49 protein-coding genes and 1 tRNA gene (1 of these 50 running past the window's edge) are annotated in these 57,671 nt (G+C 66.8%); 16 read left to right on the top strand and 34 right to left on the bottom strand.

What is annotated here, in order from left to right:
• Window positions 1-272: 272 nt before the first annotated feature.
• The 3 genes from AC5P8Y_RS18675 to sucC form a co-directional block, all read right to left on the bottom strand.
• Window positions 273-1,907, bottom strand: coding sequence for an NAD+ synthase (locus tag AC5P8Y_RS18675; protein WP_049397002.1), 1,635 nt, complete (start codon window positions 1,905-1,907; stop codon window positions 273-275).
• Window positions 1,908-2,138: 231 nt separating this feature from the next.
• A complete protein-coding gene (gene sucD / locus AC5P8Y_RS18680) occupies window positions 2,139-3,014 on the bottom strand; it encodes a succinate--CoA ligase subunit alpha (protein WP_005410793.1) in 876 nt (291 codons plus the stop codon).
• Window positions 3,015-3,035: 21 nt separating this feature from the next.
• Window positions 3,036-4,205, bottom strand: coding sequence for an ADP-forming succinate--CoA ligase subunit beta (gene sucC, locus AC5P8Y_RS18685; RefSeq protein WP_004154430.1), 1,170 nt, complete (start codon window positions 4,203-4,205; stop codon window positions 3,036-3,038).
• Between the two features lie 357 nt (window positions 4,206-4,562).
• On the opposite strand from sucC, the gene AC5P8Y_RS18690 reads away from it, so the two are divergent.
• Entirely contained in the window at window positions 4,563-6,176 is a 1,614-nt protein-coding gene (locus AC5P8Y_RS18690) for a sensor histidine kinase (RefSeq protein ID WP_005414304.1), read from the top strand.
• A gap of 60 nt (window positions 6,177-6,236) precedes the next feature.
• Complete coding sequence (locus AC5P8Y_RS18695; RefSeq protein WP_495202126.1) at window positions 6,237-7,610, top strand: sigma-54-dependent transcriptional regulator; 1,374 nt, start codon at window positions 6,237-6,239, stop codon at window positions 7,608-7,610.
• Window positions 7,611-7,720: 110 nt separating this feature from the next.
• Here the strand turns inward: AC5P8Y_RS18695 and pilB are convergent, their stop codons facing one another.
• From pilB to AC5P8Y_RS18710, 3 genes are all read right to left on the bottom strand, one after another.
• Window positions 7,721-9,454: a type IV-A pilus assembly ATPase PilB gene (pilB, locus tag AC5P8Y_RS18700; protein ID WP_049403029.1), complete on the bottom strand. Its 1,734-nt coding sequence runs from the start codon at window positions 9,452-9,454 to the stop codon at window positions 7,721-7,723.
• Between the two features lie 222 nt (window positions 9,455-9,676).
• Window positions 9,677-10,126 (bottom strand): pilin, encoded by a 450-nt coding sequence (locus AC5P8Y_RS18705; RefSeq protein WP_275043866.1) that lies wholly within the window; start codon window positions 10,124-10,126, stop codon window positions 9,677-9,679.
• A 110-nt stretch (window positions 10,127-10,236) separates the two neighbouring features.
• Complete coding sequence (locus AC5P8Y_RS18710) at window positions 10,237-10,659, bottom strand: pilin (protein WP_049403031.1); 423 nt, start codon at window positions 10,657-10,659, stop codon at window positions 10,237-10,239.
• 352 nt (window positions 10,660-11,011) lie between these two features.
• Here AC5P8Y_RS18710 and AC5P8Y_RS18715 point away from each other — a divergent pair, with 352 nt between their 5' ends.
• From AC5P8Y_RS18715 to coaE, 3 genes are read left to right on the top strand one after another with little or no spacing between them, the layout of a single operon-like run.
• Window positions 11,012-12,271: a type II secretion system F family protein gene (locus AC5P8Y_RS18715; protein WP_049403032.1), complete on the top strand. Its 1,260-nt coding sequence runs from the start codon at window positions 11,012-11,014 to the stop codon at window positions 12,269-12,271.
• A gap of 7 nt (window positions 12,272-12,278) precedes the next feature.
• Complete coding sequence (locus AC5P8Y_RS18720; RefSeq protein ID WP_005410800.1) at window positions 12,279-13,142, top strand: prepilin peptidase; 864 nt, start codon at window positions 12,279-12,281, stop codon at window positions 13,140-13,142.
• Between the two features lie 11 nt (window positions 13,143-13,153).
• A complete protein-coding gene (coaE, locus tag AC5P8Y_RS18725) occupies window positions 13,154-13,765 on the top strand; it encodes a dephospho-CoA kinase (protein WP_495202127.1) in 612 nt (203 codons plus the stop codon).
• A gap of 58 nt (window positions 13,766-13,823) precedes the next feature.
• On the opposite strand, the gene AC5P8Y_RS18730 is transcribed toward coaE, so the two are convergent.
• From AC5P8Y_RS18730 to rimK, 6 genes are all read right to left on the bottom strand, one after another.
• Window positions 13,824-14,210 carry a hypothetical protein gene (locus AC5P8Y_RS18730; RefSeq protein ID WP_005410802.1) on the bottom strand — a complete coding sequence of 129 codons (387 nt, stop codon included), beginning with the start codon at window positions 14,208-14,210 and terminating at the stop codon, window positions 13,824-13,826.
• A gap of 494 nt (window positions 14,211-14,704) precedes the next feature.
• Window positions 14,705-16,033: a sensor histidine kinase gene (locus tag AC5P8Y_RS18735; protein WP_005410803.1), complete on the bottom strand. Its 1,329-nt coding sequence runs from the start codon at window positions 16,031-16,033 to the stop codon at window positions 14,705-14,707.
• Between the two features lie 4 nt (window positions 16,034-16,037).
• Window positions 16,038-16,715 carry a response regulator transcription factor gene (locus tag AC5P8Y_RS18740; RefSeq protein WP_005410804.1) on the bottom strand — a complete coding sequence of 226 codons (678 nt, stop codon included), beginning with the start codon at window positions 16,713-16,715 and terminating at the stop codon, window positions 16,038-16,040.
• Between the two features lie 8 nt (window positions 16,716-16,723).
• On the bottom strand, window positions 16,724-17,194 hold the full coding sequence (locus AC5P8Y_RS18745; protein WP_005410805.1) for a hypothetical protein: 471 nt from the start codon (window positions 17,192-17,194) through the stop codon (window positions 16,724-16,726).
• An 89-nt stretch (window positions 17,195-17,283) separates the two neighbouring features.
• A complete protein-coding gene (locus tag AC5P8Y_RS18750; protein WP_033833115.1) occupies window positions 17,284-17,760 on the bottom strand; it encodes a hypothetical protein in 477 nt (158 codons plus the stop codon).
• 246 nt (window positions 17,761-18,006) lie between these two features.
• Window positions 18,007-18,885, bottom strand: a complete 879-nt coding sequence (gene rimK, locus AC5P8Y_RS18755) for a 30S ribosomal protein S6--L-glutamate ligase (protein WP_005410807.1) — start codon at window positions 18,883-18,885, stop codon at window positions 18,007-18,009.
• Window positions 18,886-19,014: 129 nt separating this feature from the next.
• Here rimK and AC5P8Y_RS18760 point away from each other — a divergent pair, with 129 nt between their 5' ends.
• Window positions 19,015-19,452 carry an acyl-CoA thioesterase gene (locus AC5P8Y_RS18760; RefSeq protein WP_005414313.1) on the top strand — a complete coding sequence of 146 codons (438 nt, stop codon included), beginning with the start codon at window positions 19,015-19,017 and terminating at the stop codon, window positions 19,450-19,452.
• On the opposite strand, the gene AC5P8Y_RS18765 is transcribed toward AC5P8Y_RS18760, so the two are convergent.
• From AC5P8Y_RS18765 to AC5P8Y_RS18780, 4 genes are all read right to left on the bottom strand, one after another.
• Window positions 19,453-20,607, bottom strand: coding sequence for a hypothetical protein (locus AC5P8Y_RS18765; RefSeq protein ID WP_111188546.1), 1,155 nt, complete (start codon window positions 20,605-20,607; stop codon window positions 19,453-19,455).
• Window positions 20,608-20,681: 74 nt separating this feature from the next.
• On the bottom strand, window positions 20,682-21,086 hold the full coding sequence (locus tag AC5P8Y_RS18770) for a DUF805 domain-containing protein (protein WP_033833118.1): 405 nt from the start codon (window positions 21,084-21,086) through the stop codon (window positions 20,682-20,684).
• A 303-nt stretch (window positions 21,087-21,389) separates the two neighbouring features.
• Window positions 21,390-21,463, bottom strand: a tRNA-Gly gene (locus AC5P8Y_RS18775).
• Between the two features lie 115 nt (window positions 21,464-21,578).
• Window positions 21,579-23,432 (bottom strand): autotransporter domain-containing esterase, encoded by a 1,854-nt coding sequence (locus AC5P8Y_RS18780; protein ID WP_049404364.1) that lies wholly within the window; start codon window positions 23,430-23,432, stop codon window positions 21,579-21,581.
• A gap of 206 nt (window positions 23,433-23,638) precedes the next feature.
• Here AC5P8Y_RS18780 and thiS point away from each other — a divergent pair, with 206 nt between their 5' ends.
• The 4 genes from thiS (at window position 23,639) to AC5P8Y_RS18800 (ending at window position 27,394) form a co-directional block, all read left to right on the top strand.
• Window positions 23,639-23,839 (top strand): sulfur carrier protein ThiS, encoded by a 201-nt coding sequence (gene thiS / locus AC5P8Y_RS18785; RefSeq protein ID WP_005410812.1) that lies wholly within the window; start codon window positions 23,639-23,641, stop codon window positions 23,837-23,839.
• A 151-nt stretch (window positions 23,840-23,990) separates the two neighbouring features.
• Entirely contained in the window at window positions 23,991-24,785 is a 795-nt protein-coding gene (locus AC5P8Y_RS18790; protein ID WP_005410813.1) for a thiazole synthase, read from the top strand.
• Entirely contained in the window at window positions 24,785-25,519 is a 735-nt protein-coding gene (gene trmB / locus AC5P8Y_RS18795; RefSeq protein ID WP_005410814.1) for a tRNA (guanosine(46)-N7)-methyltransferase TrmB, read from the top strand. Before AC5P8Y_RS18790 ends, trmB begins: the two co-directional genes overlap by 1 nt.
• Before the next feature lie 27 nt (window positions 25,520-25,546).
• The gene (locus AC5P8Y_RS18800) at window positions 25,547-27,394 is read left to right on the top strand and encodes an SLC13 family permease (protein WP_043034315.1); all 1,848 of its coding nucleotides are present in this window, start codon (window positions 25,547-25,549) and stop codon (window positions 27,392-27,394) included.
• Between the two features lie 309 nt (window positions 27,395-27,703).
• Here the strand turns inward: AC5P8Y_RS18800 and AC5P8Y_RS18805 are convergent, their stop codons facing one another.
• Window positions 27,704-28,039, bottom strand: coding sequence for a Rieske (2Fe-2S) protein (locus AC5P8Y_RS18805; RefSeq protein WP_049452127.1), 336 nt, complete (start codon window positions 28,037-28,039; stop codon window positions 27,704-27,706).
• A gap of 178 nt (window positions 28,040-28,217) precedes the next feature.
• On the opposite strand from AC5P8Y_RS18805, the gene AC5P8Y_RS18810 reads away from it, so the two are divergent.
• From AC5P8Y_RS18810 to AC5P8Y_RS18825, 4 genes are all read left to right on the top strand, one after another.
• Window positions 28,218-28,499, top strand: coding sequence for a hypothetical protein (locus tag AC5P8Y_RS18810; RefSeq protein WP_005410817.1), 282 nt, complete (start codon window positions 28,218-28,220; stop codon window positions 28,497-28,499).
• Window positions 28,500-28,574: 75 nt separating this feature from the next.
• The gene (locus AC5P8Y_RS18815) at window positions 28,575-29,291 is read left to right on the top strand and encodes a fumarylacetoacetate hydrolase family protein (protein WP_012481114.1); all 717 of its coding nucleotides are present in this window, start codon (window positions 28,575-28,577) and stop codon (window positions 29,289-29,291) included.
• 54 nt (window positions 29,292-29,345) lie between these two features.
• Window positions 29,346-29,750 (top strand): large-conductance mechanosensitive channel protein MscL, encoded by a 405-nt coding sequence (gene mscL, locus AC5P8Y_RS18820; protein WP_005410819.1) that lies wholly within the window; start codon window positions 29,346-29,348, stop codon window positions 29,748-29,750.
• Between the two features lie 224 nt (window positions 29,751-29,974).
• Window positions 29,975-31,396: a M28 family peptidase gene (locus AC5P8Y_RS18825; RefSeq protein ID WP_012481115.1), complete on the top strand. Its 1,422-nt coding sequence runs from the start codon at window positions 29,975-29,977 to the stop codon at window positions 31,394-31,396.
• A gap of 126 nt (window positions 31,397-31,522) precedes the next feature.
• On the opposite strand, the gene AC5P8Y_RS18830 is transcribed toward AC5P8Y_RS18825, so the two are convergent.
• The 10 genes from AC5P8Y_RS18830 to AC5P8Y_RS18875 form a co-directional block, all read right to left on the bottom strand.
• A complete protein-coding gene (locus tag AC5P8Y_RS18830) occupies window positions 31,523-32,974 on the bottom strand; it encodes an alanine/glycine:cation symporter family protein (RefSeq protein ID WP_049404367.1) in 1,452 nt (483 codons plus the stop codon).
• Window positions 32,975-32,984: 10 nt separating this feature from the next.
• On the bottom strand, window positions 32,985-33,971 hold the full coding sequence (locus AC5P8Y_RS18835) for a hypothetical protein (protein ID WP_049404369.1): 987 nt from the start codon (window positions 33,969-33,971) through the stop codon (window positions 32,985-32,987).
• 166 nt (window positions 33,972-34,137) lie between these two features.
• Complete coding sequence (locus AC5P8Y_RS18840; protein WP_049404371.1) at window positions 34,138-34,971, bottom strand: TrmH family RNA methyltransferase; 834 nt, start codon at window positions 34,969-34,971, stop codon at window positions 34,138-34,140.
• On the bottom strand, window positions 34,972-36,483 hold the full coding sequence (locus tag AC5P8Y_RS18845) for an alanine/glycine:cation symporter family protein (protein ID WP_049433178.1): 1,512 nt from the start codon (window positions 36,481-36,483) through the stop codon (window positions 34,972-34,974). It abuts the gene before it with no gap.
• Window positions 36,484-36,746: 263 nt separating this feature from the next.
• The gene (locus tag AC5P8Y_RS18850; RefSeq protein ID WP_111108613.1) at window positions 36,747-37,343 is read right to left on the bottom strand and encodes a GNAT family N-acetyltransferase; all 597 of its coding nucleotides are present in this window, start codon (window positions 37,341-37,343) and stop codon (window positions 36,747-36,749) included.
• Window positions 37,336-40,461 (bottom strand): efflux RND transporter permease subunit, encoded by a 3,126-nt coding sequence (locus AC5P8Y_RS18855; protein WP_005410824.1) that lies wholly within the window; start codon window positions 40,459-40,461, stop codon window positions 37,336-37,338. The genes AC5P8Y_RS18850 and AC5P8Y_RS18855 overlap by 8 nt, the downstream gene beginning before the upstream one ends.
• Window positions 40,458-41,564, bottom strand: coding sequence for an efflux RND transporter periplasmic adaptor subunit (locus AC5P8Y_RS18860; RefSeq protein ID WP_049404380.1), 1,107 nt, complete (start codon window positions 41,562-41,564; stop codon window positions 40,458-40,460). Before AC5P8Y_RS18860 ends, AC5P8Y_RS18855 begins: the two co-directional genes overlap by 4 nt.
• A gap of 275 nt (window positions 41,565-41,839) precedes the next feature.
• Window positions 41,840-43,903 (bottom strand): TonB-dependent copper receptor, encoded by a 2,064-nt coding sequence (locus tag AC5P8Y_RS18865; RefSeq protein ID WP_049433175.1) that lies wholly within the window; start codon window positions 43,901-43,903, stop codon window positions 41,840-41,842.
• 73 nt (window positions 43,904-43,976) lie between these two features.
• Window positions 43,977-44,408: a DUF2946 domain-containing protein gene (locus tag AC5P8Y_RS18870; protein WP_049404384.1), complete on the bottom strand. Its 432-nt coding sequence runs from the start codon at window positions 44,406-44,408 to the stop codon at window positions 43,977-43,979.
• Window positions 44,409-44,995: 587 nt separating this feature from the next.
• Window positions 44,996-45,979, bottom strand: a complete 984-nt coding sequence (locus tag AC5P8Y_RS18875; protein ID WP_005410828.1) for a LysR family transcriptional regulator — start codon at window positions 45,977-45,979, stop codon at window positions 44,996-44,998.
• Window positions 45,980-46,186: 207 nt separating this feature from the next.
• On the opposite strand from AC5P8Y_RS18875, the gene cysK reads away from it, so the two are divergent.
• Window positions 46,187-47,146 (top strand): cysteine synthase A, encoded by a 960-nt coding sequence (gene cysK, locus AC5P8Y_RS18880; protein ID WP_012481123.1) that lies wholly within the window; start codon window positions 46,187-46,189, stop codon window positions 47,144-47,146.
• Between the two features lie 267 nt (window positions 47,147-47,413).
• Window positions 47,414-48,013 carry an O-acetyl-ADP-ribose deacetylase gene (locus AC5P8Y_RS18885; RefSeq protein ID WP_049404060.1) on the top strand — a complete coding sequence of 200 codons (600 nt, stop codon included), beginning with the start codon at window positions 47,414-47,416 and terminating at the stop codon, window positions 48,011-48,013.
• 92 nt (window positions 48,014-48,105) lie between these two features.
• Here AC5P8Y_RS18885 and AC5P8Y_RS18890 read toward each other — a convergent pair whose 3' ends face one another.
• The 7 genes from AC5P8Y_RS18890 to AC5P8Y_RS18920 all read right to left on the bottom strand — a co-directional run.
• Window positions 48,106-49,251 (bottom strand): hypothetical protein, encoded by a 1,146-nt coding sequence (locus AC5P8Y_RS18890; protein WP_033834920.1) that lies wholly within the window; start codon window positions 49,249-49,251, stop codon window positions 48,106-48,108.
• A 129-nt stretch (window positions 49,252-49,380) separates the two neighbouring features.
• Window positions 49,381-50,385 (bottom strand): class I fructose-bisphosphate aldolase, encoded by a 1,005-nt coding sequence (locus AC5P8Y_RS18895; RefSeq protein ID WP_005410832.1) that lies wholly within the window; start codon window positions 50,383-50,385, stop codon window positions 49,381-49,383.
• 196 nt (window positions 50,386-50,581) lie between these two features.
• The gene (pyk, locus tag AC5P8Y_RS18900; RefSeq protein ID WP_049432700.1) at window positions 50,582-52,048 is read right to left on the bottom strand and encodes a pyruvate kinase; all 1,467 of its coding nucleotides are present in this window, start codon (window positions 52,046-52,048) and stop codon (window positions 50,582-50,584) included.
• 216 nt (window positions 52,049-52,264) lie between these two features.
• Entirely contained in the window at window positions 52,265-52,918 is a 654-nt protein-coding gene (locus AC5P8Y_RS18905; protein ID WP_111109100.1) for an HAD hydrolase-like protein, read from the bottom strand.
• Window positions 52,915-54,090, bottom strand: a complete 1,176-nt coding sequence (locus tag AC5P8Y_RS18910; RefSeq protein WP_049432698.1) for a phosphoglycerate kinase — start codon at window positions 54,088-54,090, stop codon at window positions 52,915-52,917. Before AC5P8Y_RS18910 ends, AC5P8Y_RS18905 begins: the two co-directional genes overlap by 4 nt.
• Before the next feature lie 666 nt (window positions 54,091-54,756).
• Window positions 54,757-56,133: a DUF3999 domain-containing protein gene (locus AC5P8Y_RS18915; protein WP_033834922.1), complete on the bottom strand. Its 1,377-nt coding sequence runs from the start codon at window positions 56,131-56,133 to the stop codon at window positions 54,757-54,759.
• Window positions 56,130-57,671, bottom strand: the 3' portion of a protein-coding gene (locus AC5P8Y_RS18920; protein ID WP_288468555.1) for a DUF2339 domain-containing protein. 1,134 nt of this gene lie beyond the right edge of the window; 1,542 of the gene's 2,676 nt are visible here — the last part of the coding sequence; its start codon lies off the right edge, out of view; it ends in the stop codon at window positions 56,130-56,132. The genes AC5P8Y_RS18915 and AC5P8Y_RS18920 overlap by 4 nt, the downstream gene beginning before the upstream one ends.

The following is a 57,671-nucleotide window of genomic DNA, read 5'->3' on the forward strand; positions in this document are numbered from 1 at the left end:
CAACTGTTCGGGCGGTTCAGGGAGAATCCGGCGTGGGGACCCAAGCTACTTCTCGGTCGCAAGACCTGGATCCACACGGTCGCCCACGCCGGGCTCTCGGCACCCAAGGTGCCAGATTGGCAAGAGATAAGATCCACGCCATGCGTGGACGCGCGGGATACGGGTTGCCGGCCAGCGGCCGGCACTACCAAAGGCAGTAGATCCACGCCATGCGTGGATGCGCGGCATACGGGCTGCCGGCCAGCGGCCGGCACTACCTGCCAACGGCTACCTCAACCCTTGTAGCCGTTGCTGATCGGGTAGCGACGCTCACGACCGAAAGCACGGCGCGACACCTTCGGGCCTGGCGCGGCCTGGTGCCGCTTCCACTCGCTGATGCGCACCAGGCGCAGCACGCGGTCGACCACGGCCGCGTCATAACCGGCGGCAACGATCTCCGTGCGCGACTGCTCCTGGTCGATGTAGCGGTACAGGATGCCGTCCAGCACGTCATAGGCCGGCAGCGAGTCCTGGTCCAGCTGGTTCTCGCGCAGTTCGGCCGACGGCGGGCGGCTGATCACCGCCGGCGGGATCACCGGCGCGCCGCCCACGGTGTTGCGCCACTTGGACAGCCCGAACACCTCGGTCTTGTACAGGTCCTTCAGCGGCGCATAGCCACCGCACATGTCGCCGTAGATGGTGGCGTAACCCACCGCGTACTCGCTCTTGTTGCCGGTGGTCAGCAGCAGGCCACCGAACTTGTTGGCCAGCGCCATCAGGATCACGCCACGGCTGCGCGACTGCAGGTTCTCTTCGGTCACGTCCGGCGCAGTGCCTTCGAACATCGGCGCCAGCGATTCCATCAGGCCCTTGAACGCCGGCTCGATCGAGACCGCTTCCAGCTTCACGCCCAGTGCCTGGCACTGCTCGGCGGCGAGATCGTTGGACATGCCGGCGGTGTAGCGCGACGGCAGGCGCACAGCGGTGACGTTCTCGGCCCCGAGCGCGTCGACCGCCAGCGCCAGTACCAGCGCCGAATCGATGCCACCGGACAGGCCCAGCCAGACCTTCTTGAAACCGTTCTTGCGGCAGTAATCCTGGATGCCACGGGTCACCGCGCGCCAGGCCAGCGCGTCCATGCTCTCGTCGCCGTCGTCCATCCACACGTGCGGCATGAAGCGGCGTGTTTGGCCGTCGTACTCCACCACCAGCCACTGGTCGACGAAGGCGGCGGCGGCGGGGTGCACCGTGCCGTCACCATCGGCCACCACCGAGGCGCCATCAAACACCAGCGCATCCTGGCCACCGACCACATTGAGATAGGCAATCGCTGCCCCGCTCTCGCGGGTGCGTGCGGCCAGCACCGCATCGCGCTGGGCGTGCTTGCCGCGCTCGTACGGCGAGGCATTGGGTACCACCACCAGCTGCGCGCCGGCGCGCACGGTGTCGGCCAGCGGCTCGGCGAACCACAGGTCCTCGCAGATCAGCAAACCCACCGGAATGCCGTTGACCTCGAAGACGCAGCTGCCGCCGTCCGGATCAACATCGAAGTAGCGGCGTTCGTCGAACACGGCGTAATTGGGCAGCTCACGCTTGCGGTAGGTCTGCTCGACCAGCCCGTCGCGCAGCACGCTGGCGGCGTTGTAGACCACCGCGCCAGCCGCCTGCGGCCAGCCGACCACCGCGGTGATGCCGCGGCAGGCTGCGGCAATGCGCATCATTGCCTGCTCGCACTCGTACAGGAAGCCCGGGCGCAGCAGCAGGTCTTCCGGCGGATAACCGCTCACCGCCAGCTCGGGGAACATCACCAGCTCGGCGCCGTACTCGTCGCGCGCCTGGCCGATCATCTCGATGATGCGCTCGGTGTTGCCGGCGACGTCGCCGACCGGGAAGTCGAACTGCGCCATCGCGATGCGGATCGAAGCCATGGGAATCCAGCCTGTGGTTGCAATGCTGCCATTGTAGCGCTGCGCCATGCGCGCGCCGGGCGCGCTCGCTGCGTGGACAGCCCCGGCTCAGTAGATCCACGCCATGCGTGGATGAGCTTGCCGGGATGGCCAGGGCGCCAGACGCAGAAAGGCCGCCCGGAGGCGGCCTTTCTGTTTCAGCAGCCGGCCAGCGGCCGGCCCTACAGCAACGTCTGCCGGAGGCAGTCGATCTTATTTCACCAGCTTGGCGATGGCAGCGCCCAGGTCGCCCGGCGAGCGGACGGTGACAACACCGGCAGCTTCCATGGCGGCGAACTTGCCTTCGGCAGTGCCCTTGCCGCCCGAGGCGATCGCACCGGCGTGGCCCATGCGCTTGCCGGCCGGAGCCGACGCACCGGCGATGAAACCGACGACCGGCTTCTTCACGTGGTTCTTGATGTACTCGGCACCGGCTTCCTCGGCGTCGCCGCCGATTTCACCAACCATGATGATGCCTTCGGTCTGCGGGTCTTCGTTGAACAGCTTCAGGCAGTCGACGAAGTTCAGGCCGTTGATCGGGTCACCGCCGATGCCGATGCAGGTGGACTGGCCCAGGCCGACTTCGGTGGTCTGCTTGACCGCTTCATAGGTCAGGGTGCCCGAACGCGACACGATGCCGATCTTGCCCGGCTGGTGGATGTGGCCCGGCATGATGCCGATCTTGCACTCACCCGGGGTGATGACGCCCGGGCAGTTCGGCCCGATCAGCACGGTGTCCGGATGCGAACGGGTCAGCACGTTCTTGACGCGCAGCATGTCCAGCACCGGGATGCCTTCGGTGATGCAGACGATGACCTTGATGCCGGCAGCAGCGGCTTCCAGGATCGCGTCAGCCGCGTACGGCGGCGGCACGTAGATGACCGAGGCGTTGGCGCCGGTGCTCTGCACGGCGTCGGCAACGGTGTTGAAGACCGGCAGGTCGATATGGGTGGTGCCACCCTTGCCCGGGGTCACGCCGCCGACAACCTGGGTGCCGTACTCGATCATCTGAGTGGCGTGGAAGGTGCCCTGCTGGCCGGTGAAGCCCTGCACGATCACCTTGGTGTTCTTGTTGATCAAAACAGACATTGGAATTCCTTGGTGTCGGTATCAGGCGGCGTTCTTGACAGCTTCAACGATCTTCTTGGCGCCATCGTTGATGTTGTCAGCCGGGATGATGGCCATGCCGCTGTCACGCAGCAGCTGCTTGCCTTCTTCCACGTTGGTGCCTTCCAGGCGCACCACGACCGGAACCTTGACGCCCACTTCCTTCACGGCGGCGATGATGCCTTCGGCAATCATGTCGCAGCGGACGATGCCGCCGAAGATGTTGACGAAAATGCCTTCGACCTTGTCCGAGGACAGGATCAGCTTGAAGGCTTCGATGACGCGCTGCTTGTTGGCACCGCCGCCCACGTCCAGGAAGTTCGCCGGCTCGCCGCCGTTGAGCTTGATGACGTCCATGGTGGCCATGGCCAGGCCGGCGCCGTTCACCATGCAGCCGATGTTGCCGTCCATGGTGACGTAGTTGATGTCCAGTTCCGAAGCGATCACTTCGGTCGGATCTTCCTGGGTCTTGTCGCGCATGGCGACCAGGGCCTTCTGGCGGAACGCGGCGTTGTCGTCGCTGTCGAACTTGCCGTCCAGCGCGTACAGGTTGCCGTCGTCCAGGATGGCCAGCGGGTTGATTTCAACCAGGGCCAGGTCCTTTTCGTTGAACAGGCGGTACAGGTTCACCATGATGCTGGCGAACTGGCCGGCCTGCTTGGCGGTCAGGCCCAGCTTGAAGCCGAAATCACGGCCGTGGTAACCCTGCACGCCTTCGACGAAGTCGACGTTCAGCGAGTGGATCAGCTCCGGGGTTTCAGCAGCGACCTGCTCGATCTCCACGCCGCCTTCCGAAGAGGCGATGTAGGTGATGGTCTTGGTGCCACGGTCGACCAGCACCGACAGGTACAGTTCCTTGACGATCTCGCCGGCGGTGGTCACCAGCACCAGGTTGACCGGCAGTTCAACGCCTGCGGTCTGGTAGGTGGCCATCTTGGTGCCGAGCATCTTGGCCGCAGCGGCCTTCACGTCGTCGGTGGTCTTGCAGAACTTGACGCCGCCAGCCTTGCCGCGGCCGCCAGCGTGGATCTGCGCCTTGACCATCCAGGGGCCCTGGCCCAGGGAGTTGGCAGCGGCAACCGCTTCGTCCGGGGTCGCAGCGACCTTGCCGGCCGGGACCGGGATGCCGTACTCGGCAAGCAGTTGTTTTGACTGGTATTCGTGGAAATTCATGCGTCACCGTGGGAATAGGAACGACCGCACGCAATTCCTCAGGGCCCCGGCGGGGCGCCGGCATGGACCGCGGCGGGCCCACTATTGTGGCCGAGCCGGCGCCGGGGCGCAAAGAAGTCTGTACAAAACGCCGGACGCAGGCAGATTTCCACCGTCATTCAGGCAGTTGCGCCCGGGCCGTGGCTGGCCACCGGTGTCCGCATCGGGCCAAATGCGCGATCCGGGCCACTTCGGCGGCGCCCGGCCGGGGGCCCTATACTGCCCGTCGCAAACGCGACGTGCCGGGCCGGCTTCAGGGGACGCCGGCCAGGCCCGCCGCAGAATCCAGACCCAGGCAGCCAGAAGGGGAGTTCCGGCGTGTCACCCAGTGCTTCATTGATTGACCGCATCGAATCGATTCCGCGGCGTGAACTGTATTTCTTCGCGCTGTACCGGGTGCTGATCGCTACGGTCATTGCCGCCCTGCTCTACAGCCCGTTGTCGGCCATGGTCGGCGAAGCCCACCACCCGCGGCTGGCCGATGTCGTTGCGGTCATCTACCTGGCCCTGTCGCTGCTGGCCCTGGTGGTCGGCCGCAACGAACGCTGGCTGCGCCCGATCGTGGTCAGTGGCGTGCTGGTGGATATCGTGGCCGCCACCCTGCTGTCGCACGCCCTGCCCGGCGCCAGTGCCGGTATCTCGATGTCGCTGCTGTTCAACATCGCCGCCGCCGCCACTCTGCTGCCGCTCAGCCTGGGGCTGGGCCTGGCGCTGGCCGCCAGCCTGGCCACCGGCGTCGAGTACACCTGGAAGCTGCTGGAAGGCGGCGACCCCACCCGCACCCTCGCTGAACTGGCGATGTTCGCTACCAGCTACCTGGCACTGGCCTTCATCAGCTACCAGGTGGGCAACCGCGCCCGCCGCAACCAGCAGCTGGCCAACCAGCGCGGCGATGAAGTCGCCAATCTGTTCCAGATCAACGAACTGATCATCCGCCGCATGCGCACCGGCGTGCTGGTGGTGGACGCCGACAACCGCATCACCCTGGCCAACGAAGCCGCCTCGATGCTGCTGGGCGACAACGACGGCAACGGCGAAAGCGGGCGCCTGGACCTGGCCAGTGCCGCACCGGAACTGGCGCGCCGGCTGCAGCGCTGGCGCAATGGCTGGGCACAGGACGAACTGCCGCTGCAGCTCAACCCCGACCAGCCGGAAGTGCAGCCGCGCTTTGCCCGCCTGCTGGCCGGCAGCGACCTTGCGCTGGTGTTCCTGGACGATTCCAGCGTGGTCTCGCGCCGCGCCGAATCGCTCACTCTGTCGGCGATGGGCCGCTTCTCGGCCAGCCTGGCGCACGAGATCCGCAATCCGCTGGCGGCGATCAACTATGCCGTGCAGCTGCTCGAGGAAGGCACCGGCTTCAACGAAAGCGACCGCCGCCTGCTGCAGATCATCCGCCAGCAGTGCCAGCGCACCAACGGCATCGTCGAGAGCGTGCTGGGGTTGGCACGGCGCGAACGCGCAACGCCCGAGAACGTGGACCTGGTCGCCTTCGTGCGCCGCTTCGTGCTGGAGTACAAGCAGGGCCAGACCCTGGAGACCGACAGCATCGAACCGATCATCAGCGACACATCGGTGATGGCCCAGGTCGACGCCAAGCATCTCTACCAGGTGCTGACCGTGCTGGTGCACAACGCACTGAAGTACGGCCGCATCGGCCAGCAGCCTGCACGGGTGCGGCTGCGCGTGGCCCAGCACGAACGCAGCGCGGTGATCGACGTGATGGACCGTGGCCCGGGTATCCCGGAGAGCGTGGCTGCGCAGCTGTTCCGGCCCTTCTTCACCACGTCCGAGCATGGCACGGGACTGGGCCTGTACATCGCGCGCGAGCTGTGCAGGGCCAACCAGGCCCGCCTGGACTACATCGCGGTGCCGGCCGGTGGCTCCTGCTTCCGCCTGGTGCTGCCCGGTCCACATACGCTGCTACCGAGCTGATCCCCATTCTGTGCGTCAAACATTTGTCGCTTCCAGCCCCCTCGTTTATCTTTCACGCCCATGAATGAAACCCGCAGCGCCCTCGTCGTCGACGACGAACGCGACATCCGCGAACTGCTGGTGCTGACCCTCGGCCGCATGGGGCTGCGCATCAGTACCGCCGCCAACCTGGCCGAGGCACGTGAGCTGCTGGCCAGCAATCCGTACGACCTGTGCATCACCGACATGCGCCTGCCCGATGGCAACGGCATCGAGCTGGTCAGCGAGATCGCCCAGCACTACCCGCGCACGCCGGTGGCGATGATCACCGCATTCGGCAGCATGGATCTCGCTGTGGAGGCACTGAAGGCCGGTGCGTTCGATTTCGTCAGCAAGCCGGTGGACATCTCGGTGCTGCGCGGACTGGTCAAGCACGCGCTGGAACTCAACAACGCCGAGCGCCCGGTACCGGGCCCCAACGCCGAACAGGGCGGTCGCCTGCTGGGCCACTCGCAGGCCATGGATGTGCTGCGCACCACCATCGGCAAGGTCGCGCGCAGCCAGGCGCCGGTCTACATCCTCGGCGAGTCGGGCGTCGGCAAGGAGCTGGTTGCACGCACCATCCATGCCCAGGGCGCGCGCGCGGCCGGCCCGTTCGTGCCGGTCAACTGCGGCGCCATTCCCGGCGAGCTGATGGAGAGCGAATTCTTCGGCCACCGCAAGGGCAGTTTCAGCGGCGCACACGCTGACAAGCCTGGCCTGTTCCAGGCTGCGCACGGCGGCACCCTGTTCCTGGACGAAGTGGCTGAACTGCCACTGCAGATGCAGGTGAAGCTGCTGCGCGCGATCCAGGAAAAGTCGGTGCGCGCGGTGGGCGCGGCCAACGAGGAGCCGGTGGATGTCCGCATCCTCTCGGCCACCCACAAGGATCTGGCCGAGCTGGTCGAGGACGGGCGCTTCCGCCACGACCTGTACTACCGCATCAACGTGATCGAACTGAAGGTGCCGCCGCTGCGCGAGCGCCGCCAGGACCTGCCCGAACTGGCCGCCGCCGTGCTGGCCCGCCTGGCCCGCAGCCACGGCCGTGCCACCCCGCTGCTGGCGCCCTCGGCGCTGGAAGCGCTGGCGCAGTACCCGTTCCCGGGCAATGTGCGCGAGCTGGAGAACATCCTGGAACGTGCGCTGGCCCTGGCCGAGGAAGACTGCATCGGCGCCGATGACCTGCGCCTGCCGCAGCACGCGCCGCGTACGCCGGGCAGTGCCGCGCCCGCCGAAGCGGTTGCCGACCTGCAGCCGGGCAGCGCCGCACTGCCCTCCTACATCGAGCAGCTCGAGCGCAGCGCCATCCAGCGTGCGCTGGAAGAGAACCGCTGGAACAAGACCCGCACCGCCGCGCAGCTGGGCATCACCTTCCGTGCGCTGCGCTACAAGCTGAAGAAGCTGGGGATGGAGTAGAGCCGAGCCCATGCTCGGCTGCGCGGTGGACGGAACCGCGCCATCCACGCATGGCGTGGATCTGCCGTAGAGCCGAGCACGGGCTCGGCTCTACGGAAAACCGCGTTGCATCAATCCTTGGTGACGCGGTTGATCTCGGCCAGGCTGGTGATGCCCGCCGCCGCCTTCTTCAAGGCCGACTGGCGCAGGTCATTCACGCCGATCTGCTGCGCCGCCTCGGCAATCTGCAGCGCATTGCCACCGGCCAGCACGATGGTGGCGATCTCATCGGTCATCGGCATGACCTGGTAGACGCCGGTCCGGCCCTTGTAGCCCTCGGTGCATTCATCGCAGCCCACGGCCTCGTACAGCTCGATGCCCGCATCCAGCTGCGCCTGGGTGAAGCCTTCGGCCAGCAGTGCATGTTCGGGCAGGCTGGACCGGCGCTTGCAGTTGCCGCACAGGCGGCGCGCCAGGCGCTGGGCGATCACCAGCGTCACCGAGCTGGTGATGTTGTACGGCGCGATACCCATGTTCATCAGGCGCGCGATGGTCTGCGGCGCATCGTTGGTGTGCAGCGTGGACAGCACCATGTGGCCGGTCTGCGCGGCCTTGATCGCGATCTCCGCCGTTTCCAGGTCGCGGATTTCGCCGACCATGATGATGTCCGGGTCCTGTCGCAGGAACGAGCGCAGCGCCGCGGCGAAGGTCATGCCGCGCTTGTTGTTCTGCTGTACCTGGTTGACGCCGGGCAGGCGGATTTCCACCGGGTCTTCGGCGGTGGAGATGTTGCGCGTCTCGTCATTGAGGATGCCCAGCGCGGTATACAGCGACACCGTCTTGCCCGAACCGGTCGGGCCGGTCACCAGCACCATGCCGTACGGCTTGTGGATGGCATCCAGGAACAGCTTCTGCTGGTCCGGCTCGTAACCCAGCTTGTCGATGCCCAGCTTGGCCGCGCTGCCATCGAGGATACGCAGCACCACCTTCTCGCCGAACAGGGTCGGCAGCGTGCTGACGCGGAAGTCGATCTGCTTGGTCTTGGACAGGTTGAGCTTGATGCGGCCGTCCTGCGGGACGCGCTTCTCGGCGATATCCAGCTGTGCCATCACCTTCAGGCGCGCGGCGATGCGCTGGTTCAACTTCACCGGTGCGCGCGCGACCATCTTCAGCAGGCCGTCGATGCGCAGGCGCACGCGGTAATCGTCTTCGTAGGGCTCGAAGTGGATGTCCGAGGCGCCCTTGCGGATCGCATCGACCAGCACCTTGTTGACGAACTTCACCACCGGGGTGTCGTCACCCTTGGCATCGATGCCGGACTCGCCGCCGGTGGCGCCGAGATCCTCGTCGCCGGCCGCCACGTCCAGGTTGCCCATGCCATCGTCATCACCACCCAGGGCATCGCCGAGGGTGTCATGGCTGGCGTGCCACTGTTCCAGCGTGCGCCGGATCTGGTCCTCGTCGACCAGGATCGGCTCGACCACCAGGTTGGTGTGGAACTTGATCTCGTCCAGCGAGTGGGTCGGATTGCTGGTGCCGACGAACAGCTTGCCACCGCGCTTGAAGAGCGGCAGCACGTTGTGCTTGCGCAGCAGCTCCTCGCTGACCAGGCTCATCGCGTTCTGGCTGGCGTCGAAGGTGGACACGTCGAACAGCGGCATGCCGAACTCGACCGCATTGGCGGCGGCCAGCTGCGAGGCATTGACCAGCTTGTTCTGCGCGAACCACGTCGGCAGTGGCTGGCGCGCGGCGGCGGCCTTGGCCATGGCGTCGCGGGCGGTGGCCTCGTCCAGGGCCCCGTCCTGCACCAGGCGACGGGCCAGGCCGGTGATGCCGACAAGATTGGCGGTGGTGACAGCGTTCATATGAATCCTTGGCTCATGGGGTCATGCCATGCCGTGCGTCTTGCACGGACACCGCACGGGGCAGCAGAACCCGCCGCGACCCAATGGCCACCGGCATCGCCAATCCATGAGCAACACTGCCTTGCCCGGCACTCCCGGCCCGGCAGGCACGATCCTGACTCCCCCGGGGATGATAGCCCCGTCAAGGGGCAGCCAGCATCCCATCGGAGCGCTGAAGTGTGATCAGCAGCCGGTCGGGCGATAGCGCGCCTCGAACGCGCTGCCATCGCAGCTCCAGATGCCCTCGGCGGAGCGGCGCAGGATCAGGTCCTTGCCGTCCAGCACGCTGTGCCCCTTTACGGTGCAGCTGATGTGGCCGACACCGGATTCGCTGAGTTCGGCTTCGACGCTGGAGCAGTGGGCGTTCTGGGCGCCGCCGATAAGTTGTGGCGTAACCTCACTGACAGGACGCCCCTGATAGACAACGATCTCCACCAGCGTCTTGCCAGGGCTGATGTCGGCCAGCGCGGCCGTCAACTGGGTGCGAACGATGTAAGGCTGAAATGCCACCATCGCGATCGCGGCAAGTATGGCAATGATGGCCACCACGATCATCAGCTCGATGAGCGTGAAGCCCTTCTGTGTGTTCATGACTCCCCCTGTTTGATCCAGCAATCCCCATTGCTGCGTCATGACTGGACCTCGTGCTCCAGTCAGCACAAGGCCCGCCGAAGCGGGCCCTGTGTTCATCGTACGAAAGACCCAGGACAAATAGCCCACATGCCTCTCGTCAATGGTATGGATCAGCTGCAGCCCTTCGGCTTGAACTTTTCCTTGACGTCGGTGGTGACGCAAGTAAAGCCACCTGCAGTAGCGGTTGCGCCCGAGCCAGAGGCTTCTGCGTAGTTCAGCGCAATGCTGGACGCATCACCGATACGGCCCGGCTCGCGGATCGTGCAGGTCATACCAGTCGCGGCAACAGCGATCTTCGAGCATGCGCCAGTGTTGTCGGCCTGGAAGCCAGAGTTGGCCACGGTCGGGGTGCCACCGTCGCTGACGACCATCTCGAACTGGGTCTTGTGCGAGGCCAGATCGGCCAGCGCAGCGGTGACCTTCGACTTCGAGGTGTAGTCCTGGTAGGCCGGCAGCGCGATGGCGGCCAGGATGGCGATGATCGCGACGACGATCATCAGTTCGATAAGGGTGAAGCCCTTCTGGTTCTTCATTGGTACATCCCCAAGATAGTGGTGGTTGAGTTCAGTGCACGGGATCGGACCGGACAGCGCCGGTTGAGCGGGCCCCATGCCCTGCGGGTGGATCAACGCAGGTTGCGTGCCAACCCCGGCACGCCTCCCCCTGGATTTCCCCGCGCCCATGATGGCAGCAATTTCGCGGATGGGAACCCCCCGCTTCCGAATCTGCGATGGACGCGGCAATGTGACGCAGTACGTCACCTTTGGTCGGCACCCGGCACGAAATCGCACGCCAGGCCGCCTGCCAACTGCCCATCCGCCCTTGAACCCGCTACCATCAATGGCTAGTTACCCGCCTGGGGATGGCGGGTCTTGGGGAGCCAACATGTCTGTCAGTCGCAGTGCGATCAAGAAAGAGCCGGTGGCGCGCGCCACCATGGAGCTGCAGCCGTTTGTCTGGGAGGGGACCGACAAGCGGGGCGTGAAGATGAAGGGCGAGCAGCTGGCCAAGAACGCCAACCTGCTGCGCGCCGAGCTACGCCGCCAGGGCATCAACCCGGGCCAGGTCAAGCCCAAGCCGAAGCCGCTGTTCGGCGCCTCCGGCAGCCCGGTCAAGCCGAAGGACATCGCCTTCTTCAGCCGGCAGATGGCCACGATGATGAAATCCGGCGTGCCGATCGTGTCGGCGCTGGACATCATCGCCAGCGGGCACAAGAACCCGCGGATGAAGAAGCTGGTGGACACCATCCGCACCGACATCGAGGGCGGCTCCTCGATGTACGAGGCGGTCAGCAAGCACCCGGTGCAGTTCGACGAGCTGTACCGCAACCTGGTGCGGGCCGGCGAAGGCGCCGGCGTGCTGGAAACCGTGCTGGACACGGTGGCCACCTACAAGGAAAACATCGAAGCGCTGAAGGGCAAGATCAAGAAGGCGCTGTTCTACCCGATCATGGTGGTGGTGGTGGCGATGCTGGTCAGCGGCATCATGCTGGTGTTCGTGGTGCCGCAGTTCGAGGACGTGTTCAAGAGCTTCGGCGCCGAGCTGCCCGCCTTCACCCAGATGGTGGTGAATCTCTCGCGGTTCATGGTGTCGTGGTGGTGGCTGATATTCCTGATCGTGGTGGGCTCCGCTGTCGGTGCCATCATGGCCTACAAGCGCTCGCCGAAGATGCAGCACGCGATGGACCGGTTCGTGCTGAAGGTGCCGGTGATCGGGCAGATCATGCACAACAGTGCCATCGCCCGCTTCTCGCGCACCACCGCGGTCACCTTCAAGGCCGGCGTGCCGCTGGTGGAGGCGCTGGGCATCGTGGCCGGCGCCACCGGCAACACCGTGTACGAAGAGGCGGTGCTGCGCATGCGCGACGACGTCTCGGTGGGTTACCCGGTGAACATGTCGATGAAGCAGACCAACCTGTTCCCGCACATGGTCATCCAGATGACCGGCATCGGCGAAGAGGCCGGTGCGCTGGACGCCATGCTGTTCAAGGTGGCCGAGTACTATGAGCAGGAGGTCAACAATTCGGTGGATGCCCTGAGCAGCCTGCTGGAACCGATGATCATGGTGTTCATTGGTACCATTGTGGGCGGCATGGTGATTGCCATGTACCTTCCCATCTTCAAACTCGGCGCCGTCGTCGGATAACACATACATGGCTTTTCTCGACCAGCATCCTGGCCTCGGCTACCCCGCCGCGGCCGCCTTCGGACTGCTGCTGGGCAGTTTCCTGAACGTCGTCATCCTGCGCCTGCCCAAGCGGCTGGAGTGGCAGTGGAAGCGCGATGCGCGCGAGGTCCTGGAGGAGCCGGACTTCTATGAGCCGCCCCCACCGGGGATCGTGGTCGAGCCGTCGCACTGCCCGCACTGCAAGCACAAGCTGAGCTGGTACGAGAACATCCCGCTGTTCAGCTGGATCATCCAGGGCGGCAAGTGCCGCCACTGCAAGGCGCCGATCTCGCTGCAGTACCCGCTGGTGGAGGCGCTGACCTCACTGCTGGTGGTGGCCTGCGTCTGGCAGTTCGGCTTCGGCTGGCAGGGTTTCGGCGCCATCGTGCTGACCTGCTTCCTGATCGCGCTGTCCGGCATCGACCTGCGCACCCAGCTGCTGCCCGACCAGCTCACCCTGCCGCTGATGTGGCTGGGGCTGATAGGCAGCATCGACAACCTGTACATGCCGGCCAAGCCCGCCCTGGTGGGCGCGGCGGTGGGCTATCTGTCGCTGTGGACGGTCTGGTGGCTGTTCAAGCAGCTGACCGGCAAGGAGGGCATGGGCCACGGCGACTTCAAACTGCTGGCAGCCCTGGGCGCCTGGTGTGGCCTGAAGGGCATCCTGCCGATCATCCTGCTGTCGTCGGTGCTGGGCGCCATCATCGGCTCGATCTGGCTGTACAGCCGGGGCCGTGACCGCGCCACGCCGATTCCGTTCGGCCCTTACCTGGCCATTGCCGGCTGGCTGTACTTCATGTGGGGTGCACCGCTGGTGGAGCAGTACATGGTGATGAGCGGACTGCGCTGAGGGGAGTCCCCATGAGCCGCTACGTGGTTGGCCTGACCGGCGGCATCGCCGCCGGCAAGAGTGAGGTGACCCGGCGCTTCGAGGCGCTGGGCATCGTGGTGGCCGACGCCGACCTGGCCGCCCGGGCCGTGGTCGCCGCCGGCAGCCCGGCCCTGGCCCGTATCGCCGAGCGCTTCGGCGCCGGCATGCTGCTGGCCGATGGCGCCCTGGACCGGGGCCGCCTGCGCGCCCACGTCTTCGCCGATCCGGCCGAGCGGACGGCGCTGGAAGCCATCACCCACCCGGCCATCCGCCTGCTGATGCAACAGCAGTGCGAGCAGGCTGAAAGCCCCTATGCGATTGCGGCCATTCCGCTGCTGACCGAGGTGGGCGGGCGGAAGGCCTACCCCTGGTTGGACCGGGTATTGCTGGTGGATGCACCGGAAGCCGTGCAGCATGCCCGGCTGATGCAGCGCGACGGCATTGATGCTGCGCTGGCCGACCGGATGATTGCTGCGCAGGCCAGCCGTGCGCAGCGCTTGGCACTGGCCGATGACGTGGTGGTCAATGATGGGCAGCCGGAGGACCTGCAGGTGCAGGTGGAACAGCTGCATGCGCAGTATCTGGGCTTGGCCGGGGCTTGAGGCCTGGTTGCCGGCCAGCGGCCGGCACTACCAAAGCGCGTCCATGCGTGACGTGGATCTACTCCAGCTGCTGGCGGGCGTAGCGGGCCAGTTCGCGGGCGCCCAACAGCAGGCCGTCGACCACATCGGGATTGAGCTGCTGGCGGGCGCCACCCTGCTCCCGCGCGATTTCGGCAGCGTGCAGCAGCTGGATCAGGGTATTCAGGCCGGCAAGCGTGCGGCTGAGACCAGCCATCGTGGCGGCCTGCGCCGGGCTGGCACCCTGCACATCCAGCCGCTGGCCGTCGGCGGCGTCGCGGCCATCCATGCGCGCCAGCAGGGCGGGCAGCAGGTCCCTGGGGTCATCCAGCAGAACTTCGACCCGCTCGGCGACGTCGGCAGGCAGCAGGTGGGCGGCATCGCCGATCAGGGCGTGCAACTGGGGGAACAGCGGGCGGGTGGACATGGTGAAGCTCCTCGCAGACGGCAGGCCACCTGCAGATGCAAGGTGGCGGACGGTGCGGGTTGGCGTACCGGAGACCCAACAACTCAAAAGCGAAGGAAAAAGACTCCAGCGGATTCTGGCGAATCCCCACGCACCGTCCGCCAAAACGAGGGCAGACGATGCATTTTCCATGATGAGCTAGAGCACATCCGGAGCTTTTGATTTGTTGGTTTTTTTCAGGACGCCAATCCCGGCCAAGGCACCTGCCCCGGCCAGGTCATCAGGCCATCGCCGCGCACGGCAATCTGTAAGGAAATTCCCAAGTGCGGCGCGGGCTTGCGAATGCGTGCATTGGAACACGCGCAGGACGCGGCAGCGATCACGGTGGTGTCGTGTCGGGCCTGTGATGCAATGTCCGCGTGCAGGGGATTCAGTGTCACAAGCGACACAGGGCGTGATGCAAGGTCGGCAGGGTCCGTGCCGACCAAGGTCGGCACCCACCCAAGCAGGGCTGCTTACAACGGCTTCGGCGAGAACGTCAGGGTGGCGATCACGCCACGCTCGCCACCGGGGCGCACGCTCACCTGCCAGCCGTACAGGTCGCACAGACGGCTGACGATCGACAGGCCGATGCCGCCGCCCTGCGAATGACCGGCGTGCGTGCCGCGGTAGCCACGCTGGAACAGCTTGGCCGCGTCTTCCTCGCTCAGGCCCGGGCCGCTGTCGGTCACCGACACCGAATTGGCGCCCACGAAGACGCGTACTTCGCCATCCTGTGAGTACTTCACCGCGTTGCCGATCAGGTTGCCCAGCGCCACCGACAGCGCCGCCTCGGGTGCATCGATCACCAGGTTGCGCTCGCCTTCCAGCAGCAGCTCCAGCGGCTTGCCACCCAGCTGCGCGCGGTGCGCATCCAGCAGCTGCTCGGCCACGCGGGCCACGTTGCTGGTGCCCTGCCCGCGCTCGTTGCGCGACAGCAGCAGCAGTGCGCCGATCAGGTCGCTGCACTGCTGCTCGGCACGCTGGATACGCTGCAGGCGCTGCAGCACCTTCTCGTCCAGGCCGGGCCGGGTCAGCAGCAGCTCGGTGGCACCGCGGATCACTGCCAGCGGCGTGCGCAGTTCATGGCTGACGTCTGCATTGAACTCGCGATCGCGCTGCACCACTTCGGTCAGCCGCGAGGAATAGTCGTCCAGCGCCTGTGCCAGCTGCCCCACCTCGTCATCGGGAAAGCGCGGCGCCAAGGGCTCGGGCTCACTGGTACCGCCGCGGTACGCACGCAGCCGCGCGGCCAGGTCCGACACCGGCTTCATCACCTTCGACGCCGACCACCAGCCCAGCACCAGCGACAGCACGCTGAACACCAGCACCGACAACACCAGCGCGCGGTTGAGCTGCTTGCCGCCGCGCACGCTGTCGGTCATGTCATAGGCGAGGAAGAACCAGGCGTCGTCGGCCTTGCGTACCGCCAGCTTGTAGGCATACGGCTGCCCCTGCTCGTCGGTGCCACTGAGGTTGTAATTGCCGTTCTGCAGGTCGGCCCACTGCGGCCACGACTCGCGGGCCTTGTCGAACTTGTCAGCCGAGTAGGCGTACGCCCGGATCTGCTGCACGGGCACTGCCGGATTGCGCCCCGGATGCTCGTAGAAGCGCCGCGCATACTCTTCGATGTTGTGGTTGATCACGTCTTCCACCAACTGGTTTTCCACCCGCATGCGGGCCCAGTTGGTGGCAAACGCGAACAGTGTCGTCAGGCAGAAGCCCAACAACACGAACGAGACGATGATGCGGCTGCGCAGGCGCCGCCGGTATGGCGTGCGCCGACGCTCCCCCTTGGCTGCCACGGAATCAGGCTTCCGGGGTGGCGATGCGGTATCCGATGCCATGGCGGGTCTGGATCAGCGGCACTTCAAACGGCTTGTCGACCACCGCACGCAGGCCATGGATATGCACGCGCAGCGAATCCGAGTCGGGCAGTTCCTCGCCCCACACGCGGGTTTCCAACTCCTGGCGGGTCACCACCGCCGGTGCCGCTTCCATCAGCGCCTGCAGGATCTTCAGCGCGGTCGGGTTGAGCTGCAGCAGCTTGCCCTGGCGGCGCACTTCCAGCGTATCCAGGTTGTATTCCAGGTCGCCGGTTTCCAGCACGCGGGTCTGCACGCCCTTGCCGCGGCGCGACAGGGCGTTCAGACGCACTTCCACTTCCTGCAGCGCGAACGGCTTGATCAGGTAGTCATCGGCACCGGAATCGAAGCCGGCCAGCTTGTTGTCCAGCGAATCGCGGGCCGTCAGCATCAACACCGGGGTCTGCTTGCGCGCTTCATTGCGCAGTTTGCGGCAGACTTCGATGCCGTCCATGCCTGGCAGGTTGAGATCCAGCACGATCGCGTCGAACTCGTGCACCACGGCCAGATGCAGGCCGGTGACCCCGTCAGCCGCGAAGTCCACCGTATGCCCCCGGTCCTCCAGATAGTCGCCCAGGTTGGCCGCAATGTCGCTGTTGTCTTCGATTACCAGGATTCTCACTGTCACCTCTAATTGACTGTACTGCCGGCGCGCATGACCTGCCTCATGTCCTGCTGTGCCCGTTCCTTCTGCCGAGCGCGCTCGGCAACGGTCATGCACTGCGTCGTGGTCCGGTTGGAACCGATGGGCTTTTCACGTTGGCATATTAGACGACTATCTTCACGCGCCTGTGTCAAAACCGTGTTCACGACCTGCTGATCGTTGAAGACCTGGGTTTGCACCGGTTCAGGCATGGAATCGCGTGCCGGGTACTGCTCCACCGCTGCGCGCATGCGTGCCAGGGCGTCGTTGACGCGGGTGCGCTCGTCCTGCTTGAGTTCCGAATAGGTTTCGCCGTCCTTGAGCTCCACCTCGATACGCGCGATCTGCTGCTGCAGCGGCTGGCCGGGCACGAACACGTCCTTGCCCCTGGATGCCGATGCGGTACTGACCAGGGCGAGTCCTGACAACAGGACGGCCGACATCAAAGCCTGTTTCATGGCAAACAAATCCTTGTCTGTGGCGAATCCCGACTCTATTCGCACCCCCTTCACGCCAGCAAGTGCCAATGGTCGGGGCAGCGGAAGCCCTACCGCGAGCTGGCAGGGTTGAAGTTGTTGAAGGTGCGCTGGTCGTTCAACAGCGCCTTGCCCTTTTCCTCGATCCGGCGGCGCTCGGCCACCGTCAGGCAGCGGCTTTTGGGCATGTTGCTGCCGGTACTGCGCGTGTGCTGGCAGATCTGCCGGCTGTCCTCGTGGGCGCGGGTGAGCAGGGTATTGATCCGCTCCTGGTCGTTGAAGACCTCCCCCTGCACCTGCGGCGGCAGTTCCTGCACGCTCTGGTGGCCGCCCATCCGCGCGGTGATCCGGGCCAGCGCTTCGCGCACGGTGCTGCGGTCATCAGCGGAAATCTCGCTGTAATCGCCATCATCCAGGGCCTTTTCGACCTGGCGCACCTGCTCGGCCACCGGCGACTGCCGGTCCATCTGCACAACGGCTTTCTCCGGCTTGGCCGCAGCAGATCCGGCCAGGCCCAGCAACAACGCGATCATCGTGATGCGGTACATCGCCAGCCTCCGATCCATCCAGGAACGATGGGGGCCACTCTACGGCCGTCACGCCACCTCCACAAGGGACAGCGGGCAGGCATAAAAAAGACCCAGGCGGTGCCCCCGCCTGGGTCTGAAGTTGTATCCCGATACCGATCCTGCTGAGAGGCAGAGCTGCGGTTCGCTGAAGCCTACGCGCGGGCCGATTAAAGGCTTGTTAAAGCCGGCCTCATCCGCCCGTGAGAATCTCAAGCCGCTGAATACTCAGGGTTTTTTAAGCTTCTCGACGTGCTCGATGATGCGCGTGGCCACGTCCACCCCGCAGGCGGCCTCGATCCCTTCCAGCCCCGGCGTTGAATTGACCTCCAGCACCAGCGGGCCGCGCGCGGAGCGGATCAGGTCCACCCCGCACACCGACAGTCCCAGCGCCTTGGCCGACCGCACCGCCACCTGCTGCTCGGCACGGCTGGCCTTGGCCGCCACCGCCGTACCCCCGGCATGCAGGTTGGAGCGGAAGTCACCTTCCGGCGCCTGCCGCTGCATCGAGGCAACCACCTGGTCACCGACCACGAAGCAGCGCAGGTCGGCGCCCTTGGCCTCGCCGATGAATTCCTGCATCAGGAAATTGGCGTACAACCCGCGCAGGGCCTCGACAATGCCGCGCGAGGCGCTGGCCTTCTCGGTCAGGATCACGCCGCGCCCCTGGGTACCCTCGTTGAGCTTCACCACATGCGGCGGTGGGCCCAGCATGGACAACAGGTCGACGGTGTCGTCGGGGTTGTCGCCGAACACAGTGACCGGCATGTCGATGCCCTTGGCCGCCAGCAGCTGGTGTGCGCGCAGCTTGTCGCGCGAACGCAGGATCGCGTCGGACGGATTCGGGGTGCGTGCACCCATCAGTTCGAACTGGCGCAGCACGGCCGTGCCATAGCGGGTGATCGAGGCACCGATGCGCGGGATGACCATGTCCACGCCGGTCATCGGCCGGCCCTTGTAATGCATCGAAAAGCCATCGGCGGCAATGCGCATGTAGCAGCGCAGCGGATCGAGGATGCGCACGGTGTGGCCGCGCGCGCGCGCCGCCTCGACCAGCCGGCGGGTGGAATACAGGGAACTGTTGCGGGACAGGATGGCGAGCTTCATCGCGGCAGGATCGGGCGGCAGGCGCGCAGCATAGCGCGGGCGTGTGGCGGGCGGATGATGCCCTGCGGCGTGGCTTGCTCAGGCGCAGGCGGCACACTGCGGGGGCAGGCCAGACCGCAAGGAAACCCGATGTCGATCACCGTATTCCCGCGCTTCTCCGAAGTGGATGTACTCGGCCACGTCACCAACACCGCCCTGCCCGTCTGGTTCGAGGAAGGCCGCCAGGAGATCTTCCGGCATTTCAGCCGCGAGGCCAGCATGCGCGACCTGGCACTGATCCTGCGCCGCTACGAGATCGACTTCCTGCAGCAGATACAGGCGGGACACGAAGTGCGCATCGAGACCCGGATCGAGAGCATTGGCCGCTCCTCGCTGTCGATCGTGCAACAGGCGTTCCAGTTCGAGGCCCTGGTAGCCAGCGGGCGCTGCGTGATGGTTCATTTCGACTACACGGCCAACGCCTCGCGCGAGATCGATGCGGAGCAGCGCCAGGCGTTGTCGGGGCTGTTCACCGAGGAATATGCACAGTCGCTGCGGGAAACGAGCGCGCGCGCCGCCGAGGCCTGATCAGCGCGAGGGAAGGCGCAGCCTGAAGCGCCCATCACGGGCGCGCAGCGCCAACCCGGTTTCACGCCATTCCACAGGCAGCTCCAAGGCTGTGTGGCGCGTGGGGTTTCGATGGACGGCATCGGACTCCCAGCGTTCCTCATAGGCTTCGCACTGGAGTGTGCCGTCATCGTCAGCATCGATCACATTGATCCAGGCCATGCTGCGGGCCTTGCCGAAGCCCCCCATCGCATGACGGGCAAAGGCTTGCCAACGACCCTGCCAGCAGACAAGCCACACGCCCTCGATGGGTCGCAGGTTCTCATCAAGCACACTGCCGGCCACCACCAGGCAGCGTCCCGACGGGCTCGCGATCACCGTCTCCAGATCACAGGCGTGGCGACCACTGGAGGCGTCGTCAAGGTAAAGGGCATACGGGCAGATGCACGCGAACAGCGCCGGATGCGCGGTCACGCGCAGATCCTCGGGAAGCAGCGGGACCGCGCGCAGCACCCGGGCATCAGGCAGGACGTGCCTCAGCTCCCGCGGCACTCCGGCGGCCAGCGCCGGATGTCCCTGCTCCAGCCATAGGCCCCGGCAGGGATGCAGCTGGGTCATGCCGCCGGGCTGGCTGCGCAGCCACGCCTCCGCACCGGCGTCCCCATCGGACTGCTGGCGCTCGCTCAGCTGCTGCCGGAACAGGCCGGGAGCAGCCGCAAGCACCTGCACCGTCTTTTGGCGCTCGTCGTAGACGATCACTGCTTCGCATCGATCAACATACCCGCTGGCCAGGCGCAGCGCGCCTCCCGGCAGGTCCTGCCATTCACCACTGGCATCACGACTGCCTCCAGTGGATACGCCTTCGACGATGGCGCCATCGCGCAGCATCTGCGTGCTGTACGCCGGTCCGCCCATGCCCAGCTCGCCCCAATCCAACAGCACATCATGTGCGGGCGGCCGTTCGGCAAAGGGCTTCATCGATCGCGAGCGCAGGCGTGAACCGCCCACCGCATCGCCGACCAGATCGATGCGCTGCAGCGCGCCCCCCAGCGCAAGGCACACGGCAAGGCCGACAATCACTCCCAGAGGCGACCACCAGGCCACACAGACGGCGAACAGGGCCAGGAACGGCAACCACTGGGTGTAGCGCCGCAGGGCGGTTCGATCAAGGGACATGCGGATGAGAGAGGCGCCCCAGCGAACCGTCCACGCCTTCAATGCCGATCCGATCGATTGCGGCCGATGCCGGTTCAAGCATCCTGCGCTCCTGGAACTGCGCCAAATCGATTCTCTTCCTCGCTCCCGGGAAGCAGCATGACCGGAAAGAGGACGAACACCCCCAAGGGAATGAACGCGATCACGGTGTACCAGCCTGACTCGTCGATATCGTGCAATCTCCGCACGGTCAGGGCCAGCATCGGAGGCAGGAAGACGATGACAGCGCAGACGGTCATGACCCATCCCAGCTTCCACAGGATCTCTGACGTTTCCCAATCGAACGACAGGTAGCCGACCAGCCAGTAACCGCGATCCATCACGCTGTAGCTCACCGCTATGACGAACCCGGCAAGCAGCGAATACGACCAGAACTCCCGCCGGTCGGATCGCCCGGAAAAATCAAAGCATCGCCTGATGGGCACAAGTGCAGCGATCATTCACGCTCCGGGCAACGGATGATGGGCGTCAACAGCTAACGATCTTTTAGCATTCCCAAGCCAAGCATCAACTGAACCCTGCAGCCTGACCAAGCCCGGAAGGCCACAGCGCTGGGGCAGGGGAATTCCTGTCCTGCAGGCTATGCGCAAGGATGCATTCGGACTCGACCGATCCGGCCAAGGGATGTTTGCGAAGCGACGTCCAGCCCTGGCATTCACCGGGCATCTCGACCGGGATCCATGCGCGGAAAAGCGGGGTTCGGATATCGCGGAGCGTCTGCCTGATACAGACCGCTGGAGACATGGAGCGGGCGATGGGAATCGAACCCACGTCAGTAGCTTGGGAAGCTACAGCTCTACCATTGAGCTACGCCCGCGTTGCGGTGGGAAGTCTATGCGCTGGGCCCCGTGTTGCGCAATGGTGCCCATCGCATCAGGCCGGGGGTCAAAGCCCTCTCGCTGCCGAGAGGGCCGACCCCGCCTGGTCTCTGCTTAGAAGCTGCCGCTGAAGTTGGCGAACAGCGTTGCGTCCTGGGCGCGCTTCTGCCCGGCCGAAGCGCTCAGGCCGAAGTTGCTCTGCAGCCCGAACAGTTCGGTGCGGGCGCCCAGCACGACGGTCGCGTAGTCCTTGTCGAACTTCAGGCCCGGCACACGGTAGCTGCCCAGTTCCGGCAAGGTCTGCAGCCACGCGCTGCCCTGCTTGGTGTCTTCGAACTCATGGTCGTAGGTCAGCTGCGCGTACGGCTTGAGGGTGCCGCCATCGAAGCGGGCCTGCCAACCGATGCGACCAACGGTCGAATCAACGTTCTGGCGGTCGTAGCCCAGCGCGGTGGCCAGGGTGCCGGCCGCAGCGCTTTCGGTGTAACCATCGATCTTCACCTTCTGCCAGATCACCGAAGCGATCGGGCCGTGGCGGAAGCCGCCTTCGGTGCCGAACTCGTAACCGGCGTTCAGGGCGGCGGTCAGGTTGCTGCCGTCCGGCGAACCACCGTGCTCGCGGGTGGCCGGGCCGAGCTGGACCTTGCGGTTCACGTCATACGACAGCCAGGTGTAGCTGACTTGGCCGTTCACCCAGATGCGATCGCCGTACCAGCCGGCGAACAGACCGGCGGTGGTGTCCTTCTGGGTGAAATCGCCACGGCTGTTGCCGAAGTCGGCGTTGAGGCGGCCGAAGCCGGCGAAGCCGCCGACCACCATGCCGTCGCGCGCCCAGTCGATGCCGAACAGGCCGGCCGGCGCCAGGCCGTCGTACAGATCCGCGTGGTCGTAGCGCTGCAGGTCACCGCGGACGCCGCCCCACCAGGACAGGCCGTCGGCCGGACGACCGCCCAGGTGCATGCTGACCTGATCGGCACGCGAACGACCGATGGTCTGTGCCGAGTGGCTCAGCACCTGCTGCAGGCGCGGGGCTTCCAGCACCGAGACCGCGTACTGGCCCAGCAGCTGGTGGCCCGCCGTGGTCGGATGCACGCCATCGGCGAACAGATAGGTGTTGGCCGCATCCGGGCTGACGTAGCTGGTCGGGTTGCAGCCAATGATGCTTGCAGTGGCGTTGTTCGGATCGATCTTGCAGGCGGTGCTGGTGACGTTGGTGAAGCCGTACATCGCCGGGCTGGCGGTTACTTCACGCAGGATGCTGAAGGTATCAAGCGGGATGAACTCGATGCCGGCCTGCTTCAGGCCACCGTACAGGGCCTTGTTGTAGCCGGCCGACAGTGCGGTGGCGGCGGCGGCATTGGGACCACGGAACTGCGGAGTGATGCCCACGTCCGGCAGGTTCGGAACCAGCACGTACTGGGCGCCGGCCTGCTTCAGTGCCCCCACCAGTGCGATCTGGTCCGTGACCGCTGCGCCGATGATGCCCTGCACCTGGGCCTGGGACGCGCCGCCTGCCGCCGCACGGGTGGCCGCGAACAGATCATTGGCGCCTCCCCAGACGGTGTACAGCGCGTTACCGTCAGCCTTGCCGCCGTTGGCGGCAAGGTAACGGGCGGCCTGCGACTTCAGCGACGGAATGGCACCCAGGCCACCCGCTTCGTCGACCGATACGCGGGCGCCACCGACAGCATAGTTGTCACCCTTCTGGCCGTTGCCGTTGGCACCGCCGTTGAGGCCGTAGTAATTGGCGACCTGCTGCGACCACACCCAGCCCGGGTTGGTGGTGAACTGACCGGTGACCGGCTGCACGCCCGGATCAAGCAGCGGGCGGAAATAGCCGGCATCGGTCAGGCTGTCGCCGAAGAACACGGCCTTGGAATACGGGGATTCGCCTGCCATGGCCGGAAGCGCGGCCAGCGCGATCGCGGCCGCCATCAGGGTGCGGATCGGGCGTTTGCTGAGCAGCATGAAAAAACTCCTGTGGGGATATCGTTGAGGACCCGGCGGACGTACGCCGGCGCACGGTGAATGGTTTCACTGCGCCGCGTTTTGCTCACGCTGCGCCGCCGCATGGATTGTCGCCCGATCACCGGAAAACCTGCTGTGCCGGAGCTGGCGCCCCGCTCAATTTGCAAGTGTTCCGATCCCGGCGGGCTATCGGCGACAATGCACGGATGAACATCCAGCTCAATGGCGAACCCCGCGCCCTGCCCGCTTCGGCAACCCTCCACGACCTGCTCGAGGCCGAACAGTTGCTGCAGCGCCGGGTGGCGGTCGAGGTCAACGGCGAGATCGTCAGCCGCAGCCGCCACGGCGAGCACGTCCTGGCCGAAGGCGACGTGGTGGAGATCGTGCACGCGTTGGGCGGGGGCTGAGACCTCCGGGTGGTGCCGGCCGCTGGCCGGCAATCCGACGCTGTCAGGCACCCTGCATGTGCCGGCCAGCGGCCGGCACTACCCTCGCCCTCCTGCGGACAGCACCGCCTTGCGTGATCCCATCTTCAGGCGGATAGGCGATAATCGCGCCATGAACGTTCATGTCTCCCCCGATTCGCTGGTGATCGCCGGCAAGACCTATGGCTCGCGGCTGCTGACCGGCACCGGCAAGTTCAAGGATCTGGAAGAAACCCGCCTGGCCACCGAGGCCGCAGGCGCCCAGATCGTCACCGTGGCGATCCGCCGCACCAACATCGGGCAGAACCCGGGCGAGCCGAACCTGCTCGACGTGCTGCCGCCGGAGCGCTACACCATCCTGCCCAACACCGCCGGCTGCTACACCGCCGAAGACGCCGTGCGCACCTGCCGCCTGGCCCGTGAGCTGCTGGACGGCCATAACCTGACCAAGCTGGAAGTGCTGGGCGACCAGAAGTCGCTGTACCCGGACGTGGTGCAGACCCTCAAGGCTGCCGAGCAGCTGGTCAAGGACGGCTTCGAAGTGATGGTCTACACCTCCGACGATCCGATCCTGGCCAAGCGCCTGGAAGAGATCGGCTGCGCTGCGGTGATGCCGCTGGCCGCGCCGATCGGTTCGGGCCTGGGCATCCAGAACAAGTACAACCTGCTGCAGATCATCGAAGACGCCAAGGTGCCGATCATCGTCGACGCCGGCGTCGGTACCGCGTCGGATGCCGCGATTGCGATGGAGCTGGGCTGCGACGGCGTGCTGATGAACACGGCCATTGCCGGTGCGCGCCACCCGGTGCTGATGGCCAGTGCCATGCGCAAGGCGGTCGAGGCCGGCCGCGAGGCCTTCCTGGCCGGGCGCATCCCGCGCAAGCGCTACGCCAGCGCCTCCTCCCCGGTGGATGGGCTGATCGGCTGATGACCAATCCATTCGACAGCGCCGGTTCCAAGGCTCCGCCCAAGCCCTTCACCGTAAGCGAGGGCCGCCGCGAGGTGCGCAGCTTCGTGTTGCGCCAAGGCCGCTTCACCCCCGCCCAGCAGCGCGCGTTCGACGAACGCTGGCCGCGCTTCGGCCTCGACTACACCGGCCAACCGCGTGACCTGGACGCCACCTTCGGCCGCCCGGCACACAAGGTGCTGGAAATCGGCTTCGGCAACGGTGCCGCGCTGCGCTTTGCCGCCCAGCACGACCCGTCACGCGATTACATCGGCATCGAAGTGCACGCCCCGGGCGTGGGCAGGCTGCTGAACGCGCTGGCCGACGACAACGCCGACCACGTGCGCCTGTACCACCACGACGCGGTGGAAGTGCTGCAGAACGAGATCGCCGATGGCGCGCTCGATGAAGTGCGCATCTACTTCCCGGACCCGTGGCACAAGAAGCGCCACAACAAGCGCCGCCTGCTGCAGCCGGCGTTCGCCGAACTGCTGGTGCGCAAGCTGCGCCCGGGCGGCCGCCTGCACTGTGCCACCGACTGGGAGGACTACGCCGAGCAGATGTGGGACGTGCTCGATGCCACCGCCGGCCTGGTCAACCGTGCCGGCCCGCGTGGCAGCGTGCCGCGCCCGGACTGGCGCCCGCAGACCCACTTCGAGACCCGCGGCCAGAAGCTTGGCCATGGCGTCTGGGACCTGCTGTACGACCGCACCTGACGATCGCCTGAGGACGCCGCGCCCCACATGGATACCGCGCTGACGCTGACCAACGACATGAAGCTCGTGCTCGGGCTGGTCGGCTTCACGATGGCGATGTTCCTGTTCGAGCGCATCCGCGCCGACGTGGTCGCGCTGGTGGTGCTGGTGGTGCTCGGTGTCACCGGGCTGATCGCGCCGGAGGAAATCTTCGGCGGCTTCTCCGGTAACGCGGTGATGAGCATCATCGCCACCACCATCCTCGGTGCCGGCCTGGACCGCACCGGGGCGCTGAACCGGCTGGCCGCGTGGCTGCTGCGACGCGGTCATGGCGTCGAGCAGAGGCTGCTGATGATGACCACGGCCATTGCCGGCCTGAACTCGTCCTTCATGCAGAACCCGTCGGTGATGGCGCTGTACCTGCCGGTGGCTTCGCGACTGGCAGCGCGCACCGGCCTGACCCTGCAGCGCCTGCTGCTGCCGATTTCGGCGGCGATCGTGATGGGCGGTGCGCTGACCATGGTCGGCAATTCACCGCTGATCCTGCTGAACGACCTGCTGGCCTCGGCCAACAACAACCTGCCCTCGGGCCTGGCCACCATCGAGCCGCTGCGCATGTTCGCGCCGCTGCCGATCGGCGTGGCGCTGCTGATCGCCTCGCTGCTGTACTTCCGCTACTACGGCGACCGCAAGCTGATCGAGGAAGAGAACCTGGCCAACGACGGGGTCACCCCGGCGCGCACCGAAAGCTACTTTGCCAAGACCTATGGCATCGAAGGCGATGTGTTCGAGCTGGTGGTCAGTGCCGAAAGCCCGCTGGTCGGCATGACCCTGGGCGAGGCCGAGAACCTGCACGATGCCCCGCTGCTGCTGGCCCTGAAGACCGGCAACGACACGCGCCTGGCGCCGCCGGCGGAGATGCGCATCTGGGTGGGCAGCGTGCTCGGCGCAATGGGTCCGCGCGAGCAGATCAACGACTTCGCGCAGAACCAGTTCCTGCGCATGTCTTCGCGCCTGAAGCACCTGGGTGACCTGTTCAACCCGAGCCGCGCCGGTATTTCCGAGGCGGTGGTGCCGCCGACCTCGAACGTGATCGGCAAGAGCGCGGCCGACCTGCGCCTGCGCAAGGAGCGCGGCATCAGCCTGCTGGCGATCAACCGCGACAAGCAGGTGATCCGCGAGGACGTGCGCGACGTGCAGTTGCGTGCAGGCGACATGCTGGTCTTCCACAGCATCTGGACCGACCTGGCACAGGCGGCCAAGAGCCGCGACTTCGTGGTGGTGACCGACTACCCGACCGGCGAACAACGCCCGCACAAGTTCAAGATCGCCATGGCGATCTTCGCGTTGACCATCCTGATCGCGCTGACCAGCAAGCTGCCGGTGGCGCTGACGCTGATGACCGGCGTGGCCGGCATGCTGCTGACCGGCGTGCTGCGCATGGACGAGGCCTATGCCTCGATCAACTGGAAAACGGTGTTCATGATGGCCGGGCTGATTCCGCTCGGCTGGGCGATGGACTCCAGTGGTGCGGCGGCGTGGGTGGCCGGCCATACCATCGACAAGCTGCCCACCGGCATCCCGGTGTGGGTGCTGGAGGTGGCGCTGGCGCTGCTGACCACGGCGTTCTCGCTGGTGATCAGCCACGTGGGCGCGACCATCGTGATGGTGCCGATCGCGGTGAACCTGGCACTGGCGGCGGGCGGCAACCCGACCGCGTTCGCGCTGATCGTGGCGCTGTCGGCGTCCAACAATCTGATGACGGCCTCCAACCCGGTGATCTCGATGATCACCGGCCCGGCCAACTACACCCCGCGCGAGATGTGGCGGGTCGGCGGCCCGCTGTCGCTGATCTACACCTGCGTGGTGGTGCTGATGATCAACCTGATGTTCTGAGGGGCTTGATCGGCAGGGCTGCGCCCTGCACCTGCAGAAGCCGAAGCAACAGCAACAGCAACAGCGGGCATTCCGTGGGATGGCGGGGCACTGTGGGTTTGCGGGGACGCCGTAAACCCATCCATGGGGGCTTGGTCGCGGCATCCATGCCGCTCACACCCCGCAAACCCACAGTGCCCCGCCTTCGACAGTTTCACGAGGCTGGTGGTGGGTGCCGACCGTTGGTCGGCACGGATCTCGCTCTGGTAGGTGTCGACCTTGGTCGACACGGCTTTTGTAGAGTCGAGCCGTGCTCGACTGTTTCTGGCCTCAAGCCAGGTAAACCTGCCCGTCGCGCACGTCCACCGGCACCACGCGCAGGCGGTCGCCCTTGCAGGGGCCGGCGATGCAGTCGCCGCTGTCCAGCGCGAACGAGGCGCCATGCGCGGCGCAGACCAGGTGGCCTTCACGGCTCTTCAGGAACTGGCCCGGGGCCCAGTCCAGGCGGCGGCCGGCGTGCGGGCAGATGTTCAGGAACGCGCGCACCTGCGCACCGTCGCGGTACAGCACCAGCGATTCGGCATCGCCATCAACCACCGCTTCGACCTCGGCAAACGCGCCATCGGCAATGGCATCAAGGGCGATCAGGGCGGCAGAGGCAGTCATGGCGAAGGCTCGGACAGTAAACCCGCATTGTCGCACGCCCACTCAGGTGACTGGCTGCGACATGAACACAAGTCATTGATCCGTAATAAGCACAGGCTATATTTAACGAGTTTTTCACTCAATGACAGTGGCGCGTCCCGATACTCTGGTTTCGCTGATCCCAGCCTATCGAGCCGCCATGTTCAATCGCGCATCCGCCTTCAACCAGTTCCGCACCCTGTTCGCGCCGCGCAAGCCGCGCCATCCGCTGGTGCGCGTTGCCGTGGGCCTGCTTGGCCTGGCGATCCTGGCCGCGATGGTGTTCATCGGCGTGTTCGTCGGTGCAGCGATGATCCTGGTCGGCCTGGCGTGGAAGCTGCTGGCCTCGCGCAAGCCGGGCGTTGCCCGTCCGGTCGATCCGACCGTGGTCGAAGGCGAGTACCGCGTGGTGCGCAAGCCGGTGCTGCCGGCCTCGCGCTGATGCGGGTCTTCCGCGCCCGCTGACGGCGGGCGCCATGCGTTCTAGACTGCGGGCACGCCCTTCCTGGATGCCCGCATGTCCGATGTCTCCGATGTGATCCCTGCCGTAGCCCTGCCGCGTGTACCGGTGGTGGGCGGTGGCAGTTTCCCCGTGCACCGCATCTACTGCGTCGGCCGCAACTTCGCCGACCACGCCCGCGAAATGGGCGCGGCGGTGCCGGCGGCCGATGACCGTGGCCGCCCGATGTTCTTCAGCAAGCCGGCCGATGCGATCGTGGTCGGCCATGACGACGCCATCCCCTACCCGCCGGCGACCGCCAACCTGCACCACGAAGTGGAGCTGGTGGTGGCGATCGGCCGTGATGCGCCCGCAGGCGAACTGGCCGTGGCCGATGCCGAAGCACTGGTCTACGGCTACGCCGTCGGCCTGGACCTGACCCGCCGCGACCTGCAGGCTGCGGCCAAGGACAAGGGCCACCCGTGGGATGCCGCAAAGGGCTTCGACGCCTCCGCGCCGATCAGCGAAATCGTCCACGCCGAAGAGGTCGGCGACCTGGCCGCGCTCAACCTGTCGCTGGAGGTCAACGGCGAGGTGCGCCAGCAGGCGCTGCTGGACCAGATGATCTGGAACGTGCCGGAGATCCTGCACGAGCTGTCCAAGCTGTGGCAGCTGCGTGCCGGCGACCTGGTGTTCATGGGCACCCCGTCAGGCGTGGCTGCACTGAAGCCCGGCGACCGCTTCAGCGCGCGCCTGGAAAACGTGGCCGAGCGCCACGGCGTGATCGCCGGCTGACATTACCTGCGCTACCCTGCGCGCTGTCCACTTCCCCACCGGAGAAAAACAACAATGGGAATGCTCACCGAGTTCAAGGAATTCGCGATGCGCGGCAACGTCATCGACCTCGCCGTCGGCGTGGTGATCGGCGCGGCCTTCGGCAAGATCGTGACGGCGCTGGTCGAGAAGATCATCATGCCGCCGCTGGGCCTGCTGATCGGCAAGGTGGATTTCTCGCAGCTGGCGTGGACGCTGTCACCGGCCCGCATCGGGCCGGACGGCAAGGAGATTCCGGCCGTGGTGATCGGCTATGGTGACTTCATCAATACGCTGATCCAGTTCGTGATCGTGGCCTTCGCCATCTTCATCGTGGTCAAGGCGATCAACCGCCTGTCGCGCAAGCAGGAAGCGGCACCGGCCGCACCGGCCGAAGAAGTGGTGCTGCTGCGCGAGATCCGCGACAGCCTGAAGAAATAAGGCCGCAGAACGGTAGTGTCGGCCGCTGGCCGGCAATATCGGAACATGCGGAAGCCGGCCAGCGGCCGGCACTACCGCGACTGCGCGAAAGCCCCGCTCCGGCGGGGCTTTCGCTTTGCCGGACATGGCGGAAAACAGCGTTCGCGCCAGCCATGACCTCCCGCCCATGCGCCGGGCTGAACGACTGTTAAGCTCCAAGGCTTGGTCCCTTCCCGGAGCTGTCCATGCGTCGCCGCGTCCTTGCCATCGCATCCTCCCTCGCCCTGCTGGCCGCCCCGGCCTTCGCGGCGCCGCATACCACCACCCTGCCCCCGGCGTCGCTGGCCACCGCCGCACAGCTGCGTGACCAGGCGCTGGCCGATGACACCGGCTGGAAGGTGGTCGAATCGCTCACCACCGAAATCGGCCCGCGCATCGCCGGCAGCGAGGCCGACGCCCGCGCCGTGGCCTGGGCCGAAGCCAAGTTCAAGGCACTGGGCTTCGACAAGGTGTGGAAGGAACCGGTGACCTTCCCGAAATGGGAGCGCCGCAGTGAACACGCTGCCGTGACCGGCAGGAACCCGCAGCCGCTGCAGATCACTGCGCTGGGCGGCAGCCCGGGCGGCACGGTGGAAGCGGAGGTGGTGCGCTTCGCCGATCTGGCCGCCCTGCAGGCGGCACCGGCCGGTTCGCTGAAGGGCAAGATCGCCTTCGTCGATTACCAGATGCTGCCGTTCCGCGATGGCCGCGACTACGGCCGCGGCGGTGCGATCCGCAGCAAGGGACCGTCAGAAGCGATCCGCAAGGGCGCGGTGGGCTTCCTGATGCGCTCGGCCGGTACCGATTCCCACCGCGTGCCGCACACCGGCATCACCCGTTTCGATGATGGCCTGACCCCGGTGCCGTCGGCGGCACTGTCGGTGCCCGATGCCGACCAGCTGGCGCGCCTGCTGGCCCGTGGCAGCACCACGGTGAAGGTGGCGCTGGACTGCGGTTGGGATGGCACGGCCACTTCGTACAACGTGATCGGCGAGATCACCGGCCGCAGCCTGCCGAAGGAAGTGGTGGTGATCGGCGGTCACCTGGATTCGTGGGACCTGGGCACCGGCGCGGTCGATGACGGCGCAGGCGTGGGCATCACCATGGCTGCCGGCCACCTGATCGGCCAGCTCAAGCAGGCACCGAAGCGCACCATCCGCGTGATCGCCTTCGCCAACGAGGAACAGGGCCTCTACGGCGGCAAGGCCTATGCCGAGGCACACGCCAAGGACGTGGCCCTGCACCAGCTGGCCGCCGAGAGCGACTTCGGCGCAGGCCGCATCTACGCCTTCAATACCGGTTCACCGAATCCGGAAGGCTCGCGTGAAGCGACGAAGCAGATTGCCGAAGTAATGAAGCCGCTGGGCATCGAGTACCAGGCCGACAAGGGTGGCCCGGGCCCGGACGTCGGCCCGCTGGCCGCCAAGGGCGGTGCGTGGGCGTGGCTGGCGCAGGACGGCTCGGACTACTTCCACCTGCACCACACCGCCGACGACACGCTGGACAAGATCGACCCGAAGGCACTGGCGCAGAACGTGGCCGCGTATACGGTGTTCGCGTACCTGGCGGCGGAAGCCGATGGTAGTTTCGGCAGCGAAGCCAAGGCGACCACGCCTCCGAACGAGTGATGCGCTGGCGCCGGGCCATGCCCGGCGAGTGCAGCGGGAAGAGCGGTGCGAACCGAGGTTCGCGCCCACCGGGCAATGGCGTGGGTCAGAGCCCTCGCCCTGGCGAGGGATCTGACCCCGATCCTGTCAGCCTTCCCACACGCTGGTGTTGCGCACGCCCAGCAGTTTCGGGTTGAACAGCGGATCCTTGCCGGCCTGGCGATGCTGCTCGTAGTCGCGCAGTGCGGCCAGGGCAGGCCTTTGCAGCAGCAGGATGGCGATGATGTTCAGCCAGCTCATCAGGCCAACGCCGATGTCGCCCAGCGACCAGGCCACTGTGGCACTGTTCACCGCCGAGTAGCCGGTCGCTGCCAGGAACAGCAGCTGGAAGACGCCCATCAGCCACGCCGCCGGCCGATCGCGGCACAGATAGCTGACGTTGGTCTCGGCCATGTAGTACAGCGCGAGGATGGTGGTGAACGCGAACGGCAGGATCGCCAGCGCCACGAACGAACGGCCGAAGCCCGGCAGCGCCGATTCCACTGCATGCTGCACGAAGCGTGGCCCGGCCTCGACGCCGGGCAGATTGCCCAGCAGCAGGCGCGCGTCATCGGGAATGCCGTTCACCGCGGGGTCGTAGACGTTGTACAGGCCGGTGGACAGGATCAGGAAGGCAGTCGCACTGCACACCACCATCGTGTCGATGTAGACCGAGAACGACTGCACCAGGCCCTGCTTGACCGGATGCGAGACTTCCGCGGCGGCGGCCGGGTGCGCCCCACTGCCCATGCCGGCCTCGTTGGACAGCACGCCGCGACGCACGCCCCACTGGATGGCAGTACCGATCATCGCGCCGAACGCTGCATCCACGCCGAATGCACTGCGCAGCACCAGCGTGATCACCTCCGGCAGCTTCTCCGCGTTGAGCACCATCACCAGCGCCGTGACCAGCAGGTAGGCCACGGCCATCAGCGGCACCACCCATTCGGCCACGCGCGCAATGCGCCGCACACCGCCGATGAGGATGGCGCCCAGCACCACCAGCAGAACCGCGGTGGTGGTCATCACCGGCACGTCCCAGGCTTCGTTCACCGCACTGGTGATCGCATTGGACTGGGTGCCGGCCAGCATCGCGCCCGCCAGCACCGTCACCAGTGCGAACAGCACGGCATACCAGCGTTGGCCGAGGCCTTTCTCGATGTAGTACGCCGGGCCGCCACGGTACTGCCCCTTGCCGTCGCGATCCTTGTAGATCTGCGCGAGCGTGGATTCGATGAATGCACTGGACGCACCGAGGAAGGCGACGATCCACATCCAGAAGATCGCGCCGGGGCCGCCGAAGGCGATGGCCATGGCGACGCCGGCGATGTTGCCGACGCCCACCCGGCTGGACAGCGAAAGGGACAACGCCTGGAACGGCGACACCCCGGCATCGGAGCGCTCATGGCGGAACATCAGGCGCAGCATGTCCGGCAATGCACGCAGCTGGATGAAGCGCGTGCGCACGCTGAAGTACAGGCCGGTGAGCAGGCACAACACCACCAAGTAGGGGCTCCAGACGACGCCGAGGATCGTGTTGACGATGGATTCGATGTTCATCGGCGACCTCCTAGAAGAACATGCCCAGGGCAATCTGGGGGCTGACGATATGGCGGGTGTTGCGGCCCGCCACGCTGAATTCCACGCCGGCGATCAGGCCCAGCGTCGGGCTGAAGTGGTACTCCACGGCCGGCGCCAGGGTGATGCTGCGGCTGGCCGGGCGATGTTCTTCGACGCGCTCGACGTGGCCGCTGGCGTTGCGCGCGAAACCACTCAGGCGCTGGCCGGTCTCGCGGCTGGCGGCCACTTCCATCACGCCGACCCAGCGCGGATTGAAGCTGTACTCGGCCCCCACCGACAGGCCCAGCACCGAACCGCGGGAGATGTGTCCCTGGAAGCTGTCATCGGTGCCGTACACGCTGGCCCCGGAGATTGCCGTGCGCGACGGCGCCGGCCCCGCGCTGAGCTGGGCGCGCCAGCGCAGCGGGCGGTCGTTGCCCAGCCAGACCACCTGCTGCACGCCCACTGCGGCGGTGGTGCGCTGCACACCGTCGCCCTGCGCATCGAGCGGATTGCCGGTGACGCGGTCGTGGCTGCCGGTACTGAAGCGCTGCACCAGCGCGACCGAGATGGCCGGACGCGTGCCATCGGCATTGGGCGCCTGCAGCAGGTACTGCAGGCGCGCAGTGGTATCGCCGGCGCGGAAACCACTGCTGCGCGCGCTGCCCTGTTCGGCACGCGATGCACTGAGATTGACCTGGCCCATCACCCGGTCGCTGAAGCCGTAGATGATCGGCACCACCGTGGCCCACGCACCGCTGTGCTGCGCGCTGCCGCGGCGATGGCCGCCATCGTCATACTGATCGCGGCTGTCGACCCGCACCAGGTAGGGTTCGATGTACCAGTTGCCCTGCGGCAGGCCGGCCGGGTTGGGGGTGATCAGCGGACCGGTGAAGTTGACCCCGTCCAGGCTGCGTTCGCCGGCTGCGGCACGGCCGTTGGCAAGGACGCTGGTCAGGACCAGCAATGCGATGAGGATACAGCGTGGGTGATGCATGGCAGCCTCTTCTGGACACCGTGGGATGGAGTTCCACCCTGCGTTGCCGGAAGCGGCTGACCAATAAGGAAACTTTCAAAACGTCATGCGCGCTTGACGCAATGACGAACCCTGGAAGGGGTCAGAGCCCTCGCCCGCGGCGAGGGATCCGACCCGGGATACCAGATCAGCTGCGGCGGCTGGCCCACTGCGCCAGCAGCACCGCCGTGGCCGAGGCCACGTTCAGGCTCTCCACCGCGCCGCTGCCGGGAATCGAGACCTGCAGGTCGCACGCCCCCGCCAGGCCACGGTCCATGCCCTCGCCTTCGGCGCCCATCACATACACCAGGCGTTGCGGCAGCGCGGTGCGGAACACGTCGTCACCGCCCTCCACCAGGGTCGCGGCCAGGCCGAAACCGGCGGCACGCAGCTGTGCCATCGCCTGGGCGGTCTCCGGCAGCTGCACCAGCGGCACCGCCTCGGCACCGCCCTCGGCCACGCGCGCGGCGGCACCGGACAGCGCCAGCGTGCTGCCGGCCGGCAGCAGCAGCGCCTTGGCACCGAAGTGCGCGGCCGAGCGCAGGATCGCGCCGAGGTTGTGCGGGTTGCCCACGCCATCCAGCCACAATGCCAGCGCCGGACCGTCACCGACCTGCTCCAGCCACTGCGACAGCGGCAGCGCCGGTGCGCGCAGCACATCGGCCACCACGCCTTCGTGGTGGGTGGTGCCGGCAAGCTTGTTCAGATCGCCGTCTTCAACCACGCGATACCCCACGCGGTTGGCCACGCACCACTTCAGCAGCGGCTGCAGGCGCGGAATGCGCGCCTCCAGCAGGTACAGCTTGCGCAGCGCCTGCGGCCGCGCTTCGAACGCGGCCAGCACGGCATTGAGGCCGTACAGGCGCAGCTCGTCGCTGCCACCGCGCCCACCACCGCCCGTGGCCGGCACCTCCGGACGCGGCAACGGCGTTGCGCGCGGCGGACGGGCGGACGGGCGGCGGTTGTTCCAAGGGTTGTTCACTTACACACTCTCCTGCTTGCGCTGGCGCCAGAAATCGGCGTTCTTGATGCCCAGGGCATCAGGGTCGAACACCGGATCCAGGCCGAGCTTCTTCTGTCGTTCGTAGTCACGCAGGGCCAGCATCGCCGGCTTCTGGATGATGAGGATGGCAATGATGTTCAGCCAGGCCATCAGGCCGACGCCGATGTCACCCAGCGCCCAGGCCAGGGTCGCATTGTGGAACGCGCCGAACACCACCATGCCGATGATGCCCAGGCGCAGCACCAGCACGGTCAGCGGGCGCTTCCTGTTGTGGTTCACATAGCTGAGGTTGGTCTCGGCCATGTAGTAGTACGCCATGATGGTGGTGAAGGCGAAGAAGAAGATGGCGATGGACACGAACGCCGAACCCCAGCCCGGCAGCACGGCTTCCACGCCGGCCTGGGCGTAACCGGCGCCTTCGGGAATGCCGGCCAGGCCCTGGAAGATCGGCGGGGCGCCAGCACCTACCGGCGAGTACACGTTGTAGGTGCCGCTGGCCAGGATCAGGAACGCGGTGGCGGTGCATACCATCATGGTGTCGAAGTAGATGGCGAAGGCCTGCACGTAGCCCTGCTTGGCCGGGTGCGAGACTTCCGAGGCGGCCGCTGCATGCGGGCCCGAACCCTGGCCGGCTTCGTTGGCGTAGATGCCGCGCTTGATGCCCCACTCCACTGCCAGGCCCATCATCGCGCCGAACGCGGCGTGGGTGCCGAAGGCGCTGCTGAAGATGATGTTGAACATCTCCGGCACGCGGTCGTAGTTGATGATCATGATGACGATGGCCATCAGGATGAAGCCGGCGGCCATGAACGGCACCACCACTTCGGCGAAGTTGGCGATGCGCTTGACGCCACCGAAGATCACCACGCCCAGCAGCAGCGCGACCACGATGCCGATGCCCAGCTTCAACGCCTGCACCGACTCCATGCCGAAGGCCTGGCCATCGAGCGGACCGCACAGGGCGGTGCCACGGCAGGCGTTGATGATGCTGTCGGCGATCGCGTTGGCCTGCACGCCCGGCATCAGGAAGCCGGCGGCGATGATCGTGGCGATGGCGAAGGCCAGCGCGTACCACTTCAGGCCCATGGCCTTTTCGATGTAGTAGGCCGGGCCACCGCGGTAGCGGCCTTCAGCGTCCTTGGTCTTGTAGATCTGCGCCAGGGTGCATTCCACGTACGAGGTGGACGCGCCGAGGAAGCCCATCACCCACATCCAGAAGATGGCACCGGGGCCGCCGAAGGCGATGGCGGTGGCCACGCCGGCGATGTTGCCGATGCCCATGCGGCCGGCCATCGACATGGCCAGGGCCTGGAACGAGGACACGCCGGCGTCGGATTTCTCACCCTTGACGGTGAGGCGGCACATCTCGAGGAAGCCGCGGATCTGCATGAAGCGCGTGCGCAGGCTGAAGAACAGGCCGGCGCCCAGGCACACAAAGATCAGTGCCTTGCTCCAGATGATGCTGTTGATGAAATGTACGGTTGCTTCCACGCGCGCTCTCTCCAGTCGGCGGGTTGTAAGGACGTCCCGTCGGCTGGAGGGGACCGGTCGATTCTCCCTGATCGAAGGCCGCTGCGGTAGCGCCGGATCAATGGGGGCTGCGGGATGGGTGGGAGGGATGGCTGCGCTGACGCCATGATGCCCGGTAGAGTCGACTGTTGGTCGACTGCCGTTGGCCCCGGTCGCAGAAGAGCCCGCGCTGCGCGCGATAGTCGACTGACAGTCGACTCTACCCCCTCCCCCTCCCCGGCTGCTCAGGGCAGCTGGGTGCGTACCCGGGCGAAGCGGCGCAGGTCGCGCAGGACGCCGCGCTTGTAGACCGCACAGCGCTCCACGCCCTCTTCCTGGAAGCCGTTCTTCTCCAGTACACGGGCCGAGCCGAGGTTGAAGTCGACCACGGTGGCCTGCAGCCTGAACAGGCTTAGTTCGTCCATCACCCACGGTGCGAACAGGCCGACCACGCGGGTCATCACGCCCTGGCCCCAGTAGGCCTGGCCCAGCCAGTAACCCAGTTCGGCGGTATGCCCACGCTCGGCCACGCCCTGCTGGGCACCGACGCTGCCGCAGGCCTGGCCGTCGATCTCGATGGCCAGGTTCAGGGTTCCGGGGGCCAGCACGCGGCCGGCGAGGAAGGCCTCGCCATCCTCGCGCGTGTACGGGTACGGGAAGCGATCACGCAGGCCGCGCGATACCTCGGCGTCGTTGGCATGGCGCAGCAGCGATTCCAGGTCTTCCGGGCGCCAGGGGCGCAGGCGGAAACCTTCTCCCTGTAGTGGCGGGGTCAGAGCCCTTTCCGTTCCGGAAAGGGCTCTGACCCCTGGACCGACCCCGTCGGCAGGCCGGTCAGGCATGCCCGCCCACCGAGGGCGATTCGGCTTCCTGCTTCTCCAGCTCGCGCTTCACCGCTTCCGGCGAGCGGGTGTACGGGGCCAGCCGCGCGTAGAACGCCGGCACCACGAACAGCGACAGGAACGTCGAAAGAGTCACGCCGAAGATGATCACGATGCCGATCGTGCCACGGCTGGCCGAGCCGGGGCCACCGGCCACCACCAGCGGAATCGCGCCGACCACGGTGGCGATCGAGGTCATCAGGATCGGGCGCAGGCGCACCATCGCCGATTCGATGATCGCCTCGCGCACGGTTCTTCCGTCGTCGCGCAGCTGGTTGGCGAATTCGACGATGAGGATGCCGTTCTTCGCTGCCAGGCCGACCAGCATGACGATGCCGATCTGGCTGAACAGGTTCACCGTGCCGCCGCTCACCCACAACCCGACCAAGGCACCGAGCACGCCCAGCGGCACGGTCAGCATGATGGTGAGCGGGTGGATGAAGCTCTCGAACTGCGCGGCCAGCACCAGGTAAACCACCAGCAGGGCCATGGCGAAGGTCAGCAGCACCGCGCCACCCGCACTCTGGTACTCGCGCGATTCGCCCTTCCAGTTCACCTGCGCGTACTGCGGCAGTTCCTCGCGGGCCACGTTCTGCGCCCAGGCGATGGCCTCGCCCAGCGGATAGCCCGGTGCCAGGCCGGCGGTGATGGTGATCGAGCGCAGGCGGTTGAAGCGGTTCAGCGTGCCCGCCTCGGCCACTTCACTGAGCGTGACCAGGTTGGACAGCGGCACCAGTTCGCCGGAGGTGGCGCGCACGCGGATCGCAGCCAGGTCGGCCGGGCTGGCACGGCCATCGCGACCGGCCTGGACCAGCACGTCGTACTCCTCGCCGTTGTCGACGAAGGTGGTGACGCGGCGCGAGCCCATCATGGTTTCCAGTGCCGAACCGATCGCGGTGACCGGCACGCCGAGATCCGCCGCACGCTGGCGGTCGATGTTTACCCGCATCTGCGGCCGGGTTTCCTTGTAGTCCGAATCCGGGCCGACCAGGCCCGGGTTGTCGGCCATGCGCAGCAGGATGCGGTCACGCCACTGCGCGATCTCGGCGTATTCCGGGCCGCCCAGCACGATCTGGAACGGCTGGCCGCCACTGCGCACCAGCCCGCCACCCACCTGCGTACGCACGCGCACGCCGCGGATGGTGTCCAGTTCCTTCTGCAGTGCGTTGGCCACGTCCGGCGTGGCCTCGCTGCGCTGGCGCCACGGCTGCAGGAAGATGCTGACGCGGCCGGTGTGCATTTCCTCGCTGGCACCGAAGCCGCCGGGCACGCGCGGGTTAGCACGCACGATCGGCTTGTCGGCGCCCACGTGCGGGGCCAGCAGTGCCTCCACCTGCTGTACCTGCTGCACGGTGTAGTCGTAGCCGGCGCCTTCCGGGCCGTCGATCATGATCTGGAACGAACCGCGGTCTTCGGCCGGCGCCAGCTCCGACGGCAGCAGTTTCAGCAGGCCCCAGCTGGCGGCCAGCGCGGCCACCATCACCAGCAGGTAGATCCAGGTGCGGTCCACGTGATGGTCGAGCACGCGGCCATAGCCGGAGGCCAGGCGCTCCAGGTTGCGGTTGACGAAGCCATGCAGGCCGCGCGGTGCCTGCCCGGTGTGCGGCTTGAGCAGTTTGGAGGCCATCATCGGCGTCAGCGTCAGCGCCACGAACGCGGACAACGCAACCGCTGCCGCCAGCGCCACCGCCAGTTCGCGGAACAGGCGGCCGGTATTGCCTTCCAGGAAACCGACCGGCAGGAACACCGCCACCAGCACCGCGGTGGTGGCGATCACCGCGAAGGCGACCTGCGTGGTGCCACGCTTGGAGGCCACCAGCGGGGGCTCGCCCAGGTCGATGCGGCGCTGCACGTTTTCCACCACCACGATCGCATCGTCCACCACCAGGCCGATGCACAGCACCAGGGCCAGCAGGGTCAGCAGGTTGATCGAGAAATCGAACGCATACAGCGCGATGAACGCCGCGACCAGGCAGACCGGCACCGTTACCGCCGGGATCAACGCGGCGCGGAAACTGCCGAGGAACAGCCAGATCACCGCCAGCACCAGGATCATCGCTTCCACCAGCGTGGCATAGACGCGGTCAACCGCGGCTTCGATGAAGGTGGTGTTGTCGAAGGCGACGAAGATCTGCGTGCCCTTGGGCAGGGTCAGTGCCACCCGCTCGGCTTCAGCGCGCGCGGTACGCGCCACGTCCAGCGAGTTGGCGGTGGAGGTCTTGACGATGCCCAGGCCGATGCCCGGCTCGCCGTTGCTGCGGTAGTACGCGCGACGCTCGGCCGAAGCCAGTTCGATCTTCGCCACGTCGCCCATGCGCACCACGTAGCCGTCGCGGCCCTTGCCCAGCGGGATGGTCGCAAAGTCTTCCGGCTTGATGTAGTTGCGCTCCACGCGCAGGGTGAAGTCACGGTCGGTCGACTCGATGCGGCCGGCCGGCAGTTCCACGTTCTCGTTGCGCAGTGCGGTTTCCACATCGCCAGTGGTCAGCCCGCGCGCGGCCAGCTGGTCACGGTCCAGCCAGATGCGCATCGCATAGCGCTGGCGGCCACCGATGCGGACCTGGGCCACGCCATCGAGGCTGGAGAAACGATCGACCACGTAGCGGTCGGCGTAGTCGCTCAGCTCCAGCGTGTCCATGGTCGAGGACACCATGTTGAACCAGATGATCGGGTCGGCATCGCTCTCGACCTTGGCGATCTCCGGCGGACGCGCTTCTTCGGGCATGCGGTCGGCGACGCGGCTGACCGCATCGCGCACGTCATTGGCGGCCGCTTCGATATCGCGGTTGGAGGTGAACTCGATGCTGACCTGCGAGCGGCCGTTGGTGCTGCGCGCATTGATCGTATCGATGCCTTCGATGCCGGCCAGCGCATCTTCCAGCACCTGGGTGATGCGGCTTTCGATGACCGCCGCCGAGGCGCCGGTGTAGTCCACCGACACCGACACGATCGGCGGATCGATGGCGGGCAGTTCGCGCAGGGTCAGGCGGGTGAAGGACATCACGCCCAGCACCAGCAGCAACAGGCTCATCACCACGGCGAACACTGGCCGCTGGATGGAGATGTCGGACAGCTTCATCCGCCGTGGCCCTCGGCCGCGGCCGGCGCCGGTGCATCCGCCGGTTTGGCACCGCTGGCCGGGGCCGCATCCTTGGCCGCGACCTTCAGGCCCGGGCGCAGCTTGCCGGTGCCATCGACCACGATGCGCTGGCCGGCTTCCAGGCCCTGTTTGATCTCAACCACGCCGGCGCGGCGCGCACCGGTCACCACGTCCACGCGTTCGACGCTGTCGTCGTTCCTGATGCGGTACACGAACGTGTCGCGGCCCACCTGCACCACGGCGATTTCCGGCACCACCAGCGCCGGGCGCTCGGGGCGGAACAGGCGCACGTCCAGCAGCATGCCCGGGCGCAGCGCGTGGTCGCTGTTGGCGAAATCGCCGCGCACGGTCACCGCACGGGTCGCCGGGTCGATGCGTGCGTCGATGGTACTGACCACGCCCTCGAAGGTGCGGCCCGGCCACGCCACGCTGGTGGCGCTGACCTTGTCACCGACGCCCAGTGCGGCCAGTTCCACTTCCGGCACCTGGAAATCGATGTGCATGTGCTCGATGTCGTCGAGCGTGGCGATGACCGTGGTCGGGGTCACCAGCGAGCCCGGGCTGACCTGGCGGATGCCGAGCACGCCGGCGAATGGTGCGCGTACACGGCGATCACCGATGTCGGCCTGCATCTGCATCACGCGCGCCTCGGCGGCATCGCGGATCGACTTCTGCGTATCCAGCGTGGCACTGGACACCAACCGCTGGGAGGCCAGCTCGCGCTGGCGCTTGTACAACTGGTCGGCCTCGTGGAAGGTGGCCTGCGCCTGCACCAGCGCCGCTTCCTGGGCCTGCCCGCGCAGCGTCACGATCGGGGCACCGGCGGCGATGTGCTGGCCGCTTTCGAAATGCACCTTCTCGACGATTTCGCTGACCTTGGCGGTGACGCTGATCGACTCGCGCGCCTTGGCCGTGCCCAGCGCCTGCAGGGTGTCATTCCACTGCGTGGGCTGCACCACCTGCGCCGTGACCGGCACTGCTTCGCCCTGCCGACGCGCGGCGGCCTCCTGTTTGCCTGCGCACCCGGCCAACACGGCCAGGCTGAGGCCAAGGGCCAGGGTCGAAGCGATACGAGCCAACATGAAGGGTCCTGATTGATCCACGGCCGCCGAGTGTAGGCAAGGCCCCGCAGAAGCGGTATGTGCCAAGCGTTTACCATCGTGGAACCGAAGCCGTGATAGCGCCTTGAACCCGTTCCGTGCAAGGCTGCCCTTGGCGGTGTCGGCGTGTGTCGGGTTGTATCCAGCCGTGCACCACGGGCGTTGCCATCGTAGAGTCGAAGCTGCCCGACAGAGGGCGTCGGGCGGGGACGGATCCTGGCGGGGATCCGGCCCCGGTTTTTTTTGCACCCGGCGGATCAGTACCGGTAGTTCACCTTCATCCACAAGCTGCGCCCGGGCTCGTTGATGCGCACCGGGTCGGCCGGGAAGCCGAAGTCGGCACTGCCGGCCAGGTTCAGGTGCTCGCTGTAGGCGCGGTCGAACAGGTTGTCGACGCCCGCGCTGAGCTGCAGCTGCGAACTGAAACGGTACGCGGCGTTGAGCGCGAACGTGGCGAAACCGGCACTCGGCCCCAGGTCCTGCGCAACGACATTGCCTTGGCCATTTGCGACACGATGCTGGTGGTTCACCGCACGCAGCAGTGCCCCGGCGCTCCAGCGCTGGCCTTCCCAGTTCGCACTCAGGCGCGTTTCCAGCGGCGGCATCTGCGGCAGCGGACGCTGCTGGTCGCGGTTCTCGCCCCAGGCATAGGCCAGCGTGCCCCCCAGTTTCCACTGCTCGGCCACGCTTACCTCCAGCCCCGCCTCAGCACCGGCGATGCGCGCGTCGACATTGCGGGCCTGGCTCATGCCCATCATGCCGCTGCCGTGGTACGTGAACAGGATGTAGTCCTGGATCTGCCCGGCGTACGCCGAAACCCACGCCTGCACGCGCGGTCCCTTGTACTGCAGGCCGACGTCGAGCTGGGTGGTGCGTTCGGGCTGCACGCCGGTGAACGCGTTCACTGCGCCGGCCGGGCCATGGTTGGGCGAGAACAGCTCCCAGTAGTCGGGCATGCGTTCACTGTGGCCGAGCCCGGCGTACCAGGTCAGGCCGTCGGCCAGATCCTGCTCGTAGCGCAGGAAGCCGCTGCCGAGCCAGTCCTTGCGGCGCTGGCCCGCAGTCGGATTGGGCCTGTTCCCCATCATTCCGCGGATCGATTGCCGCTCATCTCGGACGCTGGCGCGGTCGATGCGCAGGCCGCTGATCCAACGCTGATCGGTGCCGGCGCCGAGGGTCAACTCGGTGAACACGCCATAGCGGCGGAAGTGGGCATCGGTCCCCCAGGCGGCCTGGCGGTAGGTGTCGCGGCCCATGCCCATGCGGCCACGATGGCGGCTGTCTTCGCCGTCCACACCCGCCACCAGTTGCACGTCCTGCCAGTGCCACTCGGAACTGACCCGGCCGCCCTGGGTACGGCGGTCCACGTTCGACGCCATCGGCATCGGCATCATGCTGTTGGGATTCGGCGTGCGCAGCGTGTAGTTATCCATCACGTGGTCGGCTTCGTTGTAGTACACGTTGGCCTGCAACGTGTCCCACGCACCGGGCAGATTTCGTTTTTCGAAGCGCGCGGCATAGCTGGTGCGTTCGAACGCGGCACCGTCCATGCCGCGCCCGGCGTAACGCGCGATGGCATCGCCGGCACCGGCGGAAATCTCCAGCAGCGTGTCGGCATCCGGCGTCCAGCCGATGGCCACGTCGCCATTCCACTTGCGCCACTTCGACGGCACCACGTCACCGTGGCCGTCCTTGTAGTCATCGGCCTCGGAGCGGTTGCCGCTGGCGCGTACATAGCCGGTCGGATTGCCCAGGGTCAGGTCCAGTACCTGGTCATTGCGGTTGCGCGAGCCGACCAGCGCACTGGCATCGGCACGCACGCCGGGTTCATCGAAGCGCGGGGTGTCGCGCTCGAAGCGCACGGTACCGGCCGAGGCACCTGCGCCCCAGCGCACGCTCTGCGGGCCCTTGATGATGGTCAACCGGTCGAAGCTTTCCGGCGCGATGTAGGACAGCGGATTGTCCATGCGCGACGGGCAGGCACCGATCAGGTTGCCGTCGTTGCTGAGGATGTTCAGGCGCGAACCGAACATGCCGCGCAGCACCGGGTCGCCGTTGGTGCCGCCGTTGCGGATGGCAGAGAAGCCGGGAACGGTTTTCAGGTAATCGGCACCATCACTGGCCGGCACCGGCTGCCGCGGCAGGCGCGGATCGGTCACCCAGTGCAGCGGCGAGGACGGTGCGGCGGCGGTGACCACCATCGTGTCGAGGGTACGCGCCTCGTCGGCGGGCGCAGCGTGGGCCAGTGACGCGGCCACGGCCAGGCCAAGGGCAACCGGCAGGCGCGCGCAGGCGCCCGCGGGGCGGGAAGTCATTTTCATCGGAACAGCTCCAAGGTACGCACGCGCGCACGGCGCCCGGTCAGGCGCGTCGTGCGGCAGATTCACGGGGATATCAGCGGACGATGGAGACGCGCGGTGGCCCACGTGCGGCATGTGCGGGCCAGTGCGGTGCGGGCAGCACCCGTTGCGACCACGGGAACACCAGGCGCGGCCGCCACAGCAGCGGCAACAGCAGCACCAGCACCGCCAGCCATGGCAGCAGGCGCATGGCCAGTACGCAGTATTCGCAGGCTTCGCCATGCATGGCGTGGGGATCGGCCGGGCGGTCAGGCGCTGCCGGCGCGGCGCCGTGCTGATCGTGCCCGGCCATGGCCATGTCATGCATGTCGTGGCCCATGGCGGCGTGGTCCATGGCCGCCATTGCGGTGTGGTCCATCGGCGGCGCCTGCAGCGCGCGGCTGACCAGCGGCGCAAGCACCATCAGCAGCGTCGCCAGGATGGCGAGCTGGAGCAGAAGACGCTGCGGGCGGGGCAGGCGGGTCACCCCGCTAGTGTAGAGGCGGGTCCAGGGTTGCCCGTGCGACGAACCGTCGCAGGAGGGGGTTTATCGGCAGGGCTGCGCCCTGCACCCGCTGCGAGCTGGAGCAACAGCAACAGCCGAAGCAAAAGCGGGCTTCCTGTGGGTAGGCGGGGTGGGTCCGGTTGCGGGAGACGCCGTAAACCCATCCTTGGGGGCTTGGCCGCGGCATCCATGCCGCGGACACTCCCGCAACCGGACCCACCCCGCCTTCGACAGATCTCTGCGATCTGCAGTAGATCCACGCCATGCGTGGATGAATCTCAATCGGAATCGAATATTTCGAACTGGAATCGAAAAGCATCCACGCATGGATCTATCGTGTCGACCAAGGTCGACACCTACCAACAGCCGCCGGAATCTGTCAGAGGTGGGGCGGTGTCGGAGTGCGGGGTGTCAGCCGCATGGATGCGGCTGCCAAGCTTACAGGGACGTACTTGCAGCGTCCCCGCACTCCGACACCGCCCCGCCAACCCACGGAATGCCGCTTCTGCTGTTGCTGTTGCCTTTGTCCGCAGCAGGTGCAGGGCTGCAAGCCCTGCTCGACCAACCCCTCACACCGTGATGGTCTGGGTCAGTGACTCCCACGTCGGCGGCACCGGCCACGCGGCGGCCTGGTTGCCATCCAGCACCCTGCGCAGATCGCGCGGATCAATCTGCGGTGCCAGCACGTGCACCAGCTCCAGCGCGTAATCGCGCAGCACCCGGTCGCGCGGCAACACCGCCCAGGCAATGCACTCGCTGATCGGGTCCGGCGCCGGCCACGAGCGCAGGTCTTCGTCGCTGGAACTGACCGCCATCTCGGCCAGCAGGCCTACGCCCAGACCGGTACGCACATAGGTCTTGATCAGGTCCGCATCGAGCGCGGTCAGCGCCAGGTCCGGCGCCAGGCCGTTTGCAGCGAAGGCGCGCTGCAACGAGGAATTCGGGCGGGTCGAGGATTCGTAGCTGATCAGCGGCTGCCGGGCCAACGCGGCCAGGTCCGGCGCGCGGCCGGCGCGGTCCAGCGGGTGCCCCTTGGGTACCACCACCAGGCGTCGCCAGCGGAACAGCGGCACCGCGATGCCATCGGTGGGCTCACTGCCGGCGGTGCTGATGATCGCTATATCCGCGTCACCCTGGTTCAAGCGGTCCAGCGCGTCGGTTTCACCGGCCTGCTGCAGGTGCACGCTCACCTGGGGATAGGCCTGCTTGATCGCTGCCACCGCCGGCGGCAGCACGAAGCGCGCCTGCGTGTGGGTGGTGGTCAGGATCAGCTGGCCCTGGCTCTCGCGGCGCTGGTTGGCCGCGTAGGTGCGGATGTTGTTGGCCTCGGCCAGCACCGCGCGGGCGCGGGCGATCACCTCGGTACCGGCCGGGGTGACCGACTCCAGGCTGCGGCCCTTGCGCACGAACAACAGGAAGCCGAGCTCGTCTTCCAGCTGCTTGAGCTGCTTGGACAGGCCGGGCTGGGTGGCGTGCACGCGCGAGGCGGCCAGCGTGATGTTCAGCTCGGCGTCGGCGATGGCGACCAGGTAGCGCAGCTGGGTCAGCGTCATGGGAGGCGGGCGGCGTGGGGCGGAGGTCCACTCTAGGGTCAATTGCCGTCACCAGCTTATAACCAAAGGTTGTTTAAGAAAGGTATCTGGTCATTTCCGGGCGTCATATGCCGGCGCTACGGTCAGCCGGCAGCCGCTGGCCTGAACAGCCAGCCCTCCCCTTCTGCCCGCCGGCGTCCGGCGCGGCCCTGTTTCCGGAGCGCTTCCATGGCCCTGTACGACTCCATCCTCGATACCGTCGGCAACACCCCCATCGTCAAGCTGCAGCGCCTGGCGCCGCCGCAGGTCAGCGTCTACGCCAAGGTCGAGTCGTTCAACCCGGGCGGCTCGGTCAAGGACCGCCTGGCGCTGGCGATCATCCTCGACGCCGAAGCACGTGGCCTGCTCAAGCCGGGCGACACCATCGTCGAAGCCACTTCTGGCAACACCGGCGTGGCGCTGGCGATGGTCGCCGCCGCGCGCGGCTACAAGTTCGTGGCGACCATGGTCGAGACCTTCTCGGTGGAGCGCCGCAAGCTGATGCGCGCCTATGGCGCCAAGGTGATCCTGACCCCAGCCGCCGAACGCGGCAGCGGCATGGTGCGCAAGGCGCGCGAACTGGCCGAGCAGCACGGCTGGTTCCTGGCCAGCCAGTTCGCCAACCCGGCCAATCCGGCGTATCACCGCAACACCACCGCCGCCGAAATCCTGCGCGACTTCGCCGGCAAGCGGCTGGACTACTTCGTCAGCGGCTGGGGCACGGGCGGCACGCTCACCGGCGTGGGCGAAGTGCTGAAGGTCGCGCGTCCGCAGACCCGCATCATCGCCACCGAGCCAGCCGGCGCCGCACTGCTGAAGGGCGATGACTGGAAGCCGCACAAGATCCAGGGCTGGACCCCGGACTTCGTGCCCGACGTGCTCAACCGTGATGTGGTGGATGAACTGGTGACGGTGGAAGATGACCGCGCGATCGCCACCGCGCGCCGACTGGCTGCGGAAGAAGGCATCTTCGTCGGCATCTCCGCCGGCGCTACCGTGGCCAGCGCACTGGATGTGGCCGCACGTGCCGAACCGGGTTCAGTGATCCTGGCGATGCTGCCGGACACCGGTGAACGCTACTTCTCCACGCCGCTGTTTGCCGACGTGAATGAGGGTTCCGACGACGACTGGCTGGCCGGCCTGCCGTGACACCCGGGCTCAGAGCCCTTTCCATCCGGAAAAGGCTCTGACCCCATCCTGTTGCATGCCCAGGGTCGGATCCCTTTTCCGCAGGGAAAGGGCTCCGACCCCCTTCTGCTTCAGCCTGCATGAAGGCGTCGCCCGCCATCGTGCGTGAAGGCCGTCGGATCGCAGCGCGTGAGACGGTCATGACGCAGTATCGATGCCCTGTCCCCTACCGTGGGAACAGCCGGCGCAGATGCTGCGCGGATCACCTCACAGGCAGGAGACGGACGCATGAAGATCGAAGTTTGGCAGGGCGACATCACGACCCTGGCGGTGGATGCGATCGTCAACGCGGCCAATGAAACGCTGCTCGGTGGTGGCGGTGTCGACGGCGCGATCCATCGTGCGGCCGGGCCCGCGTTGCTGGCCGAATGCGGGCAGCTGCCGGAGCTGCGCCCGGGCGTACGTTGCCCGACCGGCGAAGTGCGCGCTACCAGTGCTTACGCTTTGCCTGCACGCTACGTACTGCACACGGTGGGCCCGGTCTGGCACGACGGCCAGCGCGATGAACCGGCGTTGCTCGCCAACTGCTACTGGAAGTCGCTGCAGCTGGCCGAATCGCTGGGCGTGCAGTCGATCGCATTCCCAGCCATCAGCTGCGGCGTATACGGCTATCCGCTGTACCAGGCCGCGCAGATCGCAGTGACCGAAACACTGGCCTGGCAGCGCAGCCATGCGCAACCGATGCGCATCGTGCTGGTGGCGTTCAATACCGCTACGGCCAAGGCCTACCAGCAGGCGTTGAGTGCCGCCGGGCAAAGCGCCGACAGCGAACCGCGCGGGTCGATGCTGCCGCCCCTGGGTGACGCGGGTTTTGCCGCCGCGCATTGAATCGCGGCGCAGCGTGGAAAGGAAAAGGCCGGGCATTGCCCGGCCTTCTCAGTTGCACCGTTGATGTCATCCACGCATGGCGTGGATCACGCTCAACGACTGGCAGCTTCCACCGCAGCGGCGTCATCGGCCACGGCGGCTGCAGCGTCGGCAGCGGCACGTGCAGCCGAGGCGGCAGCACCCTCGGCGCTGGCCCCTTCCACCTGCACGCGCACCTCGACCATGCCTGCGCCATTGTTCAGGCTGGACACGTCGACGGTGTAATGACCGGCCGGCAGAGTCTCCTCCAGGCGCGAGTTGGTACCGTTGCCACCGTCGTCATCGGTCAGCTCGACATCGCCACCGACCACGCGCAGCACGGTATCGACCTGGCTGGAAATCGCATCCAGGCGCACGTCGGCCGGCCGGTCCAGGGTCAGCAGGAAGCGGCGACGGCCTTCGTTGTCCAGCATGGTGTACACGCTGCCCGACTTCGGCAGGGCGGTGCCATCGCGCTCGACCAGATTCCCCGGCAGTTCGATGCGGGAGGCAGACAGGGTGAACATGCCATTGACACCGCTGCCGAGGCCGCGCGCGGTCAGGGTGTACTTGCCCGGCTTCAGCGACAGGGTCAGCCGCGAGTTGGTGCTGTCGTTGCCATCGTCGTTTTCGGCTTCAACGCCCTGGCCCGACAGCTTCAGCACCGGATCGAAGACATCCGACACCAGGCGGATTTCGTACAGGCCGGCCTTGTCCACCTGCAGGGTGTAGTCCTGCGAGTCACTGGCCAGCATGTCCACGATTTCGCCACTGCCCGCCAACGGCTTGCCGTCGTAAGGTTTCAGCTTCTCGGCTCGCAGGCGATACGGACCAAAGGCGGTCGGGCCATCGGCATTGACCGCCACCTGGTAGGTGCCGCCGCCATTGGCACGGAACGCCAGCGAGACGTCGCCTTCGCGTTCGTAACCGGTGTTGCTGGTGGAAACAAGACTGCCGTTGTTGAACACGGCGATCGAGCCGCTGAGGGCACCAGTAAGTTTCAGGCCGACCAGATCCTTGTCTTCCAGCTTGATCTGGTAGAGCTGGTGATGGCTGCCATCATTGAAGTTGATGCCGCTGCGCGAGGTGATCTCGCCGGACACCGGCTTGTCGAAATCGAGCGACGCGGCCTTGCCTGCCTCTGCGCCGCCGCCGATACGGTTGCACCCGCCGGCGACCAGGACCGTGGCGACGGCCAGTGTGATTGCTGCCAAACGCATGTTGTTTCTCCTTGGCCTTCCATGTGGTTCCCGCGTACCGGCCGGGCACGCGGGGGCGGAAAAGATACCCGCAAAAGCAAACGCCGGCGTGATGCCGGCGCTGCCTTGTTCATCCAGCGATGGGACGGATCAACCGTTCCACTTGCCCAGCGCAGCCAGGCCGTTGTCCTTGGCACGCTCGTACACGGTCTTCTGGGCGGCTGCGTAGTTGCCCTTCATGTCCTTGGCCCACAGCTTCAGCGCGGCCTGCTGCATGGCGCGGCCGTAGGAGAAGCTCAGCGGCCACGGCAGGTTGCCCAGCTGGTTCATCGCGTTCAGGTGCTCGGTGGACTGCTCGTCGCTCTGGCCACCGGACAGGAACACCACGCCCGGCAGGATGGCCGGCACGGTGCTCTTCAGGCACATCACGGTCGACTCGGCCACTTCCTCGACGTCGGCCTGCTCATCGCAGTTCTTGCCGGAGATGACCATGGACGCCTTCAGGATGGTGCCTTCCAGCAGCACGTTCTGCTGGTACAGCGCGTCGAACAGCGAACGCAGGGTGGCTTCGGTGACTTCGTAGCAGGTCTCGATGTCGTGGTCGCCGTCCATGATCACTTCCGGCTCGACCATCGGCACCAGGCCGCATTCCTGGCACAGGGCGGCATAACGGGCCAGCGCATGGGCGTTGGACTCGATGCAGGTGCCCGACGGAATGCTCTCGCCGATGTTGATGACCGCACGCCACTTGGCGAAGCGCGCACCCAGCTTGTAGTACTCCTGCAGGCGCTCGCGCAGGCCGTCCAGGCCTTCGGTGACCAGCTCGCCCGGGCAGCCGGCCAGCGGGTGCGCACCCTTGTCCACCTTGATGCCCGGAATCATGCCGTGGTCGGCCATGTACTTGGCGAACGGCACGCCGTCCCTGGTCGACTGGCGGATGGTTTCGTCGTACAGGATGGCGCCGGAAATGTGCTCGTTGAGCTTCGGCGTGGTCAGCAGCAGCTCGCGGTAGGCACGACGGTTCTCCTCGGTGTTCTCGATACCGACGCCGGCGAAACGCTTGGCGATGGTAGCGGTGGATTCGTCGATCGCGATGATGCCCTTGCCCGGGGCGACCATGGCCTGGGCGGTTTCGGCCAGCTGTTCGATGCTCATGTATTTCCTGTGGCGGGTGCGGGAAAAACGTAAGTATAGCCCCGCTGCCCGTTGCCCCGGTGTCGAGGCCAGGATGGAAACGATTCCAATGTCCGCGCAGGACAAGGGATGTCCTGCGGCATGGGGTCAGAGCCTCTTTGGGAATCTGACCCCGGGTCGGATCCGCGCAGCGGCTCCGACCCAAGACCGACTGGGTTTACAGATCGCCCAGCCCAATGGCGCGGCCGTCTTCACCCACTTCCAGCAGGCGCAGGGTATTGGTGGCACCGTGGGTTTCCATGTGCTCGCCGCTGGTGAACACGACGCGGTCGCCGGCCTGCAGCAGTTCGGCTTCCACCAGCAGGCGGATGCTGCCGCGCGCGGCTTCGCGCGGGGTCAGGCCGCGGCTGTCGAAGTTGATCGGGAACACATCGCGCATCAGCGCCATCTGCCGGCGCGCGCCGTCATGGCGGGTCACCGCGAACACCGGCGCCTTGGCGCGGAAACGCGACAGGTAACGCGCGGTGCCACCGGACTCGGTCATTGCCACGATCGCGCGCACGCCCACGTGCTGGGACAGGAACATGGTGGCCATGGCAATGGCCTGGTCGGCACGCTCGAGGTTGCGCGGCGAAGCGTTGAAGTCGGTCTCGGTCTGGAACTGGCGCTCGGCCCCCAGGCAGATGCGCGCCATTGCTTCGACCGCCTTGACCGGCCAGGCACCTGCAGCGGTCTCGGCCGACAGCATCACCGCATCGGTGCCGTCGATGACCGAGTTGGCCACGTCCAGCACTTCGGCACGGGTCGGAATCGGGCTTTCCACCATCGACTGCAGCATCTGCGTGGCGGTGATCACCACCTTGTTCTGTGCCAGCGAGGCCTTGATGATCTTCTTCTGCAGGCCCGGCAGTTCGGCATCGCCGATCTCCACGCCAAGGTCGCCACGGGCGACCATCACCACGTCGCTGGCCTCGACGATTTCTTCCAGGTTCTCGATGGCCTCGGTGCGCTCGATCTTCGACACCAGCGCAGCATCACAGCCATGCGAGCGGGCGATGTCACGCGCATCGTTCATGTCCTGTGCGTTGCGGCAGAACGACACGGCGATGAAGTCGACACCGATCTTGGCGACGATGCCGATCAGTTCCTTGTCGCGCTCGGTCAGCGCGCCCAGCGAGAGGCCGCCGCCCTGCTTGTTCAGGCCCTTGCGGTCGGACAGCACACCGTCGTTCAGTACGGTATTGATGATGCGTTCGCCCTGCACCTCCACCACCTGCAGCTGCATCAGGCCGTCGTCGAGCAGCAGGACGTCGCCCGGACCCACGTCCTGCGGCAGGCCGAGGTAGCTCACACCCACCTGGGTGGCATCACCCGGGCCGGCGCTGATGCTGGCGATCAGGTCGAAGCGGTTGCCCGCCTTCAGCTGCACCTTGCCTTCTGCGAAGCGCTCGATGCGGATCTTCGGGCCCGGCAGGTCGGCCAGGATGCCCACTTCCACGCCGACGCGGGCGGCGGCGGCACGCACTTCGGCGGCACGCTTGGCCTGGCCGGACGGGTCACCATGGCTGAAGTTGAGGCGCACCACGTTGACGCCGGCGCGGAAAAGATCCTCCAGCACGCCCGGCGGATCAGTGGCCGGACCGAGGGTGGCAAGGATCTTGGTGCGACGCTGACGCTCGAACATGGTGAATGGGCCTCTCCCGATAAAGAACGGAAATTAGCACATCCTTCACGCCGCATGTATACGGTTACAGCCTTGTGCTGCCTGACTTCGCGGGTCATGGAACGGACATCACCCGGACATACGCTGGCGCAGGGTGTTCTGTAGAGCCGGGCCATGCCCGGCTGCACCGTGGGCCGCAATCAGCCGAGCGTGGGGCCAGCTCTCCAGGCGGGGTGGCTAGGCCAACAGCGTCGTCAGCTGTGCCGGCTCGCGAGCCAGCTGGCCCGCACCGGCTTCGGTCAGTTCGGCCTCACCGCCAAAGCCCCACAGCACGCCCACGCTGCGCAGGCCGTGGTGGCGTGCGCCCTCGATGTCCATGCGGCGGTCGCCGATCATCCAGCACTGTGCGGGCTGCAGCTGCAGGCGGCGCAGTGCCTCCCCGACCAGCTCGGGCTTGTGGCTGCGCGAGCCGTCCAGGGTCGAACCGACGATCTCCTCGAACAGCCCGCCAAACGGCAGGTGCGCAAGGATGCGGCGCGCATGCGGCTCGTTCTTGGCGGTGACCACCGCCAGGCGGTGGCCTCGGCCATGCAGCGTGCGCAGGGTGTCTTCCACCTGCGGGTACACCGTGTGTTCGCGCCAGCCTTCGGCGTCGAAGCGCTCGCGGTAATAGCCCACCGCCTGCTCCACCCGCGCTGGTTCGACGAACAGTGGCGTGAAGGTGGTACGCAGCGAAGGACCGATCCAGCCCAGCAGCGTCTCCTGCGGCGGCACCGGATGGTCCATCTTCAGCAGCGCATAGGCGATGCAGGCGGTGATGCCCACCTGCGAGTCGATCAGCGTGCCGTCCAGGTCGAAGAACAGGACATCCTTGCTGTGCCCGGCACTCATGCGCCGCGCGCGTCGAGTGCGGCCACCGCCGGCAGGGTCTTGCCCTCCAGGAACTCCAGGAACGCGCCGCCGCCGGTGGAGATGTAGCTGACCTGCTGGGCGATATCGAACTTGTCGACCGCCGCCAGGGTGTCGCCGCCACCGGCGATGGAGAACGCCCTGGAGCTGGCGATGGCGCGGGCCAGCGCTTCGGTGCCCTTGCTGAAGGCCTCGAACTCGAACACACCGACCGGGCCGTTCCAGACCACGGTACCGGCCTTGTCGATCAGCTGCGCGTACTGCGCCGCGGTCTGCGGGCCGATGTCCAGGATCAGATCATCTTCGGCAACGGCGTCGACTGCCTTCACCTGGGCGACCGCGTCGGGCATGAACTGCTTGGCGGTCACCACGTCCACCGGCAGCGGGATGTCGGCGCCGCGCGCCTTGGCATCGGCCACGATCTTCTTCGCGGTGTCCAGCAGGTCCGGCTCGTACAGCGACTTGCCGACGTTGTAGCCGGCGGCAGCGATGAAGGTGTTGGCGATGCCACCACCGACGATCAGCTGGTCGACCTTGCCGACCAGGTTGGCCAGCAGTTCCAGCTTGGTGCTGACCTTGCTGCCGGCGACGATGGCCAGCAGCGGCTTGGCCGGTGCATCCAGCGCCTGCGCCAGTGCGTCCAGTTCGGCCATCAGCAGCGGGCCACCGGCAGCAACCGGGGCGAAGCGGATGACACCGTGTGTGGAGGCCTGCGCACGGTGCGCGGTGCCGAAGGCGTCCATCACGAACACATCGCACAGGGCGGCGTACTTCTTCGACAGGGCTTCATCGTCCTTGCCCTCGCCGACGTTCATGCGGCAGTTTTCCAGCAGCACCAGCTGGCCCGGCTGGACCTCTACACCGTCGACCCAGTCGCGCACCAGCGGAACCTCGCGACCGAGCAGCTCGGACAGGCGCTGGGCCACCGGCGCCAGCGAATCGGCTTCGCTCCACACACCTTCCTTCGGGCGCCCCAGGTGCGAGGTGACCATCACCGCCGCGCCCTGCTCCAGCGCGCGCTTGAGCGTCGGCAGCGAAGCGGTGATGCGCTGTTCGGAAGTGATGCGGCCATTCTCGATCGGCACGTTCAGATCCTGGCGGATCAGCACGCGCTTGCCGGAGAGGTCGAGGTCGGTCATGCGGACGATGGACATGGGCAACTCTTTGGCTCGGGGACGGGATGCCGGAATGCGGCAGGCGGCCATTGTATCGGGTGCGGGTGGTGGGAGGGTCGATGCCTGCGGCAGGCAGAGGCGTAACTGCAACTGCAACTGCAACTGCAACTGCAGCAGCAACAGCACAGCCAGAGCCAAAGCGCTGGCGCTTCGTGGTGCCGTGAGTGGGCCGGGGCGGTGTGGGCTCGCGGGGGACGCCGTGAATCCATCCCTGGAGGCTCGGGCGCGCCATCCATGGCGCTTACGCCCCCGCGAGCCCAGACCACCCCGGCCTCGACAGGTTCATGAGGCGGAGCGGACGGCGAAAGCAAAGGCGGTTTCTGGTGTCGGAGGGAGATGGAAGGTTGAGCCGAGCTGATGCTCGGCTGGAGATCTCGTGGAGAGCAGCCGAGCGTGGGCCCGGCTCTAGAAAGAGCGCCCAGCCAAGCAGCTGTTGCTCTTCTTTTTTTCTTTCCGTGGGTGGACGCACACGGAAACTGTCAGAGGCCGGGCGGGTGGGCTGGGCAGGGGTATCCGCGCCATGGATGGCGCGGCTAAGCCTCCAGGGACGGATTCACGGCGTCCCCTGCCCAGCCCATCCGCTCGGCCCATCCCCGGGATCGCGCTTTGCAGCCACCCCCGAGGGGCTGCGCCGTTCGCTGGAACCTATTCCGAAGGCGCCGGCTTCTGCCGAAGCAGGCTGACCGCCAGGCCGCCAACAACCAACACACCCAGCCCCAGCAACGCCCACAGCAACCACGCCTTCCAATCGTGCTGCGGCTTCAGCGCCGCGTCACCGGCCAGCGGCTCCGGGCTGCCCTCCAGGCGCGCCAGCGTCGGCTGCCACGACGGATCATTGCGCTGCCGCAGTTCCTCGATCAACACACCGATCGGCGCTTCCATGCGGCGCGCGGTCGCGCTGCCCACTGCCAGTGCATACGGCGCTGCCCCCTGGCTCAGGAACACCAGTACTTCCGGCTGGTAGCCCAAGCGCAGGGTCGGTGCGGTCGCAGTTTCCGCCGGGTTCGCCACCAGCTTCCAGTAGCGGTCACGATGCACGCCCCCCAGCGGCTGGGCCGCTGATTGCTGGCGCTGGCCCTGCGCGCCCTGCTGCAGTTGGTACGCAATCCATGGCGCACTGCGGCGCTGCCATTCCGCACTCTCGTCATCGCGGCTGAACAACGTCCACTGCACCAGGCTGTTGTCGGTGCTGGTCACATCCGCGCGCGCTACCGGGAAACGGCCGTCGAGTTCGAAGGTGTATTCACCCTTGCCCTTCGAGGTCGGTTCCAGCGACAGCCACTCCCACGGCAGCGTGGCCGGCGCCGGCGGCAGCTCGGCCAGCACGCTGCGCAGCGTCGGCAGGCGCGTATCGCCCTGCGCCAGCACGCGCAGATAGCGCGCCTCGCCGTCCACCTGCAGGCGGCGCTGCAGCAGGCGCTTGCCAGCACGCTGCAGGTCGACCAGCGGGATGTCACGCCCGATCGGACGCCAGTGCTGCAGGTCGTCGCTGGCATCCAGCTGCACCTGCGCCTGCAACGGCTGTCCGCTGTCAGCCCAGTCCAGCACCAGTGCCGCCAACGGTTGCTGGCCGAGCACGCTGGCATCGATCAGCCAACCACCCTGCCCGTTCGCTGCCGCACCGCCGCTCACGCGTGCTTCGACGCGACGGACACGGCCATCGGTATCGCGCTCGGTCAGCAACTGCAGATCGTTGCGCTGTGCTTCGGCCAGCGGCGGCAGCGCGAACCACGGCAGCTCACGCTGCACCGGCGGCTGTGCCAGCGGCTGGTCCGGCGCCAGCAATGCCGATGGCAACGATTGGCCGGCGGCGTTGAACACCTGCAGGTCACCCAGGTCTGCGGCACCTGCACGGCGATAGATCGCCGGCTCCAGAACCACCCTGTACGCACCGGACTGTGCGCTGGACAGCGTCAACGGCCACTGCTCGGCGTACTGCGTGCGGTAGTCGGCGGCCTGCACCGCGACGGCGGCCAGCATGCCGAACATCGCCGGCAGCAGCGCCCTGCTCCACTTCCTCATTGTTTTTCCTCCACGGACGGCGCCGCGCTGGGCGGTGCCGGTGCCAGATAACCCACGACCGTGCACAGCAGGCCGTAGGCGATGAACGATGCGATGCCCAGCAGGTTGCCCAGGTGCTGGCGATCGACGATGACCAGCTTGGCCAGCACCACGCCCATCAGCACGGCACCGACCATCCACAACACGCGCTGGCCACGGCGCGATCCCCATACCCAGGCAATCACGCCAAGCACGCTCCACAGCACGGTCAGGCTGGTCTGCGCCAGGCTGGAACGCATCATCGACGCACTCCACGACAGGCCGCCCCACTGATGCACGCCATGCAGCACCACGCTGGTCAGCGCGACGAACGTTGCCAGTGACAGCAGCGGCATGCGGATTCCCGACAGGGTCTTCGGCGCCTGATCGCTGTACAGCCAGCGTGCAAGCAGCAACAGGCTCAGCCACTGTCCGAGCTCGGCCGGATTCAATACCGGCAGCCAGAGCAGCGGCGCAGCATCGCCCGGCAGCAGCTGTCCGAACAGCCAGCCGATCGACAACAGGCCGAACAGCACGCACTGCAGCGGCTGGCGCACGCGATCGAACGCTGCACCCAGCGGCCAGCGAAGCGCATTCCAGCGCCACAGCGACAGCGCCGCCATCAGCAGCCACGGCACCGTCACCAGCAACGTGGTCCAGCCCTGTGCCAGCCCGGCCTCGCCACCGCCCCACAGGGCCAGCAGCGAAAGCAGAGACGGCCACAACAGCCACCACAGGAACTGCGCGATGCGCGCCACGCTGTCGCCCCCCTGGCGCAGGCAGAGCAGCGTGCGCACGCCCATCACCGCGAACACCGCCCAGGCCAGCGCACCGTAGCCGGCGAATGGCTGATGGTGCGCGTCGCTCTGCATCAGCGCCAGCGGGAAGCCCAGCGCCAGCATGGCCAGCGCGGTCACGCCCAGTGCGCGTGCCGGCTGACGGCGCTGCATTTCGGCGGCCAGCCAGGCAGTGACGGCGGCCAGCACCAGCAACGCGTCCACTTCGGCGCGGTACGGGAAGAAGCGGGTGATCTCATGCACCATGCCGCCCAGCCACCACAGCAGGCCCCACAGGTAGTAGACCAGGGCGATCTCGTGGCGTGACCTGCGCTGGTAGCTCCAGGCCGACGCGAAGCCGGCCAGGGCCAGCAGCAGCGCCCCGATGGCAGTCGGATTGATCAGGAAACGCAGGTCCTCATGCCAGTGATCGCCACCGGCCACGAAGGCGAACGCAGCGCCCATCTGCAGCAGCGCGCCGGACACCTGCGGCAGCCAGCGCTTCTGGCGCAGGCCCAACCAGGCCAGTCCGGCGCCTTCCAGCGCGAAGACCGCGCCGGTGGCCCGCGCCGACAAGGCCAGCGGCACCGCCAGCGTGGCAAAGCCCACCGCCAGCACCGCGTGCGACTGCGCCAGCACGGTGTACGACGCGCGCCTGATCAACGCCCACGCCAGCGCCGCGTAGATCGCGGCCAGGCCCAGTGCGCACAGCGCCAGCGTCATCGGCTGCTGGTACAGCATCCC

Source organism: Stenotrophomonas sp. YJH_SMC_12-1, from assembly GCF_059370935.1.

Coding starts and splice junctions, on each gene's coding strand:
- mscL (WP_005410819.1), top strand. CDS start 29,346: ATGGGAATGCTCACCGAGTTCAAGGAATTCGCGATGCGCGGCAACGTC.
- AC5P8Y_RS18885 (WP_049404060.1), top strand. CDS start 47,414: ATGAAGATCGAAGTTTGGCAGGGCGACATCACGACCCTGGCGGTGGAT.
- AC5P8Y_RS18710 (WP_049403031.1), bottom strand. CDS start 10,659: ATGAAGAACCAGAAGGGCTTCACCCTTATCGAACTGATGATCGTCGTC.
- AC5P8Y_RS18730 (WP_005410802.1), bottom strand. CDS start 14,210: ATGTCCACCCGCCCGCTGTTCCCCCAGTTGCACGCCCTGATCGGCGAT.
- AC5P8Y_RS18855 (WP_005410824.1), bottom strand. CDS start 40,461: ATGAAGCTGTCCGACATCTCCATCCAGCGGCCAGTGTTCGCCGTGGTG.
- AC5P8Y_RS18760 (WP_005414313.1), top strand. CDS start 19,015: ATGTCGATCACCGTATTCCCGCGCTTCTCCGAAGTGGATGTACTCGGC.
- pilB (WP_049403029.1), bottom strand. CDS start 9,454: ATGAACGCTGTCACCACCGCCAATCTTGTCGGCATCACCGGCCTGGCC.
- AC5P8Y_RS18860 (WP_049404380.1), bottom strand. CDS start 41,564: ATGTTGGCTCGTATCGCTTCGACCCTGGCCCTTGGCCTCAGCCTGGCC.
- AC5P8Y_RS18800 (WP_043034315.1), top strand. CDS start 25,547: ATGGATACCGCGCTGACGCTGACCAACGACATGAAGCTCGTGCTCGGG.
- AC5P8Y_RS18790 (WP_005410813.1), top strand. CDS start 23,991: ATGAACGTTCATGTCTCCCCCGATTCGCTGGTGATCGCCGGCAAGACC.
- AC5P8Y_RS18850 (WP_111108613.1), bottom strand. CDS start 37,343: ATGCCTGACCGGCCTGCCGACGGGGTCGGTCCAGGGGTCAGAGCCCTT.
- trmB (WP_005410814.1), top strand. CDS start 24,785: ATGACCAATCCATTCGACAGCGCCGGTTCCAAGGCTCCGCCCAAGCCC.
- coaE (WP_495202127.1), top strand. CDS start 13,154: ATGAGCCGCTACGTGGTTGGCCTGACCGGCGGCATCGCCGCCGGCAAG.
- AC5P8Y_RS18905 (WP_111109100.1), bottom strand. CDS start 52,918: ATGAGTGCCGGGCACAGCAAGGATGTCCTGTTCTTCGACCTGGACGGC.
- AC5P8Y_RS18825 (WP_012481115.1), top strand. CDS start 29,975: ATGCGTCGCCGCGTCCTTGCCATCGCATCCTCCCTCGCCCTGCTGGCC.
- AC5P8Y_RS18780 (WP_049404364.1), bottom strand. CDS start 23,432: ATGCTGCTCAGCAAACGCCCGATCCGCACCCTGATGGCGGCCGCGATC.
- AC5P8Y_RS18770 (WP_033833118.1), bottom strand. CDS start 21,086: ATGATCGCTGCACTTGTGCCCATCAGGCGATGCTTTGATTTTTCCGGG.
- AC5P8Y_RS18765 (WP_111188546.1), bottom strand. CDS start 20,607: ATGTCCCTTGATCGAACCGCCCTGCGGCGCTACACCCAGTGGTTGCCG.
- AC5P8Y_RS18810 (WP_005410817.1), top strand. CDS start 28,218: ATGTTCAATCGCGCATCCGCCTTCAACCAGTTCCGCACCCTGTTCGCG.
- AC5P8Y_RS18875 (WP_005410828.1), bottom strand. CDS start 45,979: ATGACGCTGACCCAGCTGCGCTACCTGGTCGCCATCGCCGACGCCGAG.
- AC5P8Y_RS18910 (WP_049432698.1), bottom strand. CDS start 54,090: ATGTCCATCGTCCGCATGACCGACCTCGACCTCTCCGGCAAGCGCGTG.
- AC5P8Y_RS18715 (WP_049403032.1), top strand. CDS start 11,012: ATGTCTGTCAGTCGCAGTGCGATCAAGAAAGAGCCGGTGGCGCGCGCC.
- AC5P8Y_RS18695 (WP_495202126.1), top strand. CDS start 6,237: ATGAATGAAACCCGCAGCGCCCTCGTCGTCGACGACGAACGCGACATC.
- thiS (WP_005410812.1), top strand. CDS start 23,639: ATGAACATCCAGCTCAATGGCGAACCCCGCGCCCTGCCCGCTTCGGCA.
- sucC (WP_004154430.1), bottom strand. CDS start 4,205: ATGAATTTCCACGAATACCAGTCAAAACAACTGCTTGCCGAGTACGGC.
- AC5P8Y_RS18830 (WP_049404367.1), bottom strand. CDS start 32,974: ATGAACATCGAATCCATCGTCAACACGATCCTCGGCGTCGTCTGGAGC.
- cysK (WP_012481123.1), top strand. CDS start 46,187: ATGGCCCTGTACGACTCCATCCTCGATACCGTCGGCAACACCCCCATC.
- AC5P8Y_RS18750 (WP_033833115.1), bottom strand. CDS start 17,760: ATGTACCGCATCACGATGATCGCGTTGTTGCTGGGCCTGGCCGGATCT.
- AC5P8Y_RS18705 (WP_275043866.1), bottom strand. CDS start 10,126: ATGACGCAGCAATGGGGATTGCTGGATCAAACAGGGGGAGTCATGAAC.
- AC5P8Y_RS18915 (WP_033834922.1), bottom strand. CDS start 56,133: ATGAGGAAGTGGAGCAGGGCGCTGCTGCCGGCGATGTTCGGCATGCTG.
- AC5P8Y_RS18745 (WP_005410805.1), bottom strand. CDS start 17,194: ATGAAACAGGCTTTGATGTCGGCCGTCCTGTTGTCAGGACTCGCCCTG.
- pyk (WP_049432700.1), bottom strand. CDS start 52,048: ATGTTCGAGCGTCAGCGTCGCACCAAGATCCTTGCCACCCTCGGTCCG.
- sucD (WP_005410793.1), bottom strand. CDS start 3,014: ATGTCTGTTTTGATCAACAAGAACACCAAGGTGATCGTGCAGGGCTTC.
- AC5P8Y_RS18890 (WP_033834920.1), bottom strand. CDS start 49,251: ATGCGTTTGGCAGCAATCACACTGGCCGTCGCCACGGTCCTGGTCGCC.
- AC5P8Y_RS18865 (WP_049433175.1), bottom strand. CDS start 43,903: ATGAAAATGACTTCCCGCCCCGCGGGCGCCTGCGCGCGCCTGCCGGTT.
- AC5P8Y_RS18835 (WP_049404369.1), bottom strand. CDS start 33,971: ATGCATCACCCACGCTGTATCCTCATCGCATTGCTGGTCCTGACCAGC.
- AC5P8Y_RS18675 (WP_049397002.1), bottom strand. CDS start 1,907: ATGGCTTCGATCCGCATCGCGATGGCGCAGTTCGACTTCCCGGTCGGC.
- AC5P8Y_RS18815 (WP_012481114.1), top strand. CDS start 28,575: ATGTCCGATGTCTCCGATGTGATCCCTGCCGTAGCCCTGCCGCGTGTA.
- rimK (WP_005410807.1), bottom strand. CDS start 18,885: ATGAAGCTCGCCATCCTGTCCCGCAACAGTTCCCTGTATTCCACCCGC.
- AC5P8Y_RS18720 (WP_005410800.1), top strand. CDS start 12,279: ATGGCTTTTCTCGACCAGCATCCTGGCCTCGGCTACCCCGCCGCGGCC.
- AC5P8Y_RS18895 (WP_005410832.1), bottom strand. CDS start 50,385: ATGAGCATCGAACAGCTGGCCGAAACCGCCCAGGCCATGGTCGCCCCG.
- AC5P8Y_RS18805 (WP_049452127.1), bottom strand. CDS start 28,039: ATGACTGCCTCTGCCGCCCTGATCGCCCTTGATGCCATTGCCGATGGC.